Source organism: Bradyrhizobium sp. SBR1B (genome assembly GCF_014198205.1).
Lineage (GTDB): Bacteria > Pseudomonadota > Alphaproteobacteria > Rhizobiales > Xanthobacteraceae > Bradyrhizobium.
This window is the reverse complement of sequence record NZ_JACIHC010000001.1, coordinates 783245-840915: the sequence shown is the minus strand read 5'-3', so window position 1 is coordinate 840915 and position 57671 is coordinate 783245. Positions and strand designations below refer to the sequence as shown.

Genomic DNA, 57671 nt, shown 5'->3' with positions numbered 1-57671 from the left:
CGAGAGCGAGGACGTGGGCTCCTGATCTTCGGCGTGATCCGGTTTGCAGCGCGGCGTCCTTTGATGGCCGCGCTACGCATCGGGTCTAATTGCCGGATCATAGATTCTTACAGGTGTTTTGCCCGACGCGTAAATTATTTCGCTAAATCCGCAGCGCGCGAAGTCGTGCCCGTCGGTCCTTTGCATGGTATTGTTCTCCAAAAATTGATCGGGAGCCGCCCGCCGATGGCGACGGGCGGTCGTGGCCGCATCGCTCAGCCCGCGTTGGCCTTCAACCGGGCGGCTTCGATGCCGGCCACCGCGCAGGCCTCGTCATTATCGGACGTATCGCCGGACACGCCGACGGCGCCGAGCAGCGTTGCACCATCCATGATCAGGACGCCGCCGGGCACGGGCACCAGCGCGCCCTTGGCGATGGTGTTCACGGCGTCGATGAAAAAGGCCTGCTCCTGGGCGCGCTGGAACAGCGCCCGCGAGCCCATGCCCATGGCGAGTGCGCCATAGGCCTTGCCATGCGCGATCTCGCCGCGCATGAGGCTGGTGCCGTCCTGCGCCGCGGCGAGCTTGAGCACGCCGCGCGCGTCGAGGATGGTGACGACCAGCGGCTTCAGCTTGAGTTCGCTGGCCTTCGCGAAGACGGCGTCGAGGATCCTGCGGGCGGTGTCGAGGGTGAGGTCAGCCATGGCTGGTTTCCTTTGCAGCAGTTGAGGTGGAATTGGTCTCAGTACGATCGAGGCTCATCGCCAGCACGCGCGCGACGTGAAGCGCCTCGCGCTGGGCGCCGTCGTGGATCTGGTGGCGGCAGGAGGTGCCGTCGGCAACGACCAGCGTCGTCGGGTCTGCGCGCCGCACGGCGGGCAGCAGCGACAGCTCGGCCATCTCGATCGAGGCATCATAGGTGTCGGCGCCATAGCCGAACGCGCCGGCCATGCCGCAGCAGCTCGATTCGATGGTCTCGACCGCAAGGCCCGGGACGAGGCGCAGCACCTGCTCGACCGGCTTGAAGGCGCCGAAGGATTTTTGATGGCAATGGCCGTGCACGACGGCCTTCTCAGCGACGGTGCCGAGGGGCAATTGCAGCCGGCCAGCCTCGGCCTCGCGCACCAGAAATTCCTCGAAGGTCAGCGCGTGCGCGCCGACCGCCTTGGCGTCGTTGTCCTTGCGCAGCGAGGCGAGCTCATCGCGCAGCGTCAACAGGCAGCTCGGCTCGAGGCCGACGATCGGCACGCCGCGCGCGGCAAAGGGCGCAAAGGCAGCGACCAGCCGATCGAGCTCGACCCTGGCTTCATCGACGAGGCCGGCGGAGAGGAAGGTGCGGCCGCAGCACAGCGGGCGGCTGCCGCTCAGCGCCTTCGGCAGATGCACGCGATAACCGCCGGCCGTGAGCACGCGCAAGGCGGCATCGAGGTTCTCGCGCTCATATATGCGATTGAAGGTGTCGGCGAACAGCACGACCTCACGGCCATCAACGGGCCCGACCACGTCAGCCGCTGGCGCAAAAACGTCGCTGCGGAAGGCGGGCAGGGCGCGGCGCGCGCTGATGCCGGCAAAGCGTTCGAACAGCTTTCGGAGCAGCGGGCTGCGGTTGCGCAAATTGGCCAGCGGCGCCAGTCGCGATGCAAAGCCGGCATAGCGCGGGAGATAACCGACCAGGCGGTCGCGCAATCTCAGGCCGTGCGAGGCGGCACGCGCGGCCAGCACCTCGATCTTCATCTTGGCCATGTCGACGCCGGTCGGGCATTCGTGGCGGCAGGCCTTGCAGGAGACGCAGAGTTTCAGCGTATCCATCATCTCGTCGGAAGACAGCGCGCCGGGGCCGAGCTGGCCGGAGATCGCGAGCCGCAGCGTGTTGGCACGCCCGCGCGTGACATCCTTCTCGTTGCGCGTGGCGCGGTAGGACGGGCACATCACGCCGCCCTCGAGCTTTCGGCAGGCGCCGTTGTTGTTGCACATCTCGACCGCGCCCTGGAAGCCGCCGCCCGCGCCGGGATAAGCCGACCAGTCGAGCTTCGTCTTCAGCTCGCCGACGCGATAGTCGGGCTTGAAGCGGAACAGCGAGCGGTCGTCCATCTTCGGTGCGTCGACGATCTTGCCTGGATTGAGCGTGCCATCGGCATCGAAGCGCTGCTTCACCTCGCGGAAGTCGGCAACGAGGCGTTCGCCGAACATCGTCTCGTGAAACTCGGAGCGCACCAAGCCGTCGCCATGCTCGCCGGAATGCGAGCCCTTGTACTCGCGCACCAGCGCGAAGGCCTCTTCGGCGATGGCGCGCATCGCCTTGACGTCCTTCTCCAGCTTCAAATTCAGCACCGGGCGCACGTGCAGGCAGCCCTCGGAGGCGTGCGCATACATCGTGCCGCTGGTGCCGTGCTTCGCAAACACCTCGTTCAGTCGTGCGGTGTAGTCGGCGAGGTGCGGCAGCGGCACCGCGCAATCCTCGACGAAAGAGACCGGCTTGCCCTCCTGCTTCATCGACATCATGACGTTGAGGCCGGCGGCGCGGAAATCGGCGATGCCGCTCTGCAATCCAGGCTCGGTGATTTCGACCACGCCGCCCCATTTGCGTTTGTCGTTGGTCCAGCCGAAGCCGAGATCGCCCATGAGCTCACCGAGCTGTTTCAGGCGCACAAGATTATCGGCCTGGTCCTCCTCGGCGAACTCGACCACCAGCACGGCGTCCGGATCGCCCTTGATCGCGGTGGAGATAATGGGGCGGAACATCGCGATCTCGCGGCCGAGCGCGAGCATGGTGCGGTCGACCAGCTCGACCGCGATTGGCTTCAGCTTGACGAGATGCTGGGCCGCATCCATCGCCTCGTAGAAGCTGCCGAAATGGCAGACGCCCAGCGCCTTGTTGCGGATCACGGGCCACAGCTTCAGCTCGACTTTGGTGGTGAAGGCCAACGTGCCCTCGGAGCCGACCAGGAGGTGCGCCATGTTGTTGCGCGCATTGCGCGGCACCAGCGCATCGAGATTGTAGCCGCCGACGCGGCGCTGCACTTTGGGAAAGCGCGCGGCGATCTCATCGGCCTCGCGCGTGCCGAGATCGAGCATGTCGCGGAATAGGGCGCGTGCGCTGTTGCCGGCGTCGAGATCGGAGAGATCGCGCGAGACCTCGCCGTAACGGCTCAGCGTGCCGTCGGCGAGGGCGGCCTCCATCGACAGTGTGTTGTCGCGCATGGTGCCGTAGCGCAAGCTGCGTCCGCCGCAGGAATTGTTGCCGGCCATGCCGCCGATGGTGGCGCGCGAGGCCGTGGAGACGTCGACCGGGAACCACAGGCCATGTTTTTTGAGCTGGCGGTTGAGATCGTCGAGCACGATGCCGGGCTCGACCACGCAGGTGCGGCCTTCGACGTCGAGCGAGAGGATGCGGTTCAGGTGTTTCGATAGATCGACCACGATCCCGTCATTGACGGTCTGGCCGCATTGCGAGGTGCCGCCGCCGCGCGGGGTGACCTTGCGGCCCTCGTCGCGGGCGATCGCCAGCGCCAGCAAGGCCTCGTCCATGGTCTTGGGTACGACCACGCCGGCCGGCACGATCTGGTAGAACGAGGCGTCGGTGGCGTAGCGGCCACGGCTGAAGCGGTCGAACAGGACATCGCCGGTGATTTCCCGGGCCAGGCGTGCCGCCAGGCCGCCCTTTTGAGCCGATTCCAGTGATTTTCCAGCCACTTCCGCCGCCATGGTCCGCTTTCGCCTGTTCGCCGGCACCGTCTTGCCTCCCGTCACGGCCCTTGGCAAGCGAGCCTTGCTTCTTGGGCATTGACGGACCTCGCCGGGCGAGGGACAAGCCCGGCGAATAGTGATATGCGAGCGGCTCGCGGGAGCCCCGAATTCGGGCCCCCGACGCTCACGTCGAGACAAGCCTCAAAGACCGGGAAGGACGCCGATGACCGTGCACACTGGAAGGCATTTCTTACAGATTCCAGGACCGACGAACGTGCCCGACCGGGTGCTGCGGGCGATGGACATGCCGACGCTGGACCATCGCGGTCCGGAGTTCGCCGAGCTCGGTTTTGCGGTTCTTGCCTCGATGCAGCGGGTGTTCCGCACCAAGCAGCCCGTGATCATTTTCCCCTCGTCCGGCACCGGCGCCTGGGAAGCGGCGATGGTCAACGTGTTCGCGCCCGGCGACAAGCTCCTGATGTGCGAGACCGGCCAGTTCGCCGTGCTGTGGCGCGGCATCGCCGACAAGTTCAAGTTCGACGTCGACTTCATTCCGAGCGACTGGCGTCACGGCGCCGACCTCGCCGAGATCGAGAAGCGCCTCGTCGCCGACAAGCAGCACGCGATCAAGGCCGTCTGCGTCGTGCACAACGAGACCTCGACCGGCTGCGTGACGCCGCCACTGGAGGTGCGCAAGCTGCTCGACCGCGTCAAGCATCCGGCGCTGCTGATGGTCGATACCATCTCCGGCCTCGGCTCGATGGAATATGAGCACGACGCCTGGGGCATCGACGTCTCGGTCGCCGGCTCCCAGAAGGGCCTGATGCTGCCGCCCGGCCTCGGCTTCAACGCCGTCTCGGAGAAAGCGCTGGCCGTGGCCAAGGCCAACCCCGGCATGCGCTCCTACTGGGATTGGCAGGAGGTCATCAACTTCAACAAGCTCGGCACCTTCCCCTATACGCCCGCCACCAACCTGCTCTACGGCCTGCGCGAAGCGGTCAAGATGCTGGAAGAGGAGGGGCTGGAGAACGTCTGGACCCGCCACAAGCGCCACAGCGCGGCGACACGCGCCGCGATCAAGGTCTGGGGCCTGGAGACGCAGTGCGCCGACCCGGCTGCACACTCGCCGGCGCTGACCGGCGTGCGCGTGCCTGATAGCCACGACGCCGACGCCTTCCGCAAGGTTGTGCTGGAGAACTTCGACATGTCGCTCGGCACCGGCCTGAACAAGGTCAAGGGCAAGGTCTTCCGCATCGGTCATATCGGCCACTTCAACGATCTGATGCTGATGGGTACGCTCGCCGGCGTCGAGATGGGCCTGGATCTGGCAAAAATTCCGCACCGGAGCGGCGGCGTGTTGGCGGCCATGGACGTCCTGAAGGGACGCGACGCGGTGCCGATGACCAAGGCTCAGGTGGCTTAACGCCTCGGCAGGCCTCGACGAACTTAAGAGAAGAGAGCGCGCGATGAACGCACCGACGACTGCCAACGAAGACCTGCTCTACTCCGTCACGGACGGCATCGCGCGGATCACCTTCAACCGCCCGCAGGCGCGCAACGCAATGACCTTCGCCATGTATGATCGCATGGCGGAGATCTGCCAGGAGATCAACGCGGACCGTTCGATCAAGGCGCTGATCCTGACCGGCGCCGGCGACAAGGCGTTTGCCTCCGGCACCGACATTTCCCAGTTCCGTGCGTTCAAGACCGCGCAGGACGCACTCGACTACGAGGTCCGCATCGACCGCGTGCTCGGCACGCTCGAGCAGTGCCGCGTCCCCGTGATCGCGGCCATCGCCGGCGCCTGCACCGGCGGCGGCGCCGGCATCGCGGCCTGCTGCGACCTGCGCATCGGCACCGAGACGACGCGGATGGGCTTTCCGATCGCGCGCACGCTCGGCAACTGCCTGTCGATGTCCAACATCAGCCGCGTCGTGGCGCTGGTGGGTCCCGCCCGCACCAAGGATCTGATCTTCAAGGCGCGGCTCGTCGAGGCGCCGGAGGCGCTGGCGCTTGGCCTCCTCAATGAGGTCGTGCCCGACGTCGAGACGCTGCAGCGCCGCGCCGACGAGACCGCAAAGCTCGTCGCCAGCCACGCGCCGCTCACGCTGGAAGCGACCAAGGAAGCGGTGCGCCGCATCCGCCGCACGCTGTCGCGCGAAGAGGGCGAGGACTTGATCCTGAAGGCCTATATGAGCGAAGATTTTCGCGAGGGCATGGACGCCTTCCTCAACAAGCGTACGCCGAACTGGAAGGGCAAGTAGCCCGCGTTGTTGGCCGGCTGCGCCATATTAGGGCGTGTACTCGTAAAGGCGCAGACGTCGGCTTTGAGATCTAAGCAGAAATTTTCTGCTCAATCAGAGCGTTGCTGCTTCTTGACCGCTGGTGGGCGCCTGTTGCGAGTCTTTGAGGAGCCGCAGCGCCGCAGCCGTGACGAGACCCGTGGCGAGCAGGTACACGGGGGATATGTCCCAGCCGGGTCCTTCGAAGACCAGATAGGAGAACAATCCCGCGGCCGACACGATGAAGCCGACCCAGGCTAGCTTCGGTAGGCGAAATCGACGTTCGCTCCGCCAAAGATCAAGCGCGAGGTAGTACGCGAGAAGGCTGTTGCAGAGTGCCGCCGGCAGCACCCCCAGGACGATTCCGGTTTCAAACGCGAGATAGGATAACACGCCGTCGACCTGAGCAATCACCGCGAAGGGCAAATAGCGCGGATTGAGGCAGGCCAGTGCGATCGACGCAAGCTCAAACGCGTAGAAGTACCGCTCGTGCATCTTCGGGAGCAAATACGGCATGAGCATAAGCGATACACATGCGGCCAGCAGAATAAACTCCGGCCCCGCCCGTTGAGAGCGCGCGATGAAAATCGATAAGGCGAGTCCGCTCGCCGCCGCGAGCACCATGCCGACGGCGACCCCGATCGCGTACGGCATTCCTCCAGCCAACACCCAGATGTTCGCTGCGTTCATGGTGAGGCGATTGAATGTGTGAGCTTGGTCCAAATAGACCGCAAACACGGAGACTAACGATCTGCCGGCGACGAGAACCGGTATCGCGAGAACCACGTAGATCCCGGGAACGGTAGCTAGCCACGCCAGGTGGATCCGGCGGCGCAACATCATGCCGAGCACGAAGGGTCCCAGGAACACGCCCTGAGCCTTCACAGAAAACGCCATCGCAAATGGCGCAACGCCATTTCGGTCCCGCATGAAAAGCGCCACGGAAACCAGGGTGAAGAAGGTCCAGATCGAATCGGCCTGCCCCCACAATGCGCCATTGAAGATCACCGTAGGTGCAAGCCAAACCGCGCAGAAGGCCACGCACGCGCGCAACGGTACCTTTGTCGCTCGCCAGACCATCTGGGCGACGACGAGCGCACAGCCCAGCTCGAATACTCCCGAGATCGCTTTCACGAGCGACAGTGGCTGTCCCAGCCAATCAAAATGGGCGGCGATCAGCAGGAGATAGCTATAAACCGGGGTGTAGTTGGTGAAAGGTTCGGCCAGTGCAGCATTACCGTGATCTCGAGCAAAGGCATACCACGGGATCAGGAACTGAATGGCGTCGTCGGTGGCGTGCTCCCGGGCGAAGTAACGGAGCCCAAGGCCTGCAAACCCGGCCCCCATCACTAGGCCGATGGCAAGCGGCGAGTACGTGTGCAACGTCTCGTTAGGCCTGATGCAGAGGCCGGGATCGGCCGACGTGCCAATAGTCTCTTTTTTCACGCGATCGCTTTTGCTTTTTGAAGTCTTTGAAGGGCGTTGCGACTTCATTTTGCTTTCAACCTAAAGGAGCAATCATTTCCAGTTTCATAAGGAGCGGTTCTGCCATGTGCAATTTCTCTCAGAAGAATTGTTTGGTTAGCAAAGCTTTGGTGGAACTGATGATCGTTTAAGTTGGCCGGAAGCGGGGACGCAGTTCGCATTGGGCCGCCTTCATGGTCCTCACGCCCCCGCGTGCGGCCGTGGAAGATGCGTTGATGCAGGTCGCCCGTGAGCATCAGTTGCGCGTCCTCGTGTGGATTGAAGGCCGCGCCGGTCGCAAGGGCCTTCGCCTGATCTCAGGGGCTACCGGTGAGCCGCCGCGTATGTCTGCTTATCCCCAGCCAAGCCAGATATTTGAAAAGGACATGGAAGCACGACGGCCGCAATAAATCAGTTTTCGCATTCTATGTTCAACAGCGGCCAGATACGCCAGCCTGCAAATAGCCCCCACGCTCCGTGGCGGCCCGAGCATCGGGCCGGGGGGCATGATGCTGGGGCCTCCGGACAGGCTATTGTCTCATGGGACTGAGGCCTTCACCGAATCCAAAGCACGACGCCAACCGTTCCGTTGTTGCCGAATATTCCCGAATGTGTGTCAAAACTCACACAGGTCTGCTGACAAGCAGAAAGGCCGCAAAGGTCGGACAAGAACGGCCCCTGCGGCCGATACCGCGTCGTTCCGCACGATCGGCGGGGCGGCTGAACCTAAGCATATCGCGCGCCAGCCTCGCCACGATCTTAGTCCGTCATTAGCGAGAACCTGTCAGTGTTGCTCTTGGGACGGGGCCGTGGGGGACAAACCTGCTGACGCTATTCGAAGATCGCCAGCAACTGTCAATAGTCCGGCCCGCTCAATATCATCGGAAGCCTCGGCCGCAAGCTCTAAGCAAAATCGTTCGAGACGATGAAACTCCTTGAGATCTCGGTTCATCGCCAATCCGCACCCCCGCTGCCAACTTAAATGGACGTTGAGGTCTCATGGTGAAAAAGTCTCTAACTTGTTATGCCGGTGCCATAAAGAGCCCCGCCAGCATGATCGTCTGCGCTAGTCCTGGACTGCCTCAATGATCCTCTTTCGATGACATGGCAGGCGTGAGATGAACCGTGAGATTCGAAACTTGAACACTAAAATTGCGATCGCAGTGCCGATCGCAATGCAGGCGGCGATCACGATGGCTGTAGTCCTCTTAGTCGGAACACGGGGATGGGACGACGGCGCGATCACACTCGCTTACTCGAAGACCTTCGCTGCGACCGGCCGCATCGCACTGACGCCGCTTTCGGAACAGGTGGAGGGGTTTTCCACTATCGCGTGGTTCCTAATTAATTCGTTCGTCGCCCTGTTCCAGCCGAGCTTTGCTACTGCCATCGCCGTTGCTCAGGGCATGACGGGGCTCTTCTTCTGCCTTTCAATCCTTCAGATCTGGTTGCTAACCAAGGATCTTAAACTCGATAAGTTCGCCTCGACCCTGTTGCTCTCGACCTACGCTGCTCTCGGAATGTCTTTGAGCGAAATCGCGAACGGAATGGAAATGCCGCTCTTGTGTTTCACGGGGGTTGGGGTCGTGCGGAATTTATATTTTCGTCCAAATCTGTTGCAGGCTGCAGCCTTCGGGAGTGTGTTCCTCCTTACTCGTTTTGAGGCATTGGTCTACTACGCATTCATCCTTGCACCGCTTTTATACGAGCGCCGGACCAAAGACTTCGTGATCCTGGCGCTTACGGGCACGGCAGTGCTGGGTGGGACAGAGGCCCTGCGGCTCTGGCTTTTCTCGGATTGGGTTCCTAACACCATCTACGCCAAAATGCAGCCTCCCTACCGCGAAGACAACCTAAGGGAGTTAGTCAAAAAGGTCTCTGCGGCATTCGAGGTCGTAAGGGCGATGCCACTGTTGTTCTCGTCTATAGCTATCATAGCGTATTTGCACTTTGCTTGCTTCTTAGACGCGTTTAATCAGCGAACGGAGCTATTCACCAAGTCGCTATATCTCTTTGCCCCCATGTTCGGAGTAATTGCATTCAACTCTGCAATAGGGACTAATTGGGGTTACGTGGGGCGAATGCAAACGCTCGCTTTCCCGTTTGCACTTCTTTTACTCGGGTTTTGGTCTAAGAAACTCGAGTTGTTTCGCAGTGAACTGCAACGCTCATATGTTTTGATTGCCGCAATAGTAACGGTTGTAGTCAGCTGGTGGTCAAGCGCCAAGCCGCCGCTCTCGCAAGCTTATCTGACAATCAGATCGCAGGCACAGTCTGCTCCATTCGGTGTAACGCCCGCATCCTACCGGCTCACCGGACTTGCCGTGGATCGGATCCGGGAATTGACAGGCAGGGCGAGTATTAGCTTTCTGACGCCCGACGTGGGTGGTGTCGGCCTTTGTTGCTCACGCGTGAGGATCGTGGATTTAGGCCTTCTCGCGAACCGAATCCTTGCCCATCAAGGGTACGGCGCACTAGACGACGTCATATCTACCGAGCCCCCCGAGGTAATCGAGGCGCATGAGATGTGGGCAGAGATTCCAATGCTCTACAAGCTAGCGTCGTTTACTCGGTCATATGAACCCCTCATCATTGACAACATACGAATGTATGTTCGTCGTGACGTAGCAAAAGAACTGTTGGTCGGCGGCTTTGCTGTAACTTGCAGCCTAGAGGATAATGACTGCCGGTCGCGGGCGCTAATTGAGCACCGGTATGCGCTTTATTCGACAAAGGATGACGACTTCGAGTTCCTGAAGAGTGGTTATTTTTTCGATGTCACTTCGCGTTGAAGGAGGCATTTTCGGCAGAGCCGATTGCGCGGCGGCGTGGGATTCAGCATTGGTCCGCGCCGCCGCCGCTGCTGTATTGGAAACCAAAAGTGGCACTACCGTTTGATCAAGCCGCTTTTGCCGGACAAGGCGCGGGCGTTAGGATAATCCTCGATGTCTCCGGCCGGTGGCAGGCGGGAGAGTAGTGCGGCGCAATCAAGCCACCTTCTGCTGGTCGTCGATAGGCTCGGCCACCAATTTAACGCCGAGCGCGTTCATTGCCTTGGAGGCGGTTGGCTATCTTGCCGTCCCAACAAAGTGTCCGTCCGCCTCGCCGTCCTTAGTGAATCTTGGACAGACGCAAAAGCCTCCCGGTGAGCTGCGGGTTGGACACATGACCTTTGGTGCTCCCGACGGCAGTTCGGAAGCATTCACGAGGCATTGCGATTTAGGTTTTGGATCCTGCGACGCACCCTTAGCGAACACGGCTGTATCAGCGCCGGCCAGCATTAAATCAATAAGGACGCCTTGAAGGAAGCTCATGCGTGGTCCTTATAGCGGTGGCAATCAATTGAGCGGTTCTTCAACGGATCGAGCAACATCATCGGATAGCGACGCGCTACGGCAAATTTACCGCCAACTGCCTCGCTCTTCCAGTTCGCTAATCAGGCTATGGCTCAGCGCTAAACTAAATAAGTCCTATCCTAGATTGATGCCGCGGAACCTGTGGGGGAGCTTTGCTTCATTCCTCGCGCCGATAAGTATTCTGCTGCGTCTGTGTCTCGCGAATTTCTTGGTAACTCGTCGCTTCATCTATGAGACGCTTCGTGCATGAGCGTGCGAGCTGCTTAGCGATAATTTGGGCGCGGTTGGCGATGTCGTGCTGAGTGGCTTTTAGGACTCCAGCATGTTGTGCGCGCGCAAAGACATCGCAGACCTTTGGGAGGAAGTTCGGCGCGTATCCGAACGCCTTAACGCCCTGCTTGGTGCGGAATTCGATCTGGTCGGCCATCGCGAAAAGGTCGTCGCCGATAAAAGGCTTGAGACTCTGCACTGTCAAAAAAGCAGGGAGATTGGGGCCGCTCCTGTAATACTGACGTCCTTTGGGCGGGCGAATGCGGCCTAGGCCCACCATGAAGCCACTCTGAGTGATCACGCGCTGCCCGTTGTCGAGGACCGCAACCTCGATCTCGATGGTTCCGAATTGAAGGACTCCTTCATGCGTCGCTTGCGGCAAGTGTCTCGCCCAGCGGGCTTTAGCGGCCTTCCGAGCTATTTCCCTGCGCTCGTCATGTGATAGGGCGGCTGCCCTTGCAGCGCCGCCAGCGGCTCGGGCGGGAACTCCCCACTGGACTTTCCACCGCGTTCTCCGCCGCGCGTGGTCGAGGTCCAAACTTACTTTTCTACGCGTATTCATACTTCAGCAATATGGTCAGATCAGAAAATTGCAAGCGCGGCGTGGCCGCAAAATGGGCTCGGTGAAGCGAAGCAATTACGCGGCGAGCAACTCCGGATCATTTAGTATGGCCTTGACACGTTCTGGTGACGAGCACTGCCAGACTGCTGTACAAAATGCCCTCAGCATCATGTCTCTGCACCGAATTTGTGGAACCGGCGGAAACGTTGACGCGAGAGCTTGGGCGACACTTAGTGCCTGGTAGATATTTCGTTCCTGGTAGAGCTTCGGACCACAGAGGCCTCCCAGCAATCCGCCCCAAAAGTTATGCTTGTGCGAACGCACCAATACGCCCTTCTTGCCCACCGAGATCCAGCAGGCGTCTCCGCTCTCCAGTATGATGGTCGCATCGTGGCCAAATTTTTCGTTGATGTAGAGCAGGCGCGGCATCACTCGTCACTCTTGGCTTTCCTACTTTTAGCTTTTTTGCATTTTCGGAAATTTCACTTAATCGAAGGGGCCCGTTCCTTATAACTTTAGGCCCTGATCAGGGCCACTGATTGCTTGCTCCGAGTCTATGAGCCCCGCGGATCGCTTGTAGCTTAGGAGGGCGAGGCTTGTCTCATTTCAGATCTCATTCCAAAGTCATAACGGGGATGGCGTCGGATGGCTTGAACTTGGCCGGATTCGCCAGCACAATGGTCTTTGAATTCATCTCCGAATTTCCAATCCGAACAAGAACATAGGGAAGACGCCCGTGGGACATGGAATGAAGGCCGCGATTGCGCTGACAGTCGCGCTGTGCGGCACCCCGGCATTCGCCGGCTGGGAGCCGGCAAAGCCGGTCGAGATCGTGGTGGCGGCGGGTGCGGGCGGCGCCTCCGACCAGATGGCGCGGATGATGCAGGCCGCGATCCAGAAGAACAATCTGATGAAGCAGCCGATCGTCGTCTCGCTCAAGGGGGGCGCCTCGGGTGCGGAAGCGCTGATGTACATGAAGTCCAGCGAGGGCGATCCGAACAAGGTGCTGATCGCCTATTCGCTGATCTACATGCTGCCGCTGTCGGCTAAGATCCCCTTCAACTGGCGTGAGCTGACCCCGGTTTCGGTGGTCGCGCTCGACCAGTTCGTGCTCTGGGACAACAGCGCCGGCCCCAAGACGGTGAAGGAGTTCGTCGCGGCCGCGAAGGCGGCGAGCGCGCCGTTCAAGATGGGTGGTACCGGCTCCAAGCGCGAGGATCATGTGTTGACGGTCTTCCTCGAGCAGAAGACCGGCGCAAAATTCTCCTATCTGCCGTACAAGTCCGGCGGAGAGGCCGCGACCCAGCTGGTCGGCAACCACACCGAAGCCAACGTCAACAATCCATCCGAAAATCTCGAAGTCTGGCGCGCCGGCCAGGTGCGTCCGCTCTGCGTGTTCGACAAGGAGCGCATCTCCTACACCAGCAAGGTGACGGACACCCAGTCCTGGGCCGATATCCCCACCTGCAAGGAGGAGGGGGTCGACGTGCAATATCTGATGCTGCGCGCGATGTTCCTGCCCGGCAAGGTGACGGCCGAGCAGCAGGCGTTCTATGTCGAGCTGTTCCACAAGGTGACGCAGACCGCCGAGTACAAGGACTACATGGAGAAGCAGGCGCTGAAGCCGATCTTCCTCACCGGCAAGGACATGGTGCAGTTCCTCGAGGAGGACGATGCCATCAACAAGTCGCTGATGACCGAAGCCGGATTCGTCGCGAAGTAGTCGTCTCTCTCTCCCTCTTCTCCCTCTCCCCGTCCTTACGGGGAGAGGGCTGGGGTGAGGGGCTCTCTCCGCGAGTCCGACTCTCACGGTCCCTGTGGAGACTCCCCCTCACCCCAACCCTCTCCCCGCACGCCGGGAGCGGGGGAATTGAACGCACTCTGGCCCAAACAGAGCATGTCCCAAACCGAACTTGAAATCGTCGTTGACGATCCGACCGCGCCTGAAGACGACTCGCCTTCCGTCGTCTCGTCCGGCACGATCGAGATCGTCGTCTGTCTCCTGCTGCTCGCGCTGGCCGTCACGCTCGGCTACGACAATTGGCGCACCGGCGCGTCCTGGGATTCGACCGGGCCCGAACCCGGTTATTTTCCTTTCTATCTCTCGGTCATCCTCGGCGGCGGCAGCCTCTACGGCCTGATCGTGGCGCTGCTGGCGCGGCATGCGGCGTCCGGAACCTTCGTCACGCGCGCGCAGGCCCGCCGCGTCATGGCGGTGTTCGTGCCGACGCTGCTGTTCTGCCTCGTGATGCAGTTCCTCGGCCTCTATGTCGCGAGCTTCCTCCTGATCTCGGGCTTCATGCGCTTCGTCGGCAAGATCGCGCTGTGGAAGTCGCTGCTCACCGCTCTTGTGTTCACGGCGATCATGTTCGTCACATTCGATGTCGCCTTCGACGTCATCATGCCAAAAGGGCCGCTCGAAGCGGCCTTCGGCCGCTAGGCGGTCCCGCGATGGAAGCTTTCGGTCTCCTGCTTCACGGCTTTGCCGTCCTGCTGACGTGGAAGACGCTCGTGCTGATGATGGTCGGGCTGGTGCTCGGCATCTTCGTCGGCGTGCTGCCGGGCCTCGGTGGCCCCAACGGCGTTGCGATCCTGCTGCCGCTCACCTTCACGATGGATCCGACTTCGGCGATCGTGATGCTGTCCTGCATCTATTGGGGCGCGCTGTTCGGCGGCGCGATCACCTCGATCCTGTTCAACATCCCCGGCGAAGCCTGGTCGGTCGCGACCACTTTCGACGGCTATCCGATGGCGCAGCAGGGCAGGGCCGCGGAGGCGCTGACCGCGGCGTTCACCTCCTCCTTCATCGGCTCGCTGGTGGCGGTGCTGCTGATCACGTTCCTCGCGCCGATGATCTCGTCCTTTGCGCTGAAGTTCGGCCCGCCTGAGTTTTTCGCGGTTTATCTGCTAACATTCTGCTCGTTCGTCGGATTGGGGCGCGAGGCCAAGCACAAGACGGTCATCTCGATGTCGCTGGGGCTGCTGCTCGCCGGCATCGGCATGGATACCGTGTCGGGCAATCTCCGCATGACCTTCGGCTCGCCGGAGCTGCTCCGCGGCATCAACTTCCTGGTCGCCGTGATCGGCCTGTTCGGCATCAGCGAGATCTTGCTGACGATGGAGGAGCGACTGGCGCTGCGCGGGCACGCCGCCAGCATTTCGCTCCGCGTCGTGCTCGGCGTCTGGAAGGATCTGCCGAAATACTGGGCCACGCTGCTGCGCTCCTCCTTCATCGGCTGCTGGCTCGGCATCACCCCTGGCGGCGCGATCGCGGCCTCCTTCATGGGCTACAACCTCGCCAAGCGCTTCGCCAAGGATCCCGAAAGTTTCGGCAAGGGCCGCATCGAGGGCGTGTTCGCCCCTGAGACGGCGGCGCATGCGTCAGGTACCTCCGCGCTGCTGCCGATGCTGGCACTCGGCATTCCCGGCTCCGGCACCGCGGCGATCCTGCTCGGCGGCCTGATGGTGTGGGGGCTCAATCCGGGGCCGCTGCTGTTCGTCGAGCACAAGGACTTCGTCTGGGGCCTGATCGCCTCGATGTATCTCGGCAATGTCGTCGGCCTCGTGCTGGTGCTGACGACGGTGCCGATCTTCGCCTCGATCCTGCGCGTGCCGTTTGCCGCGGTGGCGCCAATGATCGTGGTGTCCTGCGCGATCGGCGCCTACGCGATCCAGAACGCGATGTTCGACATCTGGCTGATGCTGGGCTTCGGCATCGTCGGCTACGTCTTCAAGAAGATCGGCATTCCGTTGGCCCCGTTCACCCTCGCGCTCGTGCTCGGCAACCGTGCCGAGGATGCCTTCCGCCTGTCGATGATCGGCTCCGGCGGCGACCTCAAGGTGTTCTGGTCGAACGGCCTGGTCGGCTCGATCACCACGCTGGCGATCATGCTGTTGTTCTGGCCGATGATCGACGGGCTTCTCACGCGCTTGGGACGAAGGCAGCGGAGCTAAGGCCACGGAAGCTTTAGGCAGATAATCTTCGCGGTGGTCTCAGGGCTTGGCCTTGAAGTTGGTTTGCTAACGGTGTTGAGCGCGAGACCGCGGTCGGCCTTCGATGAATGCTCCGGGTTATGAGGGGCGCTAAAATTTTGACGGACCGAGCTAGTAGAAAATCGGTGGTTCAGTTTTCGGTTCGCAAATCTCGTTCACTATAGCCTCCGCAAAAACGAACTTTGTGTTACGCGGAGGCTCGACGGTCTTTGTCGGCAGTAAGGGGGCCCGGTCGCTTATGATGTAAATGGGCACGTATGGCGTATGCCACCGGGCGATGATCTCGCCACAAGCGGTACATGAGAACTGCCCCGTCTCAGACCTGGCAACGCAGGTAAGCGGATTGGCATGCCGGGCAGACCGTGTGAGAGACATTTCGACTGGTCATGTTCCCGTTTCCTCTGTTCTGCGCTCGGGCAACGAGGGGCGATCACGTTCAAGGCACGCTCGGTCCTTGCCTGACTTTGACAAGCTCAATCCAATGAAAATAACAATCAACAGAAACTATCCCGACCTAATTCTCGCTTTTTCTCCCGAATATCGCTGTTTGACATGCGGCCCTGTTTAAATAGCATTGGAGGGCGCAACTCTCAGTTCCGCCCGAAAGTCCGCCGGCTCGGCCATTCCCCAAGAGTTGCCCCAATGGGTCGGCGGACTGAGGTGGTCGTACGTGGCCTTCCCCTCAACGACGTGCCCGGGACTCCCAACGCGCATCGCTGCTAAAAAGCCTGCGCGCTTCTCCCTGATGAGTTCGCGGTCCTACAGGGATCGAACCGACGGGTCTACTTTGACGGAAACCGAAAGGTTGATGAAGCGCCTGTCCGCTTAGATCTAAGAGAACCCGCATTCTTAGTTGGGTAGCGCGGCTGACAGTCACTGCCGGATTTAATGGAAGCTTTTCGCAAGTGCAGCAATCATTCCGGCAAATGCGAGTTGCGAACCCACGCCAAATAATCCCGTCAACGCGCGCTTAGAGTGTATCCACCAATGAAAGCGTTGGAGCGCGCGAAGTAAGCCACGAGGGTAAAGGGTGTGAACGAATTGCAAGGCGTCCGGCAGCATCGCGGTGAAGGCGCCGATCGCAATCGTCCAAATTGATCCTGCCGTTGCAAACATCCAAAGCGCTAGGCCGAGTCCGGCGCACGCATCAATTCCGATAATTGCAAAATCCGTCAGCGTCGCGCTGCTGAAGGACAGGCCGCGATTGTTAGCACCTTTGCCTAGACTTATTGAGCGAAGTGGATAATCCCAGTGCGGAATTGCATCAATTGCAAAATGGCTTGCGAACCCCGCGATCGCCGCGGCTGCCGGATGTGATGGAACCAGGCTGGCGATCGCGCCACCGACGATTGCATGGGTGCTCAAAATCATCTGATTATCTATATACTTCCGGGACGCGTGGCATTGGGAACGATGGCATGATTGGCTTGATCACGTCGTTGTCCTCTGAGGTGCAGTGGTTTGGCCCGAGAAAGCATCCTCGGACCCACCATGGCAAAGAGGACGTTAGAGGTGATTGGCCGACGATAGGCCTTCGGATCGACACCGATCTTTGTTTCAACGAACGGCTGTTGGAGTCCCGAAAGTGCAGCGACGGGAAGCTGCGAGGCGGGATCGTCGTTCCCTTATCCTAAAGGAGATACTATCGACGAAAATGGCAGTGAAGAAGCACCCCACAACCATCAAGCCGGTAAAGACGGCCAGGAGCCAATTTTGGATCATCTTCGACCATGTCCTCGTTTGACGCTCGCCTTTAAGAGCAGCGAGAGCTTGGGCCGTCAAGTCTGACAGGCGCTGGGAAATGTTCTCTCTGAACTCATACCGCCTTAGCGTCCCTGAGCCCTGCGATCTCGTCCCCGAACTCCTTTAAAACCGGGTTGGTCTGCTTGCCGGATTCCGGCGGCCACACCATCCTCCTCGGTGTACGTGACAACGTCAAAGGTTGGCCGACCAGGCGGATGTGGCGATCTTCGTCGTTCGCCAACCTGGTCGATGCTGAGATGCCTGACCTGGGCGTCCTCGAACATCTGGTCGCTGGCTTAGATCGGCCCGCAGGGCACGCCGCGTTGAGCGGGCAGGGGCTATCGCGTAGTCGGGATGGGGCATAGAGCTCCGGTTCGCCGATCACCTGGGCGCAATCGCTACCCCGGTCGTGGCTAGCTGATGTAGCCGTCAGGGGTCTTGAACGGGAACCTTGGGGTGTTCTGGTCGAACGGCCTAGTCGGCTCGAGCACGGCGCTCGAGATCGTGCTGCTGTTCTGGCCGGTGGTCGACGGCCTTGCTCGGCCGGGTCGGCTGGGGGCCGGCGAGGCAAAGCGGTTGCACCATGAAAAGTCATCTTAATCAGTATTTTAGCTTCATTGCGTCGCCGTAGTCCAGTCGCTGAGGCCTAGTGGTTGTTCCCAAATGTTGCTGTTGTGCGACAGCTTAGGCCAGCGTTGACCATTATGCTCCCCGTGGCTTTCTTAATTTCTCACGGGGCATTGCGATGAAGCAGATTGTGATGGGAATTGTGGCGGCATCGTTGGTCGCGACTAGCGCAGTGGCCGCTGATCTGGCAGCGAAACCCTATGTGAAGGCCCCGGCCGTCGTTGATCCGGTCTGGAGCTGGACCGGCTTCTATGCCGGATTGAACGCCGGATATAGCTGGGGAAGGGCGGAGACGACCGTAGCGCCGATCGCACTGCCGTTCCCGGCTCCACAGTTCGGTTTGTTCGGTCAGAATGTCGACGGCTGGCTAGCCGGCGGACAGCTGGGCTACAACTGGCAGGTGGATCCGAAATGGGTCGTCGGCCTCGAGGGCGACATTCAAGCAACAGGCGAGCGGTCGTCGCGGACGGTGACGACGACGAGCGCGCGTTACGGTTCGAACATCATCGGCATCCCGGGCGGTGCAGATTTTAACTCCATTGCCACATTGACTGGTAATCTTTCCTATGACCTGCAATGGTTCGCGACGTTTCGCGGGCGCGTCGGCGTTCTCTCGGATCCACAGACCCTGTGGTACGCGACCGGTGGTCTCGCTGTCGGCGAGTTCAAGTATTCGTCGGCGACCGCCCTTGGAATCCAGGTCTTCGGACCGGGCCTCGGCGGCACCACTCCGCTCGGCGCGTTCAACTTCCCGATCGGGGCCGGGGTGACTAGCACCGACACCCGAATTGGCTGGACGGTGGGTGCGGGCGTCGAGCGCAAGTTCACCCGGAACTGGTCGGCCAAGCTCGAATATCTCTATATGGATTTCGGGAGTAAGACTTACTTTGTGGGAACCGCCAACCAGGCGGACGTAAGCTTCCGCGATCACGTGCTGCGCGCCGGCTTCAACTATGCCTTCACTCCAACGCCCGTTGTTGCGAAATACTGAGCTGCGCAGGCGCGAAACCGCCTCAATGCCCGCCAATCTTGGCGGGCATTGTCATTTCTGTCTTGCTTCCGCTTTCCTGAACTTTCGTATTCGCGTCCGCGCCGAAGCCGAAGTCCTTCAGCACCTCGCCTAATCGCGGCATTCCGGCGGTCGCGCCACCACAGCTAGGCGGCGTGGTCGCTTGAAACCAGGTTTCTTCAGCTCGACGCAAGTCTCCGAGCGAACCCCGGGAAGGTGTCGCCAAGCTCGACACACATGCACCCTCATGATAATTTGGTCCTCCGACTCATGCGTGGTGCTTAGTGATGAAGGAAGCTCCATTTCAAGCGAAGGGATTGCTGCTGACCTACGGAACGAGATTTGTAGGTGGCATGGCTGCCCTCGCCGCAAGCCTTCTTAGTTCATCCTGTGTGAGTTCTGACGAAATTTCTTCGAGACCAAGAGTTGCGACTGGTGCTCCTTGGGCCCGAGATCTCAACGAGCCGCCGCCTAGCCGACCGCCAGCACGTAGGCCTGACTAGGTCTCGCAACGCAAGAACACCATATATCGATCTGACTTATGCGGTAGGTTAGGTCGCCGTCCAAAATGAAATCGACCAGAATGCTTCGCGCCAGGATGCGGGAGTCTGATCGTCTGTACATCGCTCCAATCGGCCCTTTTCTCTGTCGCGGAACCTCCCGTTTCGAGGTATGCAAAAATGAATGGCGAAGTATGGGAGCGTTTGGCGGTTTTGTGTGGACCCAGCCTTGCAGGCTTTACAACCTATGAGCTTTTGTCCGAGACGATAGGTAGGCGTGGAACCGAGCAAACCGAGCAAACAATAAGCGTTTTCAGCTTTTGGTTTTCGGAGGTTTGTTTAACCTCATAGATCGTTGGAAAGCTAGGCGTCTGCCGCTTGTGTGTCCACGCTGTCTCGAGCCGGCCTCAGAGCGGCTCTCGCGCGGCGGCAACGGTTACTAGGTGAAAAGAAGCTGCATTGCGACGCGTGCGGTATAGCCCACGACATCGCAGGATGGCGACTAGCAGCGGACTATCAGAAGAGCCGCGATAGCGTCCCGTTTCTGGCTAGAAATTGAAGACTTGTTACTCCAGACAGTGCGAGTTTTCCGCCGCGATCAATTGGTTCGTTCTAAATTCAGCGGAAAAATACAGCGTTCGCAGGGCTGGTGATGATGCCGAGCACTGGCCATTCTGCTGAGAGATCCTTTAGGCAAGCAACGTCGATCTGGTACGTAGTCGACTTGCTCGCCCCGATGGTCGACGTCATCCAAACAGCGGCATGCCACCCGCCCACCCAAGGCTGCGTCAAGAAGAGCGCTTATACCATTTGCCTTGTCCCATGGAGAAACAAGCTTCGTCGCTGTCCTGCGAACAGGCTCTCGCGTTTGCAAATGCGCTTGAAGCGAGTTTTCCTGATCTGTCTGGAATCCAAGTTCCGGCGGCCGGTTAACTAGGAACGATTCCGTGACCCGCGTTCTCGGAATAGAAAGCGCGCATTCCATTCTGGTCTTCTGTTCTTCTCGATAGCGATCGTCCGGCAGATTCGTCATTCTGCTGGATGATCCTCCCTGCGGCAAGACTAACGCCAATCACATAGATCCAGCCCGGCACAAAATCGAACAGGTGCGAGTTGAATAGCGAGCTGACTACGTTCTGTACCACGACAATGAAGCCAAGCCATGGATAAAAGCCGGCACCCCGAAAAAGGCTAAGATGACCAATCCACATTGAGTACAAGGCGACACACCCGATTAGTCCCCACTGCACTGCTACGCTGAGAGATTGATTGTGTGGATTGCTGATCGTCTCCGCGCCAAGCCCAGTTTGCCCCAGTGCGGCGCGATCGAATAACATTTGGGTAGATCCTGTGCCGTGCCCGACGACAGGAGCTTCTCGAACGAACCCCACAGACTTGCGCCAATACTCGAGTCGCAATCCAGCAGAGGTTATATCATTGCCGGCGCCGTACTTTGAATATTCGAGCAGGATACTATTCGTTCGATTTTGTAGATTGGGTGAGGCAAACCACGCGGACCCCGCAAGCAATAAGCTAAATGCAATCGCTCCATAAAAAAGTGAGCGCGGCAAATAAAACGCTCCGAAAACAAACAGCATGATTGGCACATATATTAGAGCTGTCCGAGCGAGGACCACGAAAGTCAGATTGGCAAGAAATACAATTGATAGCGCGAGCAGAGGCAACGCCAAATGGGTCCTTCCGTCTTTGATTAACTCAGAAATTGGCCAAGCTAAAACCACAGCGCACAACGCAAACGATTGGCTTTGATCGATGTAATTCTTTACAGGGACACCGGGCTGCAAACTTGCCGTCGGGGTGAGATTCGGCACAAACGCTGTGACCCACGACAAGGCAAGGAGAACAGTGCAAGATCCAAGGAATGCCAAGAGTATCCAAAATGAGCGCGATGACTCTCGAAAGTAGTATATTAGGAACGGCATCATAAGAAACTTTAGCGTGGGATTTACGCCTCGTAGTCGAGCGGTCCAAGAGACGTCAGTCGCCCACAGAGTGCCTATCACGGCTATCGCAAATAGGGCCACCGCAAAACCCGCTCTGGAACGGCCTACTAAATAAGCAAGTTCTTCGAGGCGGATCCTTGGGAACACGCTAAGTACCCAGAGAGCGCTGAAGATTGAGGTGACGGTTGTAGACCACGGTAGCGATGCGACCGCGATCACGGCGAGAACATCGCTAGTTGTTGTTGAGCTCAAGAGCGTCGGAAAGCGCCGGAAATCTCGGACCCAACTGTACCACTTCTTGTCTACCGTAAATGAGCTAAGCTCGCTGTCCATAGTCCCTCGATTGGTTTGCATGGCAACGCGCTTCCAAGCGCGCTCAAGATCGCAGCTCAAGCAAGAGAGCGCCTCAGACGATGAAAGCTCTTCTTAAGCTTGCGATCTCGTCGGGCCCGAAGCCGAACTCCTTCAGCACCTCGTCGGTCTGCTCGCCGAATTCCGGCGGCCGCGCCACCATCCTGCTCGGCGTGCGCGACAGCGTCACGGGCTGGCCGACCAGGCGGATGTGGCGGTCCTCGTCGTTCGGCACGTCCTGCGCAATGCCAAGATGCTTGACCTGCGCGTCCTCGAACATCTGGTCGATGGCGTAGATAGGCCCGCAGGGCACGCCGGCCTCGTTGAGCTCGCGGACCCAGGTCTCGGTCGGCTTCGTCACGGTGCGCTTCTCGATCTCGGCGTTGAGCGCGTCGCGGTTCTTGGAGCGGGCAGGGGCGGTCGCATAGTCGGGATGAGCATAGAGCTCCGGCGCGCCGATCGCCTGCACACAGCGCTCCCAGATCCGCCCGCCCGTGGTGGCGATGTTGATGTAGCCGTCCGAGGTCTTGAACACGCCGGTCGGGATGCTGGTCGGATGGTTGTTGCCAGCCTGCTTGGCGACCTCTTTCTCCATCAGCCAGCGCGCGGCCTGGAAGTCGAGCATGAAGATCTGAGCCTGCAGCAGCGAGGTCTGCACCCACTGGCCTTTGCCCGACACCTCGCGCTCGAGCAGCGCGGTGAGGATGCCCATGGCGCAGAACAGTCCGGCGCTGAGGTCGGCGACCGGAATGCCGACCCGCATCGGTCCTTCGCCCGGCGCGCCGGTGATCGACATCAGCCCACCCATGCCTTGCGCGATCTGATCGAAGCCCGGCCGCTTGTGGTAGGGACCGTCCTGGCCGAAGCCGGAGATGCTGCCGTAGACGATACGCGGATTGACTTGGCACAGGCTGTCATAGTCGATGCCGAGCTTCTTCTTAACGTCAGGCCGGAAATTCTCGACCACGACGTCGGCCTTGACGGCGAGGCGCTTGAACACGGCAAGCCCGCGCTCGTCCTTCAGGTTCAGCGTCATCGCTCGCTTGTTGCGGTGCAAATTCTGGAAGTCGGAGCCCTGCCGCGGCCCGCCCGGCTGCTCGCCACCGGCATCCTTGGTCAGCGCGTCGATCTTGATCACGTTAGCGCCCCAGTCCGCGAGCTGCCGCACGCAGGTGGGGCCGGAGCGGACGCGGGTCAGATCGAGCACGGTGAAGCGCGACAGGGCTTCCGAGGCATGCGGAAAAGGCATCTTGAATGGCTCCGGGACAGATTGCGGGTCTACCATAGTGCCGAAAGACGATGCGACAAGCCGGCCCGGCGCCGGTGCCGCCTGCCGAAATGCCATGCCTGACGCGGTGTCCGAGCGATTCAGCGCGGCAGGCGCTTCAACTCGGCGCGTGCCTGTTCGGCCAGGGGATCATCGCCGTGGCGCGCAATGAAGAGCTCGAGCGCCTCCCGCGTTCCCTGGCGGCGCGCGGCTTCGTATTCCTCTGCCACCGCAACGGCGGGATCGCGGGCCATCGGCATGGTGGGCGCACGCGCCGCCTTGCCGCTGTCGTCCGCCTTGGCCTTCTCCACCATGACAGGCAGTCCTCCGAAGGGTTGATGACCCAGTCCGGCAAGCGCCATCAAGGCGCCAAACAGACCGGCTATGAGTGAACGTCGCTTCATGAAACCCTGCAAACTTTGGTGCCGTGGGAACCGAGACTCTTGTTGCGCTCCGTATGACTACGGGATCTGATGGCTAACACAGTCTTATGGAACAGGGGCAGGCGGAGCTGCCCAATTTAAACCAAACGTTTAACTCTCAAGCTAAAATCATGTGCTTTCGTCCCGAATCGCACGCGACGCGTTGCTTTGGAGAGTCCATTGGCTACCGCTGTTAATGTCAGTGCCACCAACAACGCCGAGATCGACGGCCTGCTGTCCGGCTACAAATGGACCGGCACGATCACCTACAGTTTTCCTGACGCATCCAGCGACTACCCCAATCCCTATTACGGCGGCAGCAGCGAGCCGACCACTTCGGGCTTTGCCTCGGCGCCCACCCAGGTCCAGGCGGCCATCAACTACGCGATTGGGCTGATCCTCAGTTACACCAACGCCGACATCCGGTACGCGGGCACGAACGGCGCGGACATCATGATCGCGCAGTCGCCGGCGGCCAATCCGACCGCCTACGCCTACTATCCCGGCAATTACGCGTCCGGCGGCGACGTCTGGTTCGGCACTCAATATAATTTTTCGCTGGCCAAGCTCGGCAATTATTACTTCACCACCGCGCTGCACGAGCTAGGCCATGCCTTCGGCCTCAAGCACAGCCAGGAGGCCGGCGGCCCCGGCAACGTCGCGGTGCCGAGCGCGCATGACGACAGCGAATACACAGTCATGAGCTATCGCAGCTATGTCGGCGCTTCGACCACGTCCGGCTACACCAACGAAGCGTACGGATATTCGCAGACCTACATGGCCAACGATATCCTCGCGCTGCAGACGATGTACGGCGCGGACTACACGACCCAGAGCGGCAGCACCGTCTACACTTGGAATCCGACCACGGGGCAGGAGTTCATCAACGGTGTCGGGCAGCTCGCGCCGGGCGGCGGCATCGGCGGCTCGGCCGACCGCATCTACGAGACGGTCTGGGATGGCGGCGGCGTCGATACCTACGACCTGTCGAACTACGCGACCAACCTGAGCATTAATCTCAACCCGGGCGCCTCGTCGGTGTTCTCCTCCGTGCAACTGGCCTATCTCGGCAACGGCCATTACGCATCCGGCAACGTCTACAACGCCTATCTCTATAACGGCGACGCTCGCTCCTACATCGACAACGCCATCGGCGGATCCGGCAACGACGCCATCGTCGGCAACGCCATCGCCAACACGCTGAATGGCGGCGGCAGCAACGACACGATCACCGGCGGGGCTGGCAACGACACCATCATCGGCGGAGCGGGGACGGATACGGCGGTTTATTCGGGCAACGAAGCCAATTACGCCATCTCCTACAATTCAACGACGCAGACCTTCAACATCGTGGACCAGCGTTCCGGTTCACCCGACGGGACCGATACGGTGGCGGGTGTGGAGAATTTTCACTTCGGTGATGGAACGATTGCCAGCGCAACGATGATAGGGAATCTGCAGCCTGCAGGAGCGGGTTGGGTTGCCACGATCGAGCAGGACTTTAACAGCGATGGCTATGACGACATCCTTTGGCTTCAGCCATCAACCGGAGACGGGAAAATCGCATACCTCGCCAACGGCACTGTGACTAACTGGGGCCAGTTTGCAACGCCCGGTCAGGGGTGGGTTGCCATAGGTCATGGCGACTACAACCACGACGAGAATATCGATATTCTCTGGCAGAATCAATCAACCGGCTATGCCCGCGAGAGCCTACTTTCGGCGGGTCAAATCACCGCGACGATCGACTTTGGCGTCATGGGCTCCGACTGGCAGCTGATATCCTCGGGCGATTTCAATGGCGATCGAACGGATGACATGCTCTGGCGAAACAAGGCTACAGGCGAGGGAATCGAGTGGTTTCTTCAGAACGGCTTGGCAACCTCCTGGATGAAGTTCGGCGTCATGAGTCCCGATTGGCGCGTGGCCTCAACGATCGACCTCAATCAGGACGGCACGACGGATATTCTCTGGCAGAATACCAATACCGGTGAGGGGCTCGAATGGTTTTGTGAAAATGGTTTCGCGGTAGGCTGGCAAAAGTTCGGGACCATAGGAGCAGGTTGGGATGTCGTCGCAACGGCCGATTTTAACGGCGATAGCCGTGTCGACCTGCTGTGGCAGGACCAAACCAGCGGCCGGCTGGTCGAGTGGTTTGTGAACGATCAGGGATATGCGTTCAACTGGAAAGATCTCGGAACCCCCGACCACAATTGGAAGGTCGCAGGACTGTTAGACCTACATGCCGCTGGCGGGCCGTCGATCTTGATGCAGAATGTAGAGACAGGCGTCACAACCGAAATCTCAAGTGCGCTTGCAGGGTCCGTAAGTTCGTTGGCTTCGCCTTCCGCTTCATCTGGCGCGGTTCAGTCGGCGTCTGCGAGCAATCAGTCGGTCTCGGCCGGCGCCAGCACCAGCAGCGCGTCTCAGCATCCTGCAGACAGCCCACTTTCGCTGCAGGATCATGACGCACTCAATCCTGCGGCTCACTTACACGATTTCATGCTGTTCTAACAATCCCGCGAGCAGCCACTAATGTCCAGCTTCAACTAGAGAGGCACACGGGCTGATCCTTAGCCTAGATCATTGCAGCGGCAAACCCTTCCACGCTAAGGCTGAGACCCGGCTGATGATGTGTTGCTCTCGCCGCTCACGAAGTTTATCCGGGATGGAGCAAGATGCCCGCTTCAATCAGCCCTTCGACCTCCGCCACCTCGCTCGTGCAGGAAACCGCGCCGCGGAAGAGCGTGCTCTCGATCCGCGTTCCCCTTATGCTAGAGTAAAGCTCTCCTGCTGCTGGATCGCCGCGCCACTACCTCTACAAAAATGCAACCCACAATGCGACCGATAGTGAAGCGCATTCAGCTTCGATTTGCATGCCTGACCGCGCAAGTGATGTCAGCCGTTCGCCGCCTCGCGCTCGGGCCGAACGGGACCCAAGACTCAGCCAAGATGCGTTTCTGTGAAATTTGCCTCGCTTCAGCCGCTTGGTTGGACTGGCCCGCTGGTTCGTGGCCGGGATTGGGCCGAAGTCCCTAAAAATGTGCTGCATTCCTCGTACTCACTCGGGGTACGGCGCTGGCGGACGGACTTGCAATGCGATATGAGCAATGCCGACAGGCTGCGGCGTCGTGATTGGACCTGCGTCTCGATCGAAAGGGCGCTGTACCAGATGAATCTCGAAGAGCCGAACAAGCGCCAGCCGCTCCAAGTCATGTCCGTTACCAAGCTGGACAAGCCAACCCATGTCGGAAGAGCGCGTCGCCTCATCGTTCGGGCAAGCTGGCTGCCGACCGTCATCGTCGATGGAATCGATCGTTTCGGTATTGCGCTTCAGAAAGTTGCAAACGTCCTGCGCTTTGAGCGCTTCTGGACTGAGAAGGTGGCGAACGATCCTCGCGTAGTCGTGGTGCCGACCTTCAACAAGAAGATCGGCAAACATCCGATCTGGAATGTCGCGATCAACTGGATCAACGACAACGCGCCCTCGGGATCGGTGATCGAATTCGGAACAAACAATGGCGGTTGGCTGAAGTATTTCGTCGACCGCTTGCCTTCTACGATCCGTCTAAGCGGTTTCGACTGCTTCGAGGGGTTGCCGGAAGCCTGGGACGGTCTTCCGGCAGGGTCGATCAAGGGGTTCGGGGCTCCGGTGGCGCTTTGGGACAATCAGCCCGAAATGCGCCAGAAAATCATTGACGATGCTGCCCGCGGCGTAGCGTTTCCAAAGCCGCCGCAGCCGAATGTCACAATCGAGTCCGGTCTGTTCAGCGACGCATTACCTCGCTTTCTGAAAGATGAGCGTCTTGACGACTTGCGTCTGGTTCATTTCGACGCTGATCTTTACACGTCGACGCGCCCGGTGCTGGACACAATATGCGGTCGCCTCAAACATCGTTATCTCATCCTGTTCGATGAATTTTATTCGGTGAACCATGAGTTCAAAGCATGGTACGAATTCCTGGCGCTCTACAAGCTGACGGACTGGCGCGTGCTGGCCACCAGCGCGGACGGCTCGCAGGTTTTAATCGAGGTGAACACTCGTGCAGCAGTTGATGCCGCATAAGCTTGCGTCGATCTCATGCAGAAAAGCATTGTCATGTATGTCGAGACTCGGTGGCCTCACATCACATGCACGCCACAAGCGATGTGAATTGTTCTCGTTGTGAGACGCCATCGCTATGATGCAGTCATCAAGGCTTCGTCGTGATGCGTAAGCTCATCGTCTTTATCAGAGGACAGCTTGCTGGGCGGATTCTCTTTTTCTTGGCAGCTACCGGGCTCCAGATCGCTCTGGCCATCGCGATTCTGCCTCTCACGACGATCGTTCTGACTGCGACCGATTTCGGTTACTTCGCGCTAATGATGTCGCTTGCAGCTTTTGTGAATGCGGTCACCGACGGGGGCGGCTCGCTGGCCCTGCACGCCCATTACGGAGTTGCCACGCCGGATGAGCGCCGACCAATGGTGGCAAGCTTTCTGTTGGTCGCTTTCTCGTTGAGTTCGATCCTTTCTATCAGTTTTGTTGTGGTGTGGCCCTTGTTGGTGCCATTCATCATTGGAGCCGACGGAGAAGAGTTTTCTTGGACGATTGTCGTTCTGACGGCAGCTTTGATTCCGTTACGGTCGCTTTCCGTGATGGCAACCTCAATTCTGTCCGTCGCCGGTCGGGCCAACGCGATCGCGGCCCAGATCGCCAGCCAAGCTCTCGGAGCTTTTGCGGCGACGTCATTTGGGTTGTTTATTTTGCATTGGGGTGTTTCTGCGCTATTCGCGGGTGCCGTGGCCGGCCAAGTTGCGTCCCTAGCAGTTGCGGCAGTGGCTCTGGGACGGCAGCCGTGGACCCGGCCGAGTAGGCGATGGCTCGCGGTCGCACGTGATCACGCTCCGACGTCGGCGCTTTCTGGTTTGAGCGATGGTGTGCGCGGCGTCGGCGAAAACAGCGTGATTGTTGGCAGCCTCGGCGTGGCATCCTTGGGCTTCTACAGCCATGCACGGCTTTACTATGGGATGCTTTTGACAACGACGAATGCAGTTTCGCATAACATATGGTCAACGTCCCTTGCCGAAGCGCGTGAGAAGGGCGGGCAGTTTGTGAAAACCGTCTATGTTTGGACATTGGTGCATATCGGACTCACTCTGTTCGGAATTGGTGCCGTATGCTTCGGCGGCGACATCGTCCAGTTGCTTACCAATGGACGGCTAACGCCGGCTGCCGCTATGATCCCCTGGCTGGTCAATCTGTTGTTGATCGGTCTGTCGGGTCGAATCCAGAATGCCGTGGTCTATGCGCAGGGGGGGGCAAAAGCAGCAAACCGGGTGCGGGCAGTCCTTTCGCTGGCTGCTTTGGCATCTTTAGTTTTCGTGATGAATGCCAGTTTCGGAATGGGGGGCGACTTTGCGGGGTTGATCGGGGTGCTTTTGATGGAGGCGGCGCTGTTTCGGTTGTATCTGCGGTGGAAAGCCCGGAAATTCGCCAAATCCGTCGCTTTTCGTGACTGGTGGGTGATTGCAGGTTTGTTGGCCATATCGGCTCTGTATGCAGTAAATCGGCTCTATGAGTGGTCCTTGGCGACACGTTGTGTCGTATTTGGCGTGGCAGTCGCGTCGGCCGTCGTTGTCGAGCGTCGCCGTATCGCATCGCTTCGGCATCTGATCTGAAAAGTTCAAACATATGAGACGGTTTCCCGCGGTTGCCCGGGCAGTGATTCTGCGCGTTGTCGGCTCGTGGAACTAGACATCTTGCCGCCAGAATGGCGCTTGATTGACGCGTCTCAGTTAGGTTATGTGCGACAAGTTTTCATCAGAATTGCCCTGAAAGCCGCAGTGCCCATGTCCGCTGGCCGTCAAAGTCCCTATGTTATCGCTGAAATCGGGTCGGTTCACGATGGCTCGTTTGGCAATGCCTGCCGGCTTCTTGAGGTCGCGGCCGACTGCGGGGCCGACGCGGTCAAATTCCAGACGCATATTGCCGAAGCCGAGACGCTTCTCGATGCGCCGTCGCCGTCTTACTTTTCGGCGGAGCCGCGCGCAGCATATTTTCGGCGGACGGGTTTTTCGCGCGAGCAATGGATAAGCCTTGCGAAGGTCGCCAGGGCGCGAAATGTCGATTTCTTGTCTTCTCCGTTTTCACTGGAAGCCGTCGATCTACTGGAAGATGTTGGTGTCGGCGCCTACAAGATTGCGTCCGGCGAGGTCAGTAATGTTCCATTGCTTGAATATGTGGGCAAGACGGGCAAGCCTGTTTTTCTATCATCGGGAATGAGCAGCTGGGACGAGCTGGACGCGGCAGTCGCCGCGCTGCGTCCGAGTCGCGAACTCACACTGCTGCAATGCACGTCGGTCTATCCATGCATGCCCGAGCAGGTCGGGCTCAATGTCATGTTGGCGATGCAGCAACGCTATCGGCTGCCGATTGGTTACTCAGACCATACGATGGGTTTCAGCGCGCCGATCGCTGCAGTTGCCTTGGGTGCAACGGTGATCGAGAAGCACTTCACGTTTTCTCGCTTGATGTATGGCAGTGATGCCAAGCATAGCATGGAGCCGGATCAATTTCGTCAGCTTTGCAGCGAGCTGAAGGACACCGGCCGTATGATGGCGAATCCGGTCGACAAGGATGATCTTTCGTCCGTGTCGCACATGAAGCTGATCTTCGAAAAGAGCATCGTCGCCGCCGCGGATCTTGCCGCCAACACGATCATCGAGATGCATCACCTGGCGTTCAAAAAGCCGGGCGATGGTATTCCTGCGGCCAAGTATCAGGACTTTGTCGGGCGACGCGTCGTGAAGGCAGTTCGGGCAGACCACAAATTCGTGAAAGAGGATTTCGCGTGAGTCAGAAGAAGATCTGTGTTGTCATCGGCTCGCGCGCGAACTACAGCTCGATCAAGTCCGCGATGCGCGCCATCCAGAACCATCCCGCGCTGGAGCTGCAGCTTATCGTCGCCGCGTCGGCTGTTCTCGATCGCTACGGATCCGTGGTCAATCTGATCGAGCAGGATGGCTTCAAGCCTCATGCGCGCGTGACAATGCTGATCGAGGGCGAAACCCCCGCGACGATGGCAAAATCGACCGGTCTGGGATTGATCGAACTGCCCACACTATTCGAGCAGCTCGCTCCCGACGTCGTTATGACCGTTGGCGACCGGTTCGAGACTATGGCGACGACGCTTGCGGCGGCTTATATGAACATTCCTGTCGCTCATACGATGGGCGGCGAAGTCAGCGGCACGATCGACGAAAGCATCCGACACGCCGTCACCAAGTTTGCTCACATCCATTTTCCTGCGAGCGAAGGTGCGAAGGAGCGTATCATCAGGCTTGGCGAACTGCCGAAGCATGTGCATATGGTGGGATGCCCGCGCATCGATCTCGTCGCTGACATCCTCGCGAATTCGAACGGCAAGCTCAACGACCACCTCTTCGATCTCGGCGTCGGCGAGCGCTTCTCCATCGATGAGCCATTCGTTCTGATTTCGCAGCATCCTGTCACGACGGAATATGGGGCGGGTGAAGAGCAGATCACAATGACATTGGAGGCAGTTCGGGAGCAGGGGCTTGCCGCGATCGTTCTGTGGCCCAATTCGGACGCCGGATCCGACGATATTTCGCGCGGCATCAGAAAGTGGCGCGAGCGGAAGCTCGACGACCGGATGCATTTTTTCAAGAATTTGCCGATCGAAGTCTATGTCAATCTCATGCGTGCGACGGCTTGCCTGATCGGCAATTCTAGCAGCGGTATTAGAGAAGGCGCCTATGTCGGAACGCCCGTGGTCAATATCGGATCGCGTCAGAACATGCGCGATCGCGGCGAGAACGTGATCGAGGTTCCGTATAATAAGGGCGCGATTTCCAAGGCGATCGCAAAACAGGTCGCGCACGGGCGCTACACGATGAATCCGATCTATGGTGATGGCACCGCCGGCATCAAGATTGCCGATATTCTTGCGACCGAACAGGTGGATGTCCAGAAGTGCATCACCTACTGATCGACGAGGCTCGTATCCCCGGTTCGCGCCCATGACGATGGTAGCGCTCATTCCTGCACGTGGTGGTTCGAAGGGGATCGTTGGCAAGAACCTGGCTCTTTGCGGTGGGCGCTCGTTGCTGGATTGGACGACGGAAGCGGCGCTCCAGTCGGGCGTTATCGACCGGACCATTCTCTCGACCGATGACGATGCAATCGCCGAGGCTGGCAATGCCCTCGGGCTGGAGGTTCCATTTAGGCGGCCGGCCGACCTTGCCGGTGATCAGGCGCTGATGCTCGATGTCATGCAGCACTGCCTGGCTGCTCTCCGTAATGAAGGCACGGATGTCGAAGCGCTCGTGCTCCTGCAGCCGACGTCTCCCTTTCGACGCGCTCACCATGTTCGGGAGGCGGTTCAGAAATTTCGTGCGCGCTCTGCGGCGACGCTCGTGAGCGTGGTTCGCGTTCCGCACCGATTCGTTCCGGAAGCGCAGATGCGCGAAGAGGATGGAAAGCTCGTTCCTTATCTCGGCGGCCAGGTTGGTCGCACCCGGCGGCAGGACAAGGAGGTCTCTTACGGCCGCAATGGTCCTGTCGTCCTGATCGTTCGAGGCGATGTGCTGGATTCAGGGATGCTATATGGCAGCCCCACTGTCGCCTATGAGATGGATGAGATTGCATCGATTGATATCGACACGCCGGAAGATCTCCGCTTGGCCGATCATTTGATGAAGACCGGCTACGCATGATGCGACAGCTGATCGAACGTATTCGCCGCACGCCGCTTGCCGGGCCCCTCACTGATGTCGTGGCATTTGGAGCGGCGCCACGCCGTGCGCTTCGGTTACTAGGTGACGTCAGAGCAACAGCCGCTGATGCCGAATTCGTTCGCAGGTTTCCAAAGCCTACGTCGAATGCACCTCGGCTTCTAATCCTCAGCATGACGAACTCCTCCTACAATGCAAAGGTGGAGGGAATGCTCGCATTGGCCATGCGACGACGCGGATGGCAGGTTCAGGTCGTTACCTCGTCGCTTTACACGAATGCGAAACGAATTTTCCGTGCGTACGGGGTCACAGATTTCATCGACTTCGAGAAATTGATTTCTGAAACTGATGTCGTCAGCGCCGGCGTAGCCGAGCTTAATCGACGGAAGAACGATCCCACGGATTTTCAGTCGGTCCTCGAATGGATGTACAGAGATGCGTGGATCGGCCCCCAACTTTTGTCGTCGATCTCCCGTCGGCAATTCGATGGTGCGCCAGACCCACGCGATCCTGCGGTCAGAGAACAGCTTTTCAGCCAGCTTCTTCAGTCGGTTAAGTTTGTGTGCGCCGCAGAGCAAACATTCGCCCAGCGCAAACCGGATCTAATAATCGTCAATGAGCCGAACTACCACGTTCTGGGCCCTTTCGTGGATGTCGCGATTGCGCAGCGCATTCCCACGATCCATTTCATCCAGCCGTCCCGCGACGATGGCCTGGTGCTGAAAAAGCTGACGAGGGAAACACGCCGCATTCACCCCAATTCGATTACGAAACAGACGCTCGAGAGTCTGGTGAGTTCCCCCTGGGGGGAGACGCAGGAAGCCGAGCTCGACGACGAGTTCCAACGGCGGTATGGCGGAGTATGGAAAATCCAAGCGCGCAACCAGCCGGGTACGATCGACATGTCAAAAGGTCAGATCCTCGATGAACTGAAGCTGGACCCGTCGAAGCCTATCGCGGTGTTGTTCTCGCACGTGCTGTGGGACGCAAATTTGTTCTACGGCCGCGATATATTTGAAAATTATGGCCACTGGTTTATCGAGACAGTCAAGGCAGCTGTCGCGAATCCGCGCCTGAACTGGATCATCAAGCTTCATCCCGCCAATATATGGAAGCGCAAGCTGTCCGGCGTCACCGCTGAGTATGGCGAGATGCGTTTGATCAGGGAGCAAATCGGCGAATTGCCGGCCCATGTCAGGGTGTTAGAGGCCGAAACCAGGATCAGTACGCTCTCCCTGTTCAAAGCGATTAACGTCGGCATCACGGTGCGTGGCAGTATCGGTTATGAGCTGCCCTGTTTTGGCGTCCCCGTCGTGACTGCGGGGACCGGACGTTACTCCGGGTTTGGTTTTACCGAAGACCACGACAGTCGGGAAAGCTATTTGGCTACGTTGTGCCACCTGGAAGACTTGGGAGGTATCGATGAGGTACGTACGCATCGTGCTCGCGTGCATGCACACGCTTTATTCGTGCGCCGTCCTTGGATTTTCAGCAGTTTCGAGACCCGCATCGGTGGGGATGTCGCAGATCCGCTGTATCAGAACCTGACACTGAAGGCCGGATCAAATGCTGACATCGGCAAAATCGGAGATCTGGATCGATTCGCGGATTGGGCCACGGCTGCTGACGATCTCGACTACCTTGCTCCGTCGCGCTGACGGGTCGGTGGGTCTTCCCTCGGTGAATTCTGCGTCATGGCTCAGAGCGATACGGGGGGCACTAAGATGAGCGATTTGTCCGTCGTCCATTTGACTCAATCCGATAACGAGGGCGGCGCAAACAGGGCTGCGTATCGGATTCACAAGAACCTTCAATCGATCGGATTACATTCCACGTTTCATGTCGGACGAAAGCATCTCGACGACAGTTCCGTGGTCGCCGCGCACCTGCCGGGCGCAGGCCTGCCGGTGAGCGACGTCATCGCTTACCTGAACGCGCGCAAACTAAGGAGCTATCCACGCAAGCTGGCGACTCCGTTCTCGCCTGTTGGACTGCGATACGGTCAATTGAGCGCCAGGCTGATCTCGGAAGCGGACGTGATTTGTGCGCATTGGATCGCCGGCGCGTTCCTCAATTTCAGGCAGCTTGTGGCGATAAGGAAGCCGATCGTATGGCGTCTCTCGGATATCTGGCCGTTCAGCGGGGGCTGCCATTATCCCGGAAGTTGCGAGCGCTTCGAGCATGGCTGCGGGTCTTGTCCGCAGCTTGGTAGTGACACAGATGAGGATCTCTCTCGCGCAGGCATTGAAGCGAGAAGAAGCGCATTTGCGCGCCTGGACCTGACAATTGCGGCCCCGAGCCGCTGGATCGCCGGCCTGGCGCGGCGTTCCAGCCTTTTCGGCGACCGACGTATCGAGCATATCCCCACCGGGGTTGACCTGAACGTGTTCCGCCCCCGAGACAGAATGGAAGCGAGGCGACGATTTGGATGGCCGGAAAATGGTCAGATTGTCCTGTTTGGCGCACTCGGCGCGACGGAGGATCCCCGGAAGGGGTATGCACATTTCTTGAAGGCAATCGAACTTGTTACGTCGTCCGGACGTAAGGACTTGACGCTCGTGGTCTTCGGCGGAGTGGTGGCCGCTGCGGCAAATTCAATCGGTGGATTCCCGATATATCATCTAGGCCAGGTGAACTCCGAAGAGCTGCTATCTTTTGTATATTCCGCGGCAGACGTGCTGATGGCTCCATTTCTTGAAGATAATCTTCCGAACGTCGTTATTGAAGCGATTGCTTGCGGCACGCCCGTTGTTGCGTTTGAAGCCGGTGGAATCCCGGATGCTATCGAGCACGGGGTAAACGGATATCTTGCGCCGATCGGCAGCGACGCGGATCTGGCGAACGCCCTTCTGATGGCGCTGGACCATCTTGACGATGAATTGCGCGCGTCGGCTCGCAAGACCGCAGTCGAAAAATTTGATATTACAAGCTGTTCGCGGGCATATGGAGCCTTGTTTCGGGATCTGACAGGCGTGCACAGAAAGTCAAATGAGTGATGCAAGGACGAGATGATGCAGGGACAACAGATCGATTGCAGCCAGCCGATTTCCGTCGTGCACGTGCTGAGGACTTATGGTCTGCACGGAGGCGAGCGCCAGCTGGGACGCCTTTTCTCGGCCGAAGATGCGACGCGTTATAGGAATGTCTTTTATTCAATATATCGCAACAAGGCCTGCGACCACTATTATTCGGCGATACCGGGGCTGGAGCAAAAGACCATTTTGAATCTTGAGGCACCGGTATTCCCTTCACTTCGTCGCGAAATGGTGCTGTTGCTTCTGTTGTTGCCAATTCTGCAAATCCGCGTGCTGTATGAATTGGCGAGGAGTGATTGCCGAATTTGCGTCGCTCATGGCATTCAGGCTGCGGCAGCTTGCTGGATCGCCGCGTGGACGGTGCCGCGAATTCGCTTCGTCTATGTTCACCGCGGGACGAAGTCCGAGGCAGGCTCGCACCCTGTCTTCAAGCTTCTGTACCGGCCATTCGACGTTGTTGCCGGCGTGTCTGTTGCAACAGCCGATTCGTTGAAGGCTTTGGTGCGCTCCGGAAAAGTGTTGACGCTCGAGAATGGGATCGATTGGCAAGCATTTGCCAAGGTGGCGGAAAATTGTGAGCCTAGGAAGCAAGCGGGCGTTACGACACTTATCTCTTCGGCGCGTTTATTGCCACACAAGGCTCAGGCGTTCCTGCTGCAAGCCTTTGCCCTTCTCGTGAAGATAAAGCCCGATGTTGAATTGACCGTCGCCGGTGACGGACCCGAGCTTGACAATCTCGTTGCCCTGGCTGCTAGCCTTGGTATTGCAGACAAGGTGCAATTTGTCGGTCATGTTTCCGACATCAGCTGTCGAATCGTGAACAGCGATATTTTCGTTCACGCCTCGGAGGTCGAGGGCATGAGCAACGCGGTGCTCGAAGCTATGACGCTTGCCATTCCGAGTGTTGTCGTTGACGCGCCGGGAGTTTCCGAGTGCCATCTCAATGGCATAACCGGATACATCGTCGAGCGCCGTGCGGCAGCGATGGCCGAGAAGCTTGCCATATTGGTTGATAATGCATCACTGAGACGTCAAATGGGCAAGGAAGCCAGACGTCGTGTGCAAGAGCAGTATTCGATCTCTGCCAATGTCAGGCGCTATCACACGCTCTATGATCAGCTATTGGAGCAAAGCTGATGTGCGGTCTGGTCGGCGGAATCTGGCGTGATGGCCGATTGCTGACGGCCGATGCCGTAGCCGCTGCATTATGTTCATTGGCTCATCGGGGGCCTGACGCCGCCGGCGATTACCTCGACGCCGGCGTGTTTCTTGGTCACCGGCGCCTGAGCATCATCGACCTCGATGCGCGCTCCACGCAGCCGATGCACACCGGGGCGCTAAGCATCGTGTTTAATGGCGAGATTTATAACTATCGCGAATTGCGCGCGGCTCTCCAGGTCCGTGGCTGTGTTTTTCGTACGCAGTCAGACACGGAAGTGTTGCTTGCGGCCTTTGCCTTGGACGGACTGAACGCGCTGCAGACGTTCGAGGGCATGTTTTCATTTGCCATCTGGGACAGAGAGGCCCGGCGGCTAACGCTTGCGCGCGATCGTTACGGCGAGAAGCCGCTGGTGTATCTCGAGGACAGGCAACGGCTTCTGTTCGGCTCCGAGATTCCTGCGGTCGACATCCTCGCGGAAAATAGCCTCGAAGTCGACCGGAGCAATCTGCCGTCGTTCTTTCGATTCTCGTATCTGCCGATTCCGATGACCCCGTATCGGGACATGAAACAGTTGCGCCCGGGCCACTGGCTGCAGCTCGATGTTGACGATTGGGCCATTCGTGAGGGGCGATATTATCGACTTCCTGGTCGGGCGCAGAAGGCTGGCAGCGTCTCGTTTGATGATGCGAAACAAGAGCTGCGACAGAGGCTCGTCACGTCTGTCGAGCAACGCCTGGCCGCATCGGATGTGCCAATTGCCACATTCTTGAGCGGTGGCTTGGATTCCTCGATTGTTTCGAGCATCGCAGCAAAAGTATCCGGCCGGGGGATTGCCGCATATTCCATCGGCTTTCCGAATGACCCCCCTTTCGATGAATCGCCATATGCGAGGATGCTTGCTTCCCGGTATCCCCGCATCGATCATCACGTCATCGATGTCACGGAAGATGGCCTGATGGATTTCACCAATAAGACACTGGCGTTGCTAGGTGAACCTTACGCGGATGCATCCATCATTCCGACAGCATTTCTCTGTTCGCACGTGAAAGAAAAGGTGATCCTCGGCGGCGACGGCGCAGATGAATTGTTTGGGGGGTACGGCGTCTATTCCGCGATGATGATGAGTGCCCGCATTCCCCGTTGGGCCAAGCGTCTGGCTCAGATACTTCCGATACATCGGAACCCGGCAAGTCTCGAAAATCCGATTCTTCGAGCGGCTGCATTCTTTCGAATGCATTTGCGGCCGACAGGGGCAGAGGAGTACCTATCGTGGCGTTCTTATGCGTCCCCGCAGCAAATCGAGAGTTTGGGGTTTGATGTTGGTCTCGCTGAGGAGTCGCAAGCGGATTGGCTCGCTGCCGACTTGCGTGACCTCCACGATATTCTTCGAACGGATATCGAATTCAATTTGCCGGGTGATATGCTCAAGAAAGTCGACCTCGCGAGCATGCAACATAGTCTGGAAGTGAGGCTCCCGTTTCTCGATTCGGGCCTGGTAGAGTTTGCCCTAAGCTTGCCTTCGGAATTCCTGATTAAGCGAGGTGTGCGTAAGTACATTCTGCGAGAGGCGTTCAAAGATGATTTGCCTACCGATATTCTGACACGTGGTAAGAAAGGCTTTCTGCTTCCGATACGCAAATGGATGAAGTCGGGCAAAATGCGGGAGGAGCTGTTGGAGATGGCTAGGAGGCAGACGGTGCTAGATTGGCGATCGATCCAGAGTTTTGCGGATGAGCATCGCTCCGGAATTGTCGATCATTCGCCATTACTCTGGGCAAGCTATGTTCTCCTAAAGTGGGATTTGAAGCATGGGGCGCGAATGACGGCATCACAAAGTCCCGAGAGCATCTTGGGCGAGAGCGCACATCGGGGGGGAGAATGCCAGCGAATTTACCAGGCGCCTGGTTTCTAGGGATGAAAGTTGGCCTTCTAGATGGAACAAAGGGGAAAGCTTTTACTGCGCTATTCATGTTCTCTGTTGCAGTGATCTGGTGCTTCGTCAGATCTACTTACGTGGATAGCGGGAAAACTGGCTTAGCCGAGGACGTCGTCCCGGTAGGTATAAGAATCGGTTTCTTGATTGCGGTATCCCTGCCGGCTTTCCTATTTGTTCTGAGCCGATCTCATCTAGCCTGGCTAGCAGGACTGTCCGCTGCGCTTGGTGCTTTGCCGCGCGTGCCGTTGCTGCCATTCCTATACGACTACGCGCATATGACTGTTTTATTGTGGTCGCTTGTACTGTTCACGGAATATGTGCGTGGCGCGGAAAGGGGGAAGGCACCGCTCCATGCAAAATTGTTCGCACTGTATTTTTTGACTGCGATCCTATCAGCCATTATCAACTACGTTATTTTCGGTAACCTATGGCAGTTGAAGGTCGGGGTCGCATTCTTTCTTCTCTTTGGCCCTGTCTGCTTCCTGATCTATGCGTTAGCCGTCAAGCGCGATGGATGCGTGGCGGATTTCGACCGGCTGCTTGACGGATTCGTGTGGGGTGTATTTGCGCAGGTTGTCATCGCGTTCTTTGCGATACCGGCGCTGATCTATTCGACTCAATATGAAGGTAATGATACAATTCTAGGACTAGGATACTACTACAGATATAAGGCGACCTTTCCTGGCCCAGTATCTCTCGGCTTTTTCTTTCTGACTTCCGTTCCGCTGACGTTGCTCTGGTTACACCGCCGGGGGAGCACATCTTCGATGGCCTCGATATATTTTCAGATTGTTCCTTGGCTGATGATGGCGACGGCGAGCCGGACTGTCCGCATTGCTGCAATCGCACCATTCTTGATGCTGCTGATTTTGAAGGCTACACGGCGGACCATGGTTTTTATGCTGCCGTCAGCCATTCTGGCATACTGGATATGCTTTTCATATGTGTCTCTGCCAGCTGCTTTGACAGTGTTGTTCGGCGGTGCAATTGATCCAAGTCTAAATATGTCCGAGCGCTTTTTTGTGACGAACGATCGCGTTGAGCTGGTCCGAGAGGCAACTCTTCAAATGTTGCATGCTTCTCTTGCGACGAGGCTTTTTGGTTTTGGCCCGGGTGTGGGCGGCTACAGCGCAAGCGGATATCCTATCCCGCACAATATGCTGATGAATCTCTGGGTTGAGACTGGAGTACTAGGTACTGCGAGTTTTTTCGGTTTTCTCGTCACTTTGTTCTGGGCCGTATTTCGCCATGTGACAGCGCTGCAAACTGACCCTGTTTCCGCTCGGCTGCTGGCGATTGGGTTGATTTCATTTGCTCTTGCGAATGCGGCGTATCAGACGAGCTACTGGGGCTATGCGCTGATCTTGATTCTGTTGGTGGTCTGCGGCATCCGCCTATACGACGTTGGTGACGCCAATCCGACTTCCGCCAGCCGGGCTAGTTCTTCGCGTGCCGAGCATCGACGACCTTTCCCATTTCGACTGGGCCTAACTGGCAAAGCTAAGGATGTTTGATATGGATCTGCGCGATATGTCGAAGGGCGATGCTGCGTCGCGCATCATGGACCGAAAGACCACTGTTGTCTCCCCTTGGCTTACTTTGGTCGAACGAGCGGTCGTGGACGGGCAGGGAGCGTCGATAGGTAGTTTCCACGGGCTTTTGCTAGCAGATTATGTTTCTGTGATTGCGGTCACGGCCGACGGGATGCTGCCCCTGGTCCGGCAGTTCCGTCCTGCCATCGAACGTTTGACGCTGGAGTTCCCCGGCGGGCTGCTCGATAAAGGGGAAGAGCCGGAGCACTGTGCGTTACGCGAGCTTTCGGAGGAGGTAGGTCTGCAGGCCCCGCACGTTATCAGCTTGGGAGAACTCCTCCCGGACTCTGGAAGGCTGGGTAATAGGTTGTGGGGCTTCGTGGCGCCATTGGCGGAAAAACAGGCAAGTTGGACCCCTGAGCCGGATCTGGAGATCAGCTGGGTCAGTCTGGCGACGCTGGAGGATTATATTCGTCATGGCACCTTCAATCATGCCCCCCATCTGGCAATGTTCGCCGTCGCCCGCTTGCGGGGTCTGATCTGACCGTTTCGGTGCCGTATGGCGGGATCCGGTCAGCTGACCAGGATCAATCGCGTGGCCTCTGTGCAAGCACGGTCTCGGGGAGCAACCATCATCCTGACAAAGCTGACACGCGCTAGTAGAGTACGATAGTCGAGCGTTTTGAAAGGTCTGGCGGCTCATTCGCGAAAGCCATTGCAGCCAACTCAGCCATTAACAAACAGCAAGACACAACGGGCAGTATCGTCTATTGGGAGGCGAGAAATCGACTCTTTTTTTGGGTTAAAAGATCTCGACCATGCTTGTTCCCCGCTCTTTCGCCGACCGATCCGTCTGCATTCTGGGCCTTGGATATGTTGGGCTCACCCTTGCGTCGACGATGGCTGCAGTCGGATTCCGGGTCTGGGGCGTCGAGGTCCGGGAGGATGTGGTGGAGGGGCTGCGGCAGGGGCAGCCGCATTTCCACGAACCCGGATTGGCAGACCAACTGAGCCGCGTTTTGGTAAGCGGCGCATTATCGGTTCACTCGAGCGTGCCGCAGGATTGCGATGCTACGGCTTTCATCATCACGGTTGGCACGCCGCTGGGTCCGGACAAGCGCGTACGCACGGATATGATCGAGCACGTGGCAGGCGAGGTTGCTGCGGCGATGCCCGCAGGCGCGCTTGTGATCATGCGATCCACCGTGCGGCTGGGGACCACGCGCTCGATCGTTGCCCCGATCCTCGATGCCGCTGGCAAGTCCTATGACCTGGCCTTCTGTCCCGAGCGAACGCTCGAAGGCGTCGCCATTCAGGAACTGCGCATTCTTCCACAAATCATCGGCGGCGGTTCGGAAGACGCGACGGTGCGGGCGGGGCAGCTGTTTCAGTTCGTGACGCCAACGACGGTCCGTGTACGCGATCTCGAGACCGCCGAGATGATCAAGCTGGTGGACAATTCCCAGCGCGATGTTCATTTCGCCTTCTCCAACGAGGTGGCATCGATGTGCGATGCGATCGGGGTGAGCGCCGCGGACGTCATTTCTGCCGGAAAGCTTGGATATCCACGGACCAATCTCGCGATGCCGGGGCCGGTCGGAGGTCCCTGTCTCGAAAAGGATTCCTATATCCTAGCCGAGGGGCTCGAGCATCGCGGCATGTCGCCGGCGATTGTTCTCACGGCGCGGAAACTCAATGAAGCTCAGCCGGAGCAGGCGATCGCAGCATTGCAACAGGTGACCGGCCGCATCAGCGGTTTCCCCGATGCGCCGGTCGTGACGGTGCTCGGCCTTGCCTTCAAGGGCGCGCCGGAAACGGATGACCTGCGTGGCACAATGGCGCGTCCCATTCTCGCGGCGTTACAGCGCCATTTTCCCAAAGCGCGTTTTAGGGCTTTCGATCCGGTGGTCTCGCTGCAGGCGATTCGAGATTTCGGACTCGATCCCGTCTCGTCCCTTGAGGAAGCGCTCGATGGCGCTAATGTCGCTGTCATTACCAACAATCACAGCGGCTTCCGCTCTATGGCGATCGAGACACTGTCCCATCGAATGGCGGCGCCTGCAATATTTTATGACTTCTGGAATAACTTCAATGCCGATTATCTGCTTTTGGCGCCGCATGTCGGCTACATGGCAATTGGCAGCCATGGCAGAGCGAAACTTCCGAAGGTAGAGGGTCTATGATCCGTCGATATCTCGTCACGGGCGGCACAGGTTTTCTGGGAGCCGCTCTGGTTCAGAAGCTGGTACGGGACGGGCACAGTGTGCGCGTGCTGGACAACAATTGGCGCGGCAATCCAAGGCGGCTCGCTGGAATCCAAGATCACGTAGAGCTGTATATCGGCGATATCCGCGATCCGCAGGTGGTGCGCCGGGCTGTCGATGATATGGACTGCGTGATCCATATGAGCGCCATCAACGGCACTCGATATTTCTACGAACAGCCCGAGCTCGTGGTCGATGTTGCGATTCGCGGCATGCTGACGGTGATCGATGCATGCCGGGATGCAAGGGTGCGCGAGCTCGTCGTTGCGTCCAGCTCGGAAGCCTATCAGTCGCCAGCTCAAGTTCCGACCCCGGAGAACGTTCCACTGGTCGTGCCCGACGTACGAAATCCGCGCTATTCTTACGGCGGGTCGAAGCTCGCATCCGAATTGATCGCGCTGAACTATGGCCGGACGGATTTCGACCGCGTGGTCGTGTTCCGCCCGCACAACGTCTATGGCGCCGATATGGGATTCGAGCATGTTGTGCCCGAATTTTCAGTCCGTGCGGCAGAGGCCGACCTGGCGACGACGCCAGGATTGCCTTTGACTTTTCCCTTAAAGGGGGACGGCGCTCAAACGCGCGCCTTCATCCATGTGGACGATTTCACGGATGGTCTTGCGACGGTCGTTGAACGCGGGGAGCATCTCAGCGTCTACCACATCGGAAACGCTGAAGAGGTGACGATCCGGCGCGTTGCGGAACTGATCGTTGCAAGCTTCGGGCGGGAGGCGATCATCGAAACCGGCCCTGCACCGCTCGGCGAAACTCAGCGTCGTTGTCCGGATATCACCAAGATCAGAGCGCTAGGTTGGTCCCCCAGCATTTCACTGCAGGACGGTCTTCCGCCCGTCGTCCGCTGGTACCGAGACCATCCAGAGCTGCGCCCACGAAATTCAGGAGATAGCAAATGACCGCGACGGTGCAATCCAGGCCGATCCTCGAGTGCCAAATCTGTGCGAGCGATAAACTCAAACCGGTGCTGTTTCTTGGCTATGTCCCGCCGGTGAACACCATGCCGCCGGTCGGGGAACGTGCGCTCGAGCAGCCTGCGTTTCCGCTCGAGCTGTTCCGATGCGAGGAATGTAGCCTTGTACAGATCGGGCTCGAGGTCGATGCGGAAGTTCTCTTCCCATATTCCTATCCGTATCTGAGCGGCACGACCAAGATTCTGCGCGAGAACTTCGCGGAGCTGTATCGAGAGGCGTCATCGCTCATCAAGATCTCGGTCGACGATCTCGTAGTGGACGTCGGCTCGAATGACGGATCGTTGCTGATCAATTTCAAGGAAGGCGGCCATCGTGTTCTCGGCGTCGAGCCGTCGCGCGCTGGCGAAGTCGCGCGCGGCCGTGGCATCGAGACGCTGACGGATTATTTTGGCGTGAAGCTCGCGACCCGGCTGCGCGCCGAGCGCGGCGCTGCCAAGGTCATAACTGCGGCAAACGTGTTCGCGCATATTGGCGATGTTCACAACGTTACTAATGGCGTTGTCGAATGGCTAGCCGAGGACGGCGTCTTCATCTCGGAGTCGCACTATCTGCTCGATCTGGTCAAGACGCTCCAATACGATACCGTCTATCACGAGCATCTTCGTTACTACGCGCTGGGCGCGCTCGAAGCGCTGCTCGCGCGTCACGGACTTGAAGTGTTTCATGTCAAACGCATTCCGACTCATGGCGGCTCCATTCGGGTCTATGCCGCGCGTTCGGGGCACTATCCGATTCAAGCGTCGGTTGCCGAGCGTCGCGCCGACGAGGAGCGCTTTGGTCTCACCGACGGCAGCGCGCTGAAGACCTTTGCCGCGCGCGTAGTTCATTCCAAGTTGACATTGTACAAGCTGCTCGCTGGGTTGAAGAAGGATTGCACCAGCATCGTCGGCATTGGCGCTCCGTCGCGCGCATCTACGCTGATCAACTATGTCGGCCTCGACGACGGAATCATGGATTCCGTCATGGAAGTTTCGGGCTCGCATAAGCTCGACAAGTATATTCCCGGCACACGGATCCCCGTGATCGACGAGGCGGCGCTGTACAGGGACCAGCCGGACTACGCGCTGCTGCTGTCCTGGCACATCGCGGATGAGCTTGCCGCCAATCTCCGAAAGCGTGGGTACAAGGGCAAGTTCATTGTGCCTTTGCCCGAGCCGCGAATTATCGAGTGATCTGATGGTAGGGAAACGAGCGCTCAGGCTTGGGGTCGTGGGTCTGGGGTTTGGTGCCGACGTGCATGTCCCCGCATTTGATCTGCTGCCCGATGTCGAGGTCGTTGCCCTGTTGGGGAGAAATGCCGAAAAGGCTGCAAGCGCGGAAAGCCGCCTGAGAATTCCGGTGTTCACGGATCCCAAGAGTTTTTTCGCCTCGCGCCTCGATGCGGTGAGCGTGGCGGTGCCTCCGGGACAGGTCGAAGCCATCGTAGAACATTGCCATGCGCATCGGCTTCCCGTGCTATGTGAGAAGCCGCTCGGCTCCAATACGCCCGCTGCGGAGCGAATGGCGCAGCAATATGGAGATCTGACAACGGCGCTCGATTTTGAATTCGCAGAACTCGAAACATTTTTGGCTCTACACGAAGCGATCCACGCGCGAAAGCTGGGGGACCTCAGGCATGTCCAGGTCACCTGGCTCAACGAATCCTGGGTGCATCGGAGCGGGACCTGGTCGTGGAAGACCGATGCCGACCGCGACGGTGGCGTGCTGAACCTTTTCGGGACCCATGTTCTTTATCTCATGGAGTGGCTTGCGGGCCCTGTTGTCGCTTTGTCTGCACGTATGGATTCGCGGGTGACGGCCCAGCTGAAGCCGAATGGCGATGCGCGCGCAGCGGAAGATCTCGTCCATGCCACGTTTGATCACGCATCGGGTGCGGTGACATCGATCACGATCGGCAACGCCAATCCGGGTTTGACGGCGCATCGGTGGACGGTTGTGGGCAGCGCCGGATCGGCCGTGATCGATAATTCCACGCGCGACTATATGGGCGGTTTCAGGCTGGTCGCGACGAGCGCCCGTGGTGAGCCGCTGCTGGACGTGTCCGAACCTGCAGCTAACGGGGATGGTCGTCTGCCTCCTTTCAAGCGTCTGGCGGAACGGTTCGTTACAGCCGTGAGGGCAGGCACGACTTGCCATCCTGGTTTTGGCGAGGGGGCGCGCGTGCAGCTTCTGGTCGATGCCATCAGGCAGGCTGCGCTGGACAACCGAACCATCGAAATTCAGAGGCCCCTGTGAGGCTCGTCATCGTCGCATCGAACTGGCCTTTTCCAGGACATACGGTTCGCGCCGCCAATGTGGTCGTATTCGAACTGACGCGTGCGCTCGCTGCCCAGACAGCGATGACGATCGGGTTTCTCAGGGTGGGGCTGGAAGGGGAGCCTCGGCCAGATGCCGACGAAATCGCGGGTCTTGCCGCTTTGGCCGAAGTTGGCGTCGAGATCCTGCCCGAAATCATTTTACCGGTGCGGAAGACGCAGGGCTCGCCATTCATCAAATTGCTCGATCCGAAGCCGGAACATTTCTATCCCTATGTCGATCAGGGAGGCGCTATCGCGCGGGCTCTAGCATCCTGGAATGCGGATGCGCTGATGGTGCCCTGGAGCGAATGGCTGACAGCCGCCTGTTCCACGGTGCCTGTTCTCAAATTCGCCTACTATGGAAACCCGGATCACAAGACCGGCTACATGCGCGCAATGCATGATCGCAAGCTGAATGGCTGGAATCCGGGCTATCTGCGCTTGCGACTTGGCCTGTCCCGTCTCGAGCAGGTGCATAACCAGATTATGCTCCGCTACGAAATACTCGGGGATGTAGCCGCTAACGATGCCGCGTATTACGCCCAGCGCGGGCATCCGAACGCGTTCTATATCCAGAATGTCTGGATCGACCGCTTCGGCGAGGGGTGGCGCGAGCGTCGACGCGCGCTGGAGCAGCCGAGTCCCCTTGTCATCATTGGCAATATCGGAAAGCTCGGCGGGACCGCCAACCGCTACGGGCTGGATTATCTCGGCCGCGAGGTTCTTCCCGAGTTGCGCAAGCGCATGGCGCCGGGGACATTCAGGATCGAGATTCTCGGATCCGGGGAGCTTGAGCCAGGTATTCGCGCTCCTCTCGAAGGGCCCGACGTAGTGTTTCGCGGCTTCGTACCGGATATCGACGAAGCTATGCTGGCGGCGCACGTGTTCCTGTGCACGAACAATGCGACGCCATTCAAGGTCGGCCACACCCGATATCTTCACGCCTGGACGCTTGGTTCCTGCGTGATAGCCCATCAGGACGTGAGCTTGTCGATGCCCGAGATCAGGCACGGAGAGAATGCCTTGCTCGGGTGTGACGCCAGCGATATCGCAGATCTGATTGCGCGGGCAGGGCAGGATCACGCGCTGCGCAACCAAATTGGAAGCGCGGGCTGGGAAACTTATCTGACGAAGTTCAGGGCGGAGACGGTTGCGGCAAGGATAGCAGAGCAACTAAGAAGCCACTGAAGCGGCCGGAGATCGCACGAGTCGCGTGTCACTGACAACGCTGTGCCTGGTGAAAATCGCCGCCAGCCTATGCCAGCCGTGGCGCACTACTTTTGAGTTTAAGTCACCGCGTGATGGCAGGCAATGATCTGGGTGTCTCGCGAATGTTATGGTAGAGAGTGGAGCATTTCATTGAGGCGGGCGCCGTCTACGGCTATTTACCTTTTAGGATATCCCCTCACTCTAGCCCACGGACAGCTTTATGCTCGAAGCAGCGGCGGGTGCCAATGAACGTTGACCTGTCGAGCCGGACAGATTTCGGGGGTGTCTTTCCTCCGTTAGCATGCGCAGCGATTGTGATGCGAGATCGTGGGCACTCGCGGATTTGTTGTTTTGACAGTCACTGGGCGGAGTTGGGTTGGGATGACTGATCGTCCCGTGCGGCCGGTGCTAACGATTGTCACGGTCACTTACAATAGTGCCGCGACCCTGCGGGATACGTTGCGGAGCGTGCGCGATCAAAGTTTCCGTGACTATGAGCACCTGATTGTCGATGGCGGGTCGACAGACGGCACTATCGACATCCTTACGGAAGCAGGCGAGACTATCCGATGGATATCGGAGCCCGACCGCGGCATCTATGATGCGATGAACAAGGGAATCCGGCTTGCGCGGGGCAACTGGATTCACCTCTTGAATTCAGACGACTATTACAATGCCAATGACGTCCTGGCGCGAATTGTGCCGCGTCTGGTCGAAGGTTCAGTGAACTACTGCGATCTGGTCAGGGCCGAACCGGATGGCAGCCGGGTTCTTCAGCGTTACAACTTCAAGAAGTGGCCGCTTTATTTCTCCGCTTATTTGCCCCATCCGTCTCTCATCGTATCGGCTAGGCAATACGCAGAGCTTGGCCCCTATGATACGACGTTCCGGGTTGCCGCGGACCACGACATGATCCTGCGGCTGGTCAAACGATATCCGGCAAATCACATACCGGTCGAAATGACTGTCATGCGGCAATCGGGCGTTTCGGCTACCAATCTTGATTGGAGCATGCGGGAGTTCGGGATGGTGCTTCAAAAACATAATACCCCTGTGGCGGTCGCGAGCGTCATCATGGCCATTCGCCGCATATGGTGGAGGATACGGATAAGATGAACGACCCAAATAGTCTTGCGATTCGTGCCGGCGTCACCGAGCGAATATCACTGATATCGCCTGACCGTGCGGCGAGCGTCGCCGATATTGGTTGCGGCGAGGGAGAATTGCTGGGGGGCCTTGTGGAACTCGGTTTTGGCGAGTTGATGGGGGTCGGCTGGAAGATCGATGTTCCTGCCGGCGTTGCCAAGGTGGAGGAAGTCGATCTCAGTCAGCCCGGCTGGGCGGATCGAATCGGTGGGCGGACTTTTGATGTTCTTGTTGCCACCGAAGTGCTGGAACACCTAGTCAACCCCTATGAGTTTCTGGCCCAGCTGCGGCGGCTCGCCGCACCGGCCGGACGCCTGATCCTGACCTTCCCGAACGTACACAATTGGCGAAGCATCGTCGGCTATGCAGTGAGCGGTCGCTTCAGCGGTTTCTTTGGGCCGAACTGGAACAACAACCACCCGCTGTACGACCAGCATATTTTCATACCTAACCACCATCTGGTGCGATACTTCCTTCGCCTTGCCGGCTTCGAAGTCGTCTCGATCGATTTCCTGTACGGTCAGGGAAAGCTGTTCGGTACAACGGCGATGTTCGATTGCCGTACGATAGCCAAGCCCTAAGGGAATTTCCCCGGAGCCAGCTGGGCCGATGCGACAGATGCCTGGGTCCATCTCTGCGGGGCCGCTTGGGGCTTGGAGCCCTGTTCGCTTGTTCGGATGCCGCTATGGCATTACAGGAACGGCTAAATGGCGAGGCATTCCGTCTCCCGGGTCGAGGCTCCTTTCTGAGGAATGGGAACCAAAATGAACTATGCCGGAAATTCGGCGCCGGCTTCCCCGGCAGCATTTTTCGAGTGGTGCCTGCATTCGGTGGATCAGGACAAGATACCCTTTCGGGCCAATTATCCCCAATATTTCAGCAGTTCGGCGCCCTATCTCTGGCGGGCCTATGACCGGCGCCTGTCCGACGTGGTTGCACTCGTTCGTCCCGGCTTGCGCGTCCTTGAAATCGGCTGTGGCATCGGTTCGGACCTCCACTGGCTGGCGTTGCGCGGCGCGGATGTCACGGGGATCGATGTGAAGTCTGAATGGACGGACGCTGCGCGGGAACTGACGAAGCACGTCCGCGACAAGATCGGGCCGGTGACGGTCAGGATCGAACGTATCAACCTGCTCGATCTTCCTGACGCCCAATACGACCTCATCTACATGAAGGATACCTTCCATCATCTAGAGCCGCGCGATCAAATCGTTGCCAAGATCGTGTCGTTGCTGGCTCCCGGTGGCAGAATTGTAATCGTCGAACCCAACGCGTGGAATCCTGCGATTCAGTACAAGATGTTTCGTATCCGCGGCTTCAACACGATTATCGATAAGACCGATAAGGCGACAGGAGAGCGCTTCATTTATGGGAATGAGCGCCTCGTCACCGGAGCAGCTATTACGCGCGCCTTTGCGCGCTACGGCGTCAAGGGTGCTTCACACTTGTTTAGACTAGTGCCCACTGCGTTGGCATCGAATTCGTTCTTCGTCAACACAGCCAATCTGCTCGAAAAGCTTCGGATCGAAGCACTCCTAGTGCCAGCCTGCATCCACTGTGTCTATTCCGGAACCAAAAGGTGAATCCTGTGCCGCTTTCCTACCCTCTTCTGCCTCCCTTTGAGGCGAAGGACAATAAGCCACTGATTACTTTTCAGGGTTTCGGCTCATTTCCTGGTTTTTCAGCTTGGTTCAACCTCCCAATCGACATGAAGCCTGTTGTCGAATATTGAGGCTCGGCGTGGCTGCGGTATTGCCAATGACAATCTTTCGAAGTCTGGTGGTACAATATTACTATGATTGAGGCGTTGTCGATGCAAACCGGCTTGCTTGAACAAAAGCCAACCCCTTCGGACCTTCGAAAAGTGCTGATTTGGCATTGGGGACGACGTGGCGGCGGCGTAAGGTATACTTACGAGCTGGTGCGCGAGCTCAGGAAGAATCCGGAGCTCGAGCTGCATTTGTCGCTATCGCGGCAAGGGGAGATCGTTGCCGATTTCGACGCACTTGGATTGCCGGGTTATCACGTCGATACCTACACGAACGTCTCCTCAGCCATCCTTGCATTGCTGCGCGTGCCGATCGTTCGACGTCGATTTTGGCGCTATGTGCACGAACACGACATCTCCGTGGTTGTCTGCACCATGAGCCATCTGTGGAATGTTCCGATCCTGTGGCGCCGACCCCGGGAAGTCGCTTACGTGTTCGTCCTGCATGATCCAAAGCCGCACGCCGGGGACGATATCGCCATTCGCAAATGGATGCTCGACACCGAAATCGCCGCAAGCGACGGCATCGTTGCGCTGACCGAGTACACGCAGAAGTCGGTTACGACGAACAACAGTTTTCCTACCGAACGGGTGTGGATCGCCCCGCTCGGTGTCTTCCCCTATGCCGAAACCAGAAGCCCGGCCCCCACGCCAGCCGGACGCAAGATCCAATTGCTCTTTTTCGGACGGCTGTTGCCGTACAAGGGGTTAGATATCCTTCTTGACGCCTACAAAATCATTAAGCGCGAGGGCAAGGATGTCGGGCTTCGCATCATCGGTCCAGGAGATATCGAGCCGTATCGGACGCGGATCGCCGGGCTTGACGACGTCTTCGTTGATAACCGATGGATCCCCGAAGAGGATGTTGGCGCGGTCTTCGAGGGGATCGATATCGTCGTTGCGCCATATCGCGGCGCGAGCCAGTCCGCCGTCCTTGCGACGTCAGGCGCGGCGGGAATTCCTGCCGTCGTGACTCCCGTCGGAGGGCTTGCCGAGCAGGTCCTGCACGAGCAAACCGGTCTGGTCGCGGTAAATTCGACCCCGGCCGCACTTGCAGCCGCACTCAGCCGACTCGTCGATGACGAGGCCTTGCGGCTGCGTTGCGGGGCGGCGGCGAAAGCCCACGCCATGAACGAGTTATCGTGGTCCTCCATTGCTGCGAAGTTCGCGTCGATCCTCATGTCAATCACTCCACGCCAGAAATCCGAAACGCAATAATGTGTGGCATCATCGGAATTGCGGGCAGCAAGGCAGGCAGGATCGATCGCCAGATTCTGGCCCGGATGACCGATGCGCTTGCGCATCGCGGCCCGGATGGTGACGGCCACTGGATCAGCGAGGACGGCCGCGCGGGATTTGGCCATCGAAGGCTGTCGATCATCGATCTGTCGTCCGCCGGAGCGCAGCCGATGATTTCGGCGTCCGGCCGTTATGCGCTGACGTACAACGGCGAAATCTACAACTACCGCGACCTGCGCCGCGAGCTGGAGACCAAGGGCCATCAATTCAATGGTCACTCGGATACCGAGGTCGTCGTTGCGGGCTTTGAGCATTGGGGCATCAATGAGACGATCTCGCGGTGTGCCGGCATGTTTGCGCTCGCGATCTGGGACGAGCGCGAACGAACGCTTGTGCTCGTGCGCGATCGGCTCGGCATCAAGCCGCTGTACTATAGCGTTGTGAACGGAACGCTCATCTTCGCCTCAGAGTTGCGTCCAATCGTGGTGCAGCGCGGAGAGCTTCCTCCTGTTTCGCTGCCGGCTTTGTCCGAATACTTGCGCCTCGGCTACGTTCCTGCGCCCTTCAGCATTTTCGAGGGTGTGTATAAGTTGCCCGCCGCGACTACACTCAGGTTTCGCGACGGTCATGCGAGCGAGCCGATGGCCTACTGGTCGATTCCAGAGGTCGTCGCGCGTGGTATGTCGAGGCAGCGTCCGAACGAGGAGGAGGTGCTGGAAGAGCTGGACCAGCGCCTGCGCGGCATCGTGGCCGAGCACATGATCTCAGATGTACCATTGGGAGCGTTCCTGTCCGGCGGCATCGATTCTAGTTCGGTCACGGCCATCATGCAGGCCGTGGGTGGTGGGGCCACCAAGACTTTCTCGATCGGTTTTCACGATCCAGGTTACAACGAAGCCCGATATGCCGCCGACGTCGCAAAGCATCTTCAGACCGAGCACACCGAGCTCTACGTTTCCGATTCCGATGCGATGGCCGTCATTCCCTCGCTGCCTGACATCTATGACGAGCCCTTTGCGGATATCTCGCAGATACCGACCTTTCTTGTCTCGAAACTCGCGCGACACCAGGTGACGGTTGCGTTGTCCGGTGACGGTGGCGACGAACTGTTTGGAGGCTACAATCGTTATTTGTTTGTCTCCGACTATTGGAAACGTCTGACCAGAATTCCCCATGCGTTGCGTCGCGTGGCGGCGTCCGGTCTGACCTCGGCCTCGCCAGCGAGCTGGGATGCTGCTTTTCGCGCACTGAGCTACGTCCTTCCGCCGCACCTGCAGCCCGCCCTGCCAGGGCAGAAGATCCACAAGGTCGCGTCCGTGCTCGCATCCTCGAACTTGTACGAACTGCAAAGCAGGTTGGTGTCGCAATGGGCCAATCCCGAAACCGTATTGGTCTCGTCGGACGGTGTCGCTCTTGCAAGACCTGCGCCCCTGGTGCTGGCGCCCGACGTTCCTGCGACAGTGGAGCAAATGGCCTGGGACATGTCGACCTATCTCGTGGACGACATACTGACCAAGGTTGATCGGGCAAGTATGCGTGTCGGGCTCGAGGCGCGCGTGCCGCTCCTTGATCACCGTATGGTCGAATTCGCCTGGGAGATTCCCATCGCCCAGAAATTCAGGAACCGTTCGGGAAAATATATCCTTCGGCGTTTGCTGGAGCGTTACGTGCCGCGTGAGCTGTTCGAACGCCCGAAGATGGGCTTCGGCATTCCGATCGATGGCTGGTTGCGTGGCCCGCTGAAGGGCTGGGCCTCGGATTGGCTGTCCTCCAGCAATGACGAATTTTTTGATCGCAAAGCTATCAGCGACAACTGGCAGCAACATCAGATCGGTCGGGTGAACCGTGGTGGCCAGCTTTGGACCGTGCTGATGTTCGACCTGTGGCTTGAGCGGGCTAGGCAATGGGTCTGAGTTCCTGCGTGCCATGGTGGGCCAAGCTGGGCATTAAGCTTGGTCTCGCGCGTCTGCCTGTTCCTTACGCCCTCTGGAAACGCATCGGGTTGTTCCGCCATGGCGAGATGATGGTTCCGGAGCGTGCAATCTCCGCGTTTGAAAGCCATTTCCAGTCCGCCGTTCAGCATGGGCAACTCCCTGCGAAGTTTCGTTCCCTCGAGCTTGGACCGGGAGACTCGGTCCTGTCGGGCTTCGCCGCCCGCGCGTTCGGTGCCGAAAAGGCATGGCTTGCAGATGCAGGACGGTTCGCCGAAACCGACATCGCCGGGTGCCGTGCACTTCTGGAGCTGCTTGCCTCGCGCGGGCGGGAAGTTGCGCCACTAAAGTCGGCGACCCTGCCGGATGCGATGAAGGAGTACGACGTCGTCTATCTGACGGAAGGCACGAGCTCGCTCAAGACAATCCCTGACCAGTCGATCGATTTCTTCTGGTCCCAGGTCGTGCTCGAGCACATCTATCGCGACGAATTTCCGGCCCTGATGAAGGAGCTCCGCCGGATCGTGGCGCCCGGCGGGATCGGTGTTCATAGCATCGATTTCCGCGATCACCTTGGAGGCGGCTTGAACAATCTGCGCTTTGGAGATGACGTCTGGGAGACCCCGGCTTTCCGGACCTCGGGCTTTTACACAAATCGCATCCGTCCGCGGGAAATGATCGGCCTGATGAAGGCGGCCAGCTTCAGCGTCGATGTTATCTCGGAGCAGCGATGGCCGGAGCTGCCGCTGGCTCGTGATCGGATGGCACCGCAGTTTCGGCCGTTTGCCGATGAGGACTTCATAACCTGCGAAATCCGCGTGATCATGAGGCCGGTGTGAGGAAGGCCTCCGTTCTCGATCGGAAGCGGTTGCTGTTCGTGGTGACAGAGGATTGGTACTTTATCTCCCACCGCCTGCCGATCGCCAGGGCGGCGTTGGCCGCCGGCTACGAGGTATTGGTGGCAACGCGGCTTGGCGAGAAGGCCGATGCCATCGTGCGCGAAGGATTCGTGCCCATCGCCCTGAAGCGCATGCGGCGCTCCGGCCGAAATCCGTTCCGCGAAGTGGCGAGCATCGCTGAACTGGTGACGCTCTACCGAAGCTATCGTCCGAGCATCGTTCATCACGTGGCGATGAAGCCCGTCCTATACGGTTCGATCGCGGCACGGCTCGCGGGCGTGGCTGCAATTGTCAATAACGTCGCGGGATTGGGCTTCGTTTTCTCGTCCAAGGCGATCTATGCGCAGACCCTTCGCTGCCTAATCGCTCCGCTATTGAGGTATGCATTGAGGCAGCGGCGGGCGTTGACGATTGTTCAGAACCGGGATGACGCGCAAGTATTGACCGATGACATCGGCGTCGCACCGGAGAAGATTCGCCTCGTCAAGGGATCGGGTGTCGATCTTGCACAGTTCTCCCAAATACGCCGGGAGAGTTTCCCCCCCATAGTGCTCCTCGCGTCCCGGATGATCAAGGAGAAGGGGGTCGAGGATTTCGTGCGAGCCGCAGCTCAGCTGCGGAAAAAGAACGCGGCTGCGAGGTTCGTCCTTGCGGGCGCGCCCGACTCCGAAAACCCGCACTCCATTCCTGAAGCCGTTCTCAGGCAATACCACGACGATGGACTCGTCGAGTGGTGGGGACATCGCGACAACATCCCCGAGATCATCCGCGCGGCGGCGATCGTCTGTTTACCGACCACGTACGGGGAGGGGGTTCCCAAGACACTGATCGAAGCCGCCGCGGGCGAGTGCCCCATCGTGACTTATGATGTGCCGGGCTGCCGGGAGATCGTGACCGACGGTGTCAACGGTATGCTCGTCCCGGCCGGCGACGTCGGCCGGCTCGTCGAGGCCATCGCGCAATTGCTGGCAGACCCGGGGCAGCGTCGTCGTATGGGAGCGCAAGGTCGAAAGCTCGTCCAGGCGGAGTTCTCCAAGGAGATCGTCGTTGCGCAGACACTTGCGATCTATTCCGAGCTTTTGGCGCCATGAAGGTTCTGGTCGTCGGCGCTTCGGGGTTTGTCGGCGGGCATCTGGTCCGTCGTCTCGCTGCCGACGGAATTCCTCTACGCGCCGGTGTCCATCGCAATCGTGGAGATCTGCCGGCCGGAATCGACGCTGCCGAGAACGTCGATCTCGAAGGCCCTTCCGATTGGACATCTGCGGTTGCGGGATGTGATACCGTCGTGCATCTGGGGGCGCGTGTGCATGTGATGCGCGAAAGCAGTGCAAATGCACTGGATGCATATCGTCGCGTCAATGTGGACGGAACTTTGTGTCTCGCACGTCAGGCTGCCGATGCCGGCGTTCGCCGCTTCGTGTTTCTCAGCTCGGTCAAGGTGTGCGGCGAATCCACAGCTCCCGACGCGCCTTTCGTCGAAACAGCAACGCCGCACCCGCAGGACCCGTACGGACTGTCCAAGCTCGAAGCCGAATGTGGCTTGCTCGAACTCAGCCGCGCGAGCGGCATGCAGGTCGTCGTACTGCGTCCGCCCTTGATCTACGGGCCAGGTGTACGCGCGAATTTTCTATCGATGATGCGTTGGTTGCGACGCGGAGTTCCGCTGCCGCTTGGCCGCATCGAAAACCGCCGGAGCCTGATCGGCGTCGGCAATATGGTCGACCTGATCCGCGCCTGCTTGCGGCACCCTGCGGCGGCCGGTGAAGTCTTCATGGCTAGCGATGGTGAAGACCTGTCGACACCAGATCTTCTGGAAAGGATGGCGGTGGCTCTCGACACTAAGGCCCGCCTGCTTCCCGTTCCCGTTAGTCTGTTGGAGGGCGCGGCCGCATTGGCCGGCCAGCGAGCGCTGGCGCAGCGGCTCTGTCTCTCACTCTGTGTCGACAGTCAGAAAGCCCGCAAGATGCTCGGTTGGAGCCCGCCTTTCAGCGTCGACGAGGAATTGCAGCGCACCGCACGAGCGTTTCTAGTATCTCGCTAGACAGGCGGATCAGCACAAGAGAAGCGCCATGGTTACGCCTTCCGTGCGCGGCGGTATTCGAGTTCGCCGTCTGCCAGCAGCCTGACGACGTCCTTCATGAAGACCTTTGCCTCCCAGCCGAGTATCCGTTTCGCTTTGGCAGGGTCGGCCGAATTGCACTTCAGGTCGATCGGACGAAGCAGGCTTTCGTCGAAGTCGATGTGCTCTTGCCAATCGAGTCCGAAATAGCTGAATGCCTCGCGAACGAAGCTCTCGAGCGTATTAGTTTGTCCTGTTGCGATCACGAAGTCCTCGGGCGTTTCGGCCTGGAGCATCATCGCCATGGCTTCAACATATTCCGGCGCCCAGCCGAAGTCCCGGGAGACGTGCAGGTTCCCAATGCGCAGGCTGTCAGTCTTCTTCTCGGCAATATCGGCGGCGCCCGACACGATCTTTCGTGTGACAAAGCGCTGCGGACGCAACGGCGAGTCGTGATTGAACAAAAGTCCCGAGCACGCAAAGAGCCCGTGTGCGTCTCTGTAATTCGCTACGGTCCAAAATGCCGCGGCCTTTCCGACGCCATATGGGCTTCGTGGACCGAACGGGGTGGATTCGTCGGCAGGCAAATCGGTATTGCCGAAGCACTCGCTCGAACACGCATTGTAGACGCGAGAGCTCAGTTTTAATCGATGGACGGAATCGACAATGTTGTGAGCGCTGAAAATGGTGGATTCTAGAGTCTGGATCGGTTGGTCAAATGACAGGCCGACGGAAGATTGACTTGCCAGATTGTAGATCTCGTCTGGAGTCGTGTCGGAAATGACGCGCAAGACGCTGCCGAAATCGGCAGGATCCACGGAATGGAGCGTCACCCGATCGCGGATACCCAGCCGCTGCAGGTTCGCGAAGATGCCGAGCTCCTTGTCGCGGGACGTTCCATGGATCGCATAGCCGCGCTCGAGCAGATGCGCGGCCAATAGCGAGCCGTCCTGTCCGGAGATTCCGAAAATAAGTGCTTTTTTGGACATGGCGAACTGACTTCCGAGCGGGGTTTGCGACACCATAGCTAGCTTTAAATGCAGGTCGCCTCAAGCGCTAGTAGCTTGGGCGAGGCCCGTCGCCGAAAGATAAGGGATTGCAACAGAGGTGCTTCCTAGCTAACGAGACGTTGCAGCGTAGTTCTGGCGAGGAGCTGACCGGTTTGCGAACTATCCGAAACATTGGCGTTATAGGCCTTGGTTACGTCGGCCTTCCAGTGGCGGTGGCGTTTGGTCGGGCCGGATATCGAGTCATCGGCTTCGACATCAGCGCGGAGCGGATCGCCGAGCTCCGCCGAGGTCAAGACCGTACGCGCGAAATCGAGATGGCCGATCTCCAGGTGGCACGGATCGAATACACGAACCAGCCGTCAGGTTTGGCCGCGGCCGACTTCTTCATCGTAACGGTTCCAACTCCGATTGACGGCGCAAACAAGCCCGATCTCCGCGCGCTGTTGAGCGCATCCAAGTCCGTCGGCGGCGCCTTGAAGAAGGGAGACATCGTCGTCTACGAGTCGACCGTCTATCCCGGTGCGACGGAAGAGGAGTGCGTGCCAGTTCTCGAGCGAGCCTCCGGACTCAAGGCTGGCGTTGATTTCCACGTCGGATATTCTCCTGAGCGGATCAATCCCGGAGACAAGGAACATCGGTTCGAGACCATCCAAAAGGTGGTGTCCGCGCAGGACGCCGATTCGCTCAGGATCGTTGCTGATGTCTATGGCGCTGTCGTCAGGGCCGGCATCTATCAGGCGCCTTCGATCAAGGTCGCTGAAGCGGCCAAGGTGATCGAGAACACGCAACGAGATCTCAATATCGCCTTCATGAATGAGCTCTCGCAGATATTTCACACGCTCGATCTCGATACCGGTGATGTGCTGGCGGCTGCCCGCACCAAATGGAATTTTCTCCCGTTTCAGCCCGGGCTGGTCGGCGGACACTGCATTGGGGTCGATCCCTATTATCTGACCCATCGCGCCGAGAGGGCGAAGTACCAT

43 protein-coding genes and 1 pseudogene (1 of these 44 cut by a window edge) are annotated in these 57671 nt (G+C 58.9%); 33 read left to right on the top strand and 11 right to left on the bottom strand.

The window, feature by feature from the left end; all coding sequences use genetic code 11:
• Nucleotides 1-254: 254 nt before the first annotated feature.
• Both GGD61_RS04075 and GGD61_RS04070 read right to left on the bottom strand, forming a co-directional pair.
• A complete protein-coding gene (locus GGD61_RS04075) occupies nt 255-683 on the bottom strand; it encodes a heme-binding protein (RefSeq protein ID WP_183230236.1) in 429 nt (142 codons plus the stop codon).
• On the bottom strand, nt 676-3684 hold the full coding sequence (locus GGD61_RS04070; RefSeq protein ID WP_177237358.1) for an FAD-binding and (Fe-S)-binding domain-containing protein: 3009 nt from the start codon (nt 3682-3684) through the stop codon (nt 676-678). The genes GGD61_RS04075 and GGD61_RS04070 overlap by 8 nt, the downstream gene beginning before the upstream one ends.
• 205 nt (nt 3685-3889) lie before the next feature.
• Here GGD61_RS04070 and GGD61_RS04065 point away from each other — a divergent pair, with 205 nt between their 5' ends.
• Together GGD61_RS04065 and GGD61_RS04060 are read left to right on the top strand one after the other, a co-directional pair.
• Nucleotides 3890-5089 carry an alanine--glyoxylate aminotransferase family protein gene (locus tag GGD61_RS04065; RefSeq protein ID WP_092260946.1) on the top strand — a complete coding sequence of 400 codons (1200 nt, stop codon included), beginning with the start codon at nt 3890-3892 and terminating at the stop codon, nt 5087-5089.
• Between the two features lie 43 nt (nt 5090-5132).
• Complete coding sequence (locus GGD61_RS04060; protein ID WP_092260948.1) at nt 5133-5930, top strand: enoyl-CoA hydratase/isomerase family protein; 798 nt, start codon at nt 5133-5135, stop codon at nt 5928-5930.
• Between the two features lie 93 nt (nt 5931-6023).
• Here GGD61_RS04060 and GGD61_RS04055 read toward each other — a convergent pair whose 3' ends face one another.
• On the bottom strand, nt 6024-7442 hold the full coding sequence (locus GGD61_RS04055; RefSeq protein ID WP_210310934.1) for a hypothetical protein: 1419 nt from the start codon (nt 7440-7442) through the stop codon (nt 6024-6026).
• Between the two features lie 1088 nt (nt 7443-8530).
• Here GGD61_RS04055 and GGD61_RS04050 point away from each other — a divergent pair.
• Nucleotides 8531-10204, top strand: a complete 1674-nt coding sequence (locus GGD61_RS04050) for a hypothetical protein (protein ID WP_183230234.1) — start codon at nt 8531-8533, stop codon at nt 10202-10204.
• A gap of 721 nt (nt 10205-10925) precedes the next feature.
• On the opposite strand, the gene GGD61_RS04045 is transcribed toward GGD61_RS04050, so the two are convergent.
• On the bottom strand, nt 10926-11420 hold the full coding sequence (locus GGD61_RS04045; RefSeq protein ID WP_183230232.1) for a hypothetical protein: 495 nt from the start codon (nt 11418-11420) through the stop codon (nt 10926-10928).
• Between the two features lie 255 nt (nt 11421-11675).
• The gene (locus GGD61_RS04040) at nt 11676-12029 is read right to left on the bottom strand and encodes a hypothetical protein (RefSeq protein WP_143109098.1); all 354 of its coding nucleotides are present in this window, start codon (nt 12027-12029) and stop codon (nt 11676-11678) included.
• Between the two features lie 319 nt (nt 12030-12348).
• Between GGD61_RS04040 and GGD61_RS04035 the strand changes: the two genes are divergently transcribed.
• The 3 genes from GGD61_RS04035 to GGD61_RS04025 all read left to right on the top strand — a co-directional run bounded on the left by GGD61_RS04035 (nt 12349) and on the right by GGD61_RS04025 (nt 15554).
• Nucleotides 12349-13323: a tripartite tricarboxylate transporter substrate binding protein gene (locus GGD61_RS04035; protein ID WP_177237333.1), complete on the top strand. Its 975-nt coding sequence runs from the start codon at nt 12349-12351 to the stop codon at nt 13321-13323.
• Nucleotides 13324-13497: 174 nt separating this feature from the next.
• The gene (locus GGD61_RS04030; protein WP_092260961.1) at nt 13498-14040 is read left to right on the top strand and encodes a tripartite tricarboxylate transporter TctB family protein; all 543 of its coding nucleotides are present in this window, start codon (nt 13498-13500) and stop codon (nt 14038-14040) included.
• A gap of 11 nt (nt 14041-14051) precedes the next feature.
• Nucleotides 14052-15554, top strand: coding sequence for a tripartite tricarboxylate transporter permease (locus tag GGD61_RS04025; protein ID WP_018322846.1), 1503 nt, complete (start codon nt 14052-14054; stop codon nt 15552-15554).
• Between the two features lie 924 nt (nt 15555-16478).
• Here GGD61_RS04025 and GGD61_RS04020 read toward each other — a convergent pair.
• The gene (locus GGD61_RS04020; protein WP_081494182.1) at nt 16479-16964 is read right to left on the bottom strand and encodes a hypothetical protein; all 486 of its coding nucleotides are present in this window, start codon (nt 16962-16964) and stop codon (nt 16479-16481) included.
• A gap of 445 nt (nt 16965-17409) precedes the next feature.
• A pseudogene (locus GGD61_RS40345) lies at nt 17410-17791 on the bottom strand (CoA transferase); the annotation flags it as partial.
• A 290-nt stretch (nt 17792-18081) separates the two neighbouring features.
• Here GGD61_RS40345 and GGD61_RS04015 point away from each other — a divergent pair.
• Nucleotides 18082-18954 (top strand): outer membrane protein, encoded by an 873-nt coding sequence (locus GGD61_RS04015; protein WP_092260965.1) that lies wholly within the window; start codon nt 18082-18084, stop codon nt 18952-18954.
• Nucleotides 18955-20401: 1447 nt separating this feature from the next.
• On the opposite strand, the gene GGD61_RS04010 is transcribed toward GGD61_RS04015, so the two are convergent.
• The 3 genes from GGD61_RS04010 to GGD61_RS04000 all read right to left on the bottom strand — a co-directional run bounded on the left by GGD61_RS04010 (nt 20402) and on the right by GGD61_RS04000 (nt 23458).
• Nucleotides 20402-21415: an O-antigen ligase gene (locus GGD61_RS04010; protein ID WP_246785872.1), complete on the bottom strand. Its 1014-nt coding sequence runs from the start codon at nt 21413-21415 to the stop codon at nt 20402-20404.
• 427 nt (nt 21416-21842) lie between these two features.
• A complete protein-coding gene (locus GGD61_RS04005) occupies nt 21843-23036 on the bottom strand; it encodes a CaiB/BaiF CoA-transferase family protein (RefSeq protein WP_177237335.1) in 1194 nt (397 codons plus the stop codon).
• Between the two features lie 119 nt (nt 23037-23155).
• Nucleotides 23156-23458, bottom strand: a complete 303-nt coding sequence (locus GGD61_RS04000; RefSeq protein ID WP_092260971.1) for a hypothetical protein — start codon at nt 23456-23458, stop codon at nt 23156-23158.
• A gap of 198 nt (nt 23459-23656) precedes the next feature.
• On the opposite strand from GGD61_RS04000, the gene GGD61_RS40340 reads away from it, so the two are divergent.
• The 25 genes from GGD61_RS40340 (at nt 23657) to GGD61_RS03875 (ending at nt 55660) form a co-directional block, all read left to right on the top strand.
• On the top strand, nt 23657-25990 hold the full coding sequence (locus GGD61_RS40340; protein ID WP_246785856.1) for an FG-GAP-like repeat-containing protein: 2334 nt from the start codon (nt 23657-23659) through the stop codon (nt 25988-25990).
• Between the two features lie 589 nt (nt 25991-26579).
• Nucleotides 26580-27542, top strand: a complete 963-nt coding sequence (locus GGD61_RS03990; RefSeq protein WP_244550755.1) for a TylF/MycF family methyltransferase — start codon at nt 26580-26582, stop codon at nt 27540-27542.
• Nucleotides 27543-27685: 143 nt separating this feature from the next.
• Nucleotides 27686-29137, top strand: a complete 1452-nt coding sequence (locus GGD61_RS03985; protein ID WP_092260973.1) for a lipopolysaccharide biosynthesis protein — start codon at nt 27686-27688, stop codon at nt 29135-29137.
• Nucleotides 29138-29203: 66 nt separating this feature from the next.
• Nucleotides 29204-30313, top strand: coding sequence for an N-acetylneuraminate synthase family protein (locus GGD61_RS03980; protein WP_244550756.1), 1110 nt, complete (start codon nt 29204-29206; stop codon nt 30311-30313).
• Complete coding sequence (gene neuC / locus GGD61_RS03975) at nt 30310-31467, top strand: UDP-N-acetylglucosamine 2-epimerase (RefSeq protein WP_038974461.1); 1158 nt, start codon at nt 30310-30312, stop codon at nt 31465-31467. The genes GGD61_RS03980 and neuC overlap by 4 nt, the downstream gene beginning before the upstream one ends.
• Before the next feature lie 31 nt (nt 31468-31498).
• A complete protein-coding gene (locus GGD61_RS03970) occupies nt 31499-32194 on the top strand; it encodes an acylneuraminate cytidylyltransferase family protein (protein WP_183230231.1) in 696 nt (231 codons plus the stop codon).
• 227 nt (nt 32195-32421) lie between these two features.
• On the top strand, nt 32422-33870 hold the full coding sequence (locus tag GGD61_RS03965) for a hypothetical protein (protein WP_143109099.1): 1449 nt from the start codon (nt 32422-32424) through the stop codon (nt 33868-33870).
• A 66-nt stretch (nt 33871-33936) separates the two neighbouring features.
• The gene (locus GGD61_RS03960) at nt 33937-35208 is read left to right on the top strand and encodes a glycosyltransferase (protein ID WP_177237337.1); all 1272 of its coding nucleotides are present in this window, start codon (nt 33937-33939) and stop codon (nt 35206-35208) included.
• Nucleotides 35209-35220: 12 nt separating this feature from the next.
• Nucleotides 35221-36384 (top strand): glycosyltransferase, encoded by a 1164-nt coding sequence (locus tag GGD61_RS03955; RefSeq protein WP_092260984.1) that lies wholly within the window; start codon nt 35221-35223, stop codon nt 36382-36384.
• Nucleotides 36384-38321: an asparagine synthase (glutamine-hydrolyzing) gene (asnB, locus tag GGD61_RS03950; protein ID WP_092260986.1), complete on the top strand. Its 1938-nt coding sequence runs from the start codon at nt 36384-36386 to the stop codon at nt 38319-38321. The genes GGD61_RS03955 and asnB (GGD61_RS03950) overlap by 1 nt, the downstream gene beginning before the upstream one ends.
• 2 nt (nt 38322-38323) lie before the next feature.
• Nucleotides 38324-39859, top strand: a complete 1536-nt coding sequence (locus GGD61_RS03945) for an O-antigen ligase family protein (protein WP_092260988.1) — start codon at nt 38324-38326, stop codon at nt 39857-39859.
• Nucleotide 39860: 1 nt separating this feature from the next.
• Nucleotides 39861-40421, top strand: coding sequence for an NUDIX hydrolase (locus tag GGD61_RS03940; RefSeq protein ID WP_177237339.1), 561 nt, complete (start codon nt 39861-39863; stop codon nt 40419-40421).
• A 274-nt stretch (nt 40422-40695) separates the two neighbouring features.
• Nucleotides 40696-42060, top strand: coding sequence for a nucleotide sugar dehydrogenase (locus GGD61_RS03935; protein WP_092260992.1), 1365 nt, complete (start codon nt 40696-40698; stop codon nt 42058-42060).
• On the top strand, nt 42057-43055 hold the full coding sequence (locus GGD61_RS03930) for an NAD(P)-dependent oxidoreductase (RefSeq protein WP_177237340.1): 999 nt from the start codon (nt 42057-42059) through the stop codon (nt 43053-43055). The genes GGD61_RS03935 and GGD61_RS03930 overlap by 4 nt, the downstream gene beginning before the upstream one ends.
• Nucleotides 43052-44302, top strand: coding sequence for a class I SAM-dependent methyltransferase (locus tag GGD61_RS03925; RefSeq protein ID WP_092260994.1), 1251 nt, complete (start codon nt 43052-43054; stop codon nt 44300-44302). The genes GGD61_RS03930 and GGD61_RS03925 overlap by 4 nt, the downstream gene beginning before the upstream one ends.
• 4 nt (nt 44303-44306) lie before the next feature.
• On the top strand, nt 44307-45365 hold the full coding sequence (locus tag GGD61_RS03920) for a Gfo/Idh/MocA family protein (RefSeq protein ID WP_177237341.1): 1059 nt from the start codon (nt 44307-44309) through the stop codon (nt 45363-45365).
• Complete coding sequence (locus GGD61_RS41415; protein ID WP_092260998.1) at nt 45362-46615, top strand: glycosyltransferase family 4 protein; 1254 nt, start codon at nt 45362-45364, stop codon at nt 46613-46615. Before GGD61_RS03920 ends, GGD61_RS41415 begins: the two co-directional genes overlap by 4 nt.
• Nucleotides 46616-47017: 402 nt before the next feature.
• Nucleotides 47018-47752, top strand: coding sequence for a glycosyltransferase family 2 protein (locus GGD61_RS03910; RefSeq protein ID WP_092261000.1), 735 nt, complete (start codon nt 47018-47020; stop codon nt 47750-47752).
• Nucleotides 47749-48363, top strand: coding sequence for a methyltransferase domain-containing protein (locus GGD61_RS03905; protein WP_157158392.1), 615 nt, complete (start codon nt 47749-47751; stop codon nt 48361-48363). Before GGD61_RS03910 ends, GGD61_RS03905 begins: the two co-directional genes overlap by 4 nt.
• A gap of 183 nt (nt 48364-48546) precedes the next feature.
• Nucleotides 48547-49365 carry a bifunctional 2-polyprenyl-6-hydroxyphenol methylase/3-demethylubiquinol 3-O-methyltransferase UbiG gene (locus GGD61_RS03900; RefSeq protein ID WP_177237342.1) on the top strand — a complete coding sequence of 273 codons (819 nt, stop codon included), beginning with the start codon at nt 48547-48549 and terminating at the stop codon, nt 49363-49365.
• Between the two features lie 212 nt (nt 49366-49577).
• Nucleotides 49578-50768, top strand: coding sequence for a glycosyltransferase family 4 protein (locus GGD61_RS03895; protein WP_092261004.1), 1191 nt, complete (start codon nt 49578-49580; stop codon nt 50766-50768).
• Nucleotides 50768-52702 carry an asparagine synthase (glutamine-hydrolyzing) gene (gene asnB / locus GGD61_RS03890; RefSeq protein ID WP_183230228.1) on the top strand — a complete coding sequence of 645 codons (1935 nt, stop codon included), beginning with the start codon at nt 50768-50770 and terminating at the stop codon, nt 52700-52702. The genes GGD61_RS03895 and asnB (GGD61_RS03890) overlap by 1 nt, the downstream gene beginning before the upstream one ends.
• On the top strand, nt 52693-53559 hold the full coding sequence (locus GGD61_RS03885) for a methyltransferase domain-containing protein (RefSeq protein ID WP_092261008.1): 867 nt from the start codon (nt 52693-52695) through the stop codon (nt 53557-53559). Before asnB (GGD61_RS03890) ends, GGD61_RS03885 begins: the two co-directional genes overlap by 10 nt.
• Nucleotides 53556-54710, top strand: a complete 1155-nt coding sequence (locus GGD61_RS03880; protein WP_092261010.1) for a glycosyltransferase family 4 protein — start codon at nt 53556-53558, stop codon at nt 54708-54710. The genes GGD61_RS03885 and GGD61_RS03880 overlap by 4 nt, the downstream gene beginning before the upstream one ends.
• Complete coding sequence (locus tag GGD61_RS03875; RefSeq protein WP_183230227.1) at nt 54707-55660, top strand: SDR family oxidoreductase; 954 nt, start codon at nt 54707-54709, stop codon at nt 55658-55660. The genes GGD61_RS03880 and GGD61_RS03875 overlap by 4 nt, the downstream gene beginning before the upstream one ends.
• A gap of 32 nt (nt 55661-55692) precedes the next feature.
• Here the strand turns inward: GGD61_RS03875 and GGD61_RS03870 are convergent, their stop codons facing one another.
• Nucleotides 55693-56667 carry a GDP-mannose 4,6-dehydratase gene (locus GGD61_RS03870; protein WP_092261209.1) on the bottom strand — a complete coding sequence of 325 codons (975 nt, stop codon included), beginning with the start codon at nt 56665-56667 and terminating at the stop codon, nt 55693-55695.
• Nucleotides 56668-56849: 182 nt separating this feature from the next.
• Here GGD61_RS03870 and GGD61_RS03865 point away from each other — a divergent pair, with 182 nt between their 5' ends.
• Nucleotides 56850-57671, top strand: partial view of a nucleotide sugar dehydrogenase gene (locus GGD61_RS03865; protein WP_409362449.1) — the 5' portion only. It continues 453 nt past the right edge of the window; only the first 822 of its 1275 coding nucleotides appear in the window; it begins with the start codon at nt 56850-56852; its stop codon lies beyond the right edge, outside the window.

Excerpts from the sequence above, each read along its gene's own strand:
- GGD61_RS03920 (WP_177237341.1), top strand. The coding sequence starts at position 44,307 with ATGGTAGGGAAACGAGCGCTCAGGCTTGGGGTCGTGGGTCTGGGGTTT.
- GGD61_RS03965 (WP_143109099.1), top strand. The coding sequence starts at position 32,422 with ATGCTCGCATTGGCCATGCGACGACGCGGATGGCAGGTTCAGGTCGTT.
- GGD61_RS03930 (WP_177237340.1), top strand. The coding sequence starts at position 42,057 with ATGATCCGTCGATATCTCGTCACGGGCGGCACAGGTTTTCTGGGAGCC.
- asnB (WP_183230228.1), top strand. The coding sequence starts at position 50,768 with ATGTGTGGCATCATCGGAATTGCGGGCAGCAAGGCAGGCAGGATCGAT.
- GGD61_RS04015 (WP_092260965.1), top strand. The coding sequence starts at position 18,082 with ATGAAGCAGATTGTGATGGGAATTGTGGCGGCATCGTTGGTCGCGACT.
- GGD61_RS03885 (WP_092261008.1), top strand. The coding sequence starts at position 52,693 with ATGGGTCTGAGTTCCTGCGTGCCATGGTGGGCCAAGCTGGGCATTAAG.
- GGD61_RS03900 (WP_177237342.1), top strand. The coding sequence starts at position 48,547 with ATGAACTATGCCGGAAATTCGGCGCCGGCTTCCCCGGCAGCATTTTTC.
- GGD61_RS03955 (WP_092260984.1), top strand. The coding sequence starts at position 35,221 with ATGATGCAGGGACAACAGATCGATTGCAGCCAGCCGATTTCCGTCGTG.
- GGD61_RS03935 (WP_092260992.1), top strand. The coding sequence starts at position 40,696 with ATGCTTGTTCCCCGCTCTTTCGCCGACCGATCCGTCTGCATTCTGGGC.
- GGD61_RS04005 (WP_177237335.1), bottom strand. The coding sequence starts at position 23,036 with ATGCCTTTTCCGCATGCCTCGGAAGCCCTGTCGCGCTTCACCGTGCTC.
- GGD61_RS04025 (WP_018322846.1), top strand. The coding sequence starts at position 14,052 with ATGGAAGCTTTCGGTCTCCTGCTTCACGGCTTTGCCGTCCTGCTGACG.
- asnB (WP_092260986.1), top strand. The coding sequence starts at position 36,384 with ATGTGCGGTCTGGTCGGCGGAATCTGGCGTGATGGCCGATTGCTGACG.
- GGD61_RS04050 (WP_183230234.1), top strand. The coding sequence starts at position 8,531 with ATGAACCGTGAGATTCGAAACTTGAACACTAAAATTGCGATCGCAGTG.
- GGD61_RS03985 (WP_092260973.1), top strand. The coding sequence starts at position 27,686 with ATGCGTAAGCTCATCGTCTTTATCAGAGGACAGCTTGCTGGGCGGATT.
- GGD61_RS03905 (WP_157158392.1), top strand. The coding sequence starts at position 47,749 with ATGAACGACCCAAATAGTCTTGCGATTCGTGCCGGCGTCACCGAGCGA.
- GGD61_RS03875 (WP_183230227.1), top strand. The coding sequence starts at position 54,707 with ATGAAGGTTCTGGTCGTCGGCGCTTCGGGGTTTGTCGGCGGGCATCTG.
- GGD61_RS03960 (WP_177237337.1), top strand. The coding sequence starts at position 33,937 with ATGAGCGATTTGTCCGTCGTCCATTTGACTCAATCCGATAACGAGGGC.
- GGD61_RS04070 (WP_177237358.1), bottom strand. The coding sequence starts at position 3,684 with ATGGCGGCGGAAGTGGCTGGAAAATCACTGGAATCGGCTCAAAAGGGC.
- GGD61_RS04020 (WP_081494182.1), bottom strand. The coding sequence starts at position 16,964 with ATGATTTTGAGCACCCATGCAATCGTCGGTGGCGCGATCGCCAGCCTG.
- GGD61_RS04065 (WP_092260946.1), top strand. The coding sequence starts at position 3,890 with ATGACCGTGCACACTGGAAGGCATTTCTTACAGATTCCAGGACCGACG.
- GGD61_RS03945 (WP_092260988.1), top strand. The coding sequence starts at position 38,324 with ATGAAAGTTGGCCTTCTAGATGGAACAAAGGGGAAAGCTTTTACTGCG.
- GGD61_RS04035 (WP_177237333.1), top strand. The coding sequence starts at position 12,349 with ATGAAGGCCGCGATTGCGCTGACAGTCGCGCTGTGCGGCACCCCGGCA.
- GGD61_RS03925 (WP_092260994.1), top strand. The coding sequence starts at position 43,052 with ATGACCGCGACGGTGCAATCCAGGCCGATCCTCGAGTGCCAAATCTGT.
- GGD61_RS04060 (WP_092260948.1), top strand. The coding sequence starts at position 5,133 with ATGAACGCACCGACGACTGCCAACGAAGACCTGCTCTACTCCGTCACG.
- GGD61_RS03895 (WP_092261004.1), top strand. The coding sequence starts at position 49,578 with ATGATTGAGGCGTTGTCGATGCAAACCGGCTTGCTTGAACAAAAGCCA.
- GGD61_RS03870 (WP_092261209.1), bottom strand. The coding sequence starts at position 56,667 with ATGTCCAAAAAAGCACTTATTTTCGGAATCTCCGGACAGGACGGCTCG.
- GGD61_RS03970 (WP_183230231.1), top strand. The coding sequence starts at position 31,499 with ATGACGATGGTAGCGCTCATTCCTGCACGTGGTGGTTCGAAGGGGATC.
- GGD61_RS04010 (WP_246785872.1), bottom strand. The coding sequence starts at position 21,415 with ATGCCGTTCCTAATATACTACTTTCGAGAGTCATCGCGCTCATTTTGG.
- GGD61_RS04075 (WP_183230236.1), bottom strand. The coding sequence starts at position 683 with ATGGCTGACCTCACCCTCGACACCGCCCGCAGGATCCTCGACGCCGTC.
- GGD61_RS04030 (WP_092260961.1), top strand. The coding sequence starts at position 13,498 with ATGTCCCAAACCGAACTTGAAATCGTCGTTGACGATCCGACCGCGCCT.
- GGD61_RS03910 (WP_092261000.1), top strand. The coding sequence starts at position 47,018 with ATGACTGATCGTCCCGTGCGGCCGGTGCTAACGATTGTCACGGTCACT.
- GGD61_RS03940 (WP_177237339.1), top strand. The coding sequence starts at position 39,861 with ATGGATCTGCGCGATATGTCGAAGGGCGATGCTGCGTCGCGCATCATG.
- GGD61_RS04000 (WP_092260971.1), bottom strand. The coding sequence starts at position 23,458 with ATGAAGCGACGTTCACTCATAGCCGGTCTGTTTGGCGCCTTGATGGCG.
- GGD61_RS04055 (WP_210310934.1), bottom strand. The coding sequence starts at position 7,442 with ATGAAGTCGCAACGCCCTTCAAAGACTTCAAAAAGCAAAAGCGATCGC.
- GGD61_RS03990 (WP_244550755.1), top strand. The coding sequence starts at position 26,580 with ATGAGCAATGCCGACAGGCTGCGGCGTCGTGATTGGACCTGCGTCTCG.
- GGD61_RS04040 (WP_143109098.1), bottom strand. The coding sequence starts at position 12,029 with ATGCCGCGCCTGCTCTACATCAACGAAAAATTTGGCCACGATGCGACC.